Source organism: Stenotrophomonas sp. FW305-C-20-S1 (assembly GCF_058783335.1).
The window spans coordinates 1-57,671 of record NZ_JBYTEK010000008.1 but is presented as its reverse complement, the minus strand read 5'-3'; the positions used below and the strand labels follow the sequence as shown (position 1 = coordinate 57,671).

The 57,671-nt window shown below is 67.9% G+C and carries 44 protein-coding genes and 1 pseudogene (1 of these 45 running past the window's edge); 23 read left to right on the top strand and 22 right to left on the bottom strand.

Annotation, left to right across the window (positions count from 1 at the left end):
- The 4 genes in view from AC3WTC_RS06250 to AC3WTC_RS06235 are tightly spaced (at most 37 nt apart) and all read right to left on the bottom strand, a layout consistent with a single transcriptional unit that may run on beyond the window.
- Positions 1–1,562: the 5' portion of a phospholipase D family protein gene (locus AC3WTC_RS06250; protein WP_025875988.1), read on the bottom strand. It extends 496 nt beyond the left edge of the window; the window shows 1,562 of its 2,058 coding nt (coding positions 1–1,562); its start codon is at positions 1,560–1,562; the stop codon falls past the left edge of the window.
- Positions 1,559–2,176 (bottom strand): YceI family protein, encoded by a 618-nt coding sequence (locus AC3WTC_RS06245; protein ID WP_025875990.1) that lies wholly within the window; start codon positions 2,174–2,176, stop codon positions 1,559–1,561. The genes AC3WTC_RS06250 and AC3WTC_RS06245 overlap by 4 nt, the downstream gene beginning before the upstream one ends.
- A 4-nt stretch (positions 2,177–2,180) precedes the next feature.
- Positions 2,181–2,657 carry a SixA phosphatase family protein gene (locus AC3WTC_RS06240; protein WP_032977995.1) on the bottom strand — a complete coding sequence of 159 codons (477 nt, stop codon included), beginning with the start codon at positions 2,655–2,657 and terminating at the stop codon, positions 2,181–2,183.
- Positions 2,658–2,694: 37 nt separating this feature from the next.
- A complete protein-coding gene (locus AC3WTC_RS06235; protein WP_492711054.1) occupies positions 2,695–3,324 on the bottom strand; it encodes a nucleotide-binding protein in 630 nt (209 codons plus the stop codon).
- 123 nt (positions 3,325–3,447) lie between these two features.
- Between AC3WTC_RS06235 and AC3WTC_RS06230 the strand changes: the two genes are divergently transcribed.
- Positions 3,448–4,932 carry an AAA family ATPase gene (locus AC3WTC_RS06230; protein ID WP_492711052.1) on the top strand — a complete coding sequence of 495 codons (1,485 nt, stop codon included), beginning with the start codon at positions 3,448–3,450 and terminating at the stop codon, positions 4,930–4,932.
- 569 nt (positions 4,933–5,501) lie between these two features.
- Here the strand turns inward: AC3WTC_RS06230 and AC3WTC_RS06225 are convergent.
- Positions 5,502–6,137, bottom strand: a complete 636-nt coding sequence (locus AC3WTC_RS06225; RefSeq protein WP_033832697.1) for a tetratricopeptide repeat protein — start codon at positions 6,135–6,137, stop codon at positions 5,502–5,504.
- A gap of 171 nt (positions 6,138–6,308) precedes the next feature.
- Here AC3WTC_RS06225 and AC3WTC_RS06220 point away from each other — a divergent pair, with 171 nt between their 5' ends.
- The 3 genes from AC3WTC_RS06220 (at position 6,309) to AC3WTC_RS06210 (ending at position 11,840) form a co-directional block, all read left to right on the top strand.
- Positions 6,309–9,995 (top strand): indolepyruvate ferredoxin oxidoreductase family protein, encoded by a 3,687-nt coding sequence (locus AC3WTC_RS06220; protein WP_025876000.1) that lies wholly within the window; start codon positions 6,309–6,311, stop codon positions 9,993–9,995.
- A gap of 165 nt (positions 9,996–10,160) precedes the next feature.
- Entirely contained in the window at positions 10,161–10,520 is a 360-nt protein-coding gene (locus AC3WTC_RS06215; protein ID WP_223483158.1) for a helix-turn-helix transcriptional regulator, read from the top strand.
- 33 nt (positions 10,521–10,553) lie between these two features.
- Positions 10,554–11,840, top strand: a complete 1,287-nt coding sequence (locus tag AC3WTC_RS06210; protein ID WP_025876004.1) for a type II toxin-antitoxin system HipA family toxin — start codon at positions 10,554–10,556, stop codon at positions 11,838–11,840.
- Here AC3WTC_RS06210 and AC3WTC_RS06205 read toward each other — a convergent pair whose 3' ends face one another.
- Positions 11,841–12,455 (bottom strand): DUF938 domain-containing protein, encoded by a 615-nt coding sequence (locus AC3WTC_RS06205; protein WP_059063132.1) that lies wholly within the window; start codon positions 12,453–12,455, stop codon positions 11,841–11,843.
- A gap of 775 nt (positions 12,456–13,230) precedes the next feature.
- On the opposite strand from AC3WTC_RS06205, the gene AC3WTC_RS06200 reads away from it, so the two are divergent.
- From AC3WTC_RS06200 to AC3WTC_RS06160, 9 genes are read left to right on the top strand one after another with little or no spacing between them, the layout of a single operon-like run.
- Positions 13,231–14,862, top strand: coding sequence for a TldD/PmbA family protein (locus tag AC3WTC_RS06200; RefSeq protein WP_492711048.1), 1,632 nt, complete (start codon positions 13,231–13,233; stop codon positions 14,860–14,862).
- Positions 14,863–14,889: 27 nt separating this feature from the next.
- On the top strand, positions 14,890–16,524 hold the full coding sequence (locus tag AC3WTC_RS06195) for a TldD/PmbA family protein (RefSeq protein ID WP_105163219.1): 1,635 nt from the start codon (positions 14,890–14,892) through the stop codon (positions 16,522–16,524).
- A gap of 21 nt (positions 16,525–16,545) precedes the next feature.
- On the top strand, positions 16,546–17,880 hold the full coding sequence (locus AC3WTC_RS06190) for a TldD/PmbA family protein (RefSeq protein WP_099786305.1): 1,335 nt from the start codon (positions 16,546–16,548) through the stop codon (positions 17,878–17,880).
- Complete coding sequence (locus tag AC3WTC_RS06185; RefSeq protein ID WP_025876014.1) at positions 17,880–18,587, top strand: DUF4159 domain-containing protein; 708 nt, start codon at positions 17,880–17,882, stop codon at positions 18,585–18,587. Before AC3WTC_RS06190 ends, AC3WTC_RS06185 begins: the two co-directional genes overlap by 1 nt.
- Before the next feature lie 13 nt (positions 18,588–18,600).
- Positions 18,601–19,584, top strand: coding sequence for an AAA family ATPase (locus AC3WTC_RS06180; RefSeq protein ID WP_025876016.1), 984 nt, complete (start codon positions 18,601–18,603; stop codon positions 19,582–19,584).
- A 7-nt stretch (positions 19,585–19,591) separates the two neighbouring features.
- A complete protein-coding gene (locus AC3WTC_RS06175) occupies positions 19,592–20,488 on the top strand; it encodes a DUF58 domain-containing protein (RefSeq protein ID WP_140228156.1) in 897 nt (298 codons plus the stop codon).
- The gene (locus tag AC3WTC_RS06170) at positions 20,485–21,606 is read left to right on the top strand and encodes a BatA domain-containing protein (protein ID WP_492711044.1); all 1,122 of its coding nucleotides are present in this window, start codon (positions 20,485–20,487) and stop codon (positions 21,604–21,606) included. Before AC3WTC_RS06175 ends, AC3WTC_RS06170 begins: the two co-directional genes overlap by 4 nt.
- On the top strand, positions 21,603–23,768 hold the full coding sequence (locus AC3WTC_RS06165; RefSeq protein WP_492711042.1) for a hypothetical protein: 2,166 nt from the start codon (positions 21,603–21,605) through the stop codon (positions 23,766–23,768). Before AC3WTC_RS06170 ends, AC3WTC_RS06165 begins: the two co-directional genes overlap by 4 nt.
- A complete protein-coding gene (locus tag AC3WTC_RS06160) occupies positions 23,765–25,573 on the top strand; it encodes a hypothetical protein (RefSeq protein ID WP_492711041.1) in 1,809 nt (602 codons plus the stop codon). The genes AC3WTC_RS06165 and AC3WTC_RS06160 overlap by 4 nt, the downstream gene beginning before the upstream one ends.
- Positions 25,574–25,736: 163 nt before the next feature.
- Here AC3WTC_RS06160 and AC3WTC_RS06155 read toward each other — a convergent pair whose 3' ends face one another.
- Entirely contained in the window at positions 25,737–26,402 is a 666-nt protein-coding gene (locus AC3WTC_RS06155; RefSeq protein ID WP_492711039.1) for a hypothetical protein, read from the bottom strand.
- Positions 26,403–26,439: 37 nt separating this feature from the next.
- The gene (locus tag AC3WTC_RS06150) at positions 26,440–26,970 is read right to left on the bottom strand and encodes a hypothetical protein (RefSeq protein WP_105163214.1); all 531 of its coding nucleotides are present in this window, start codon (positions 26,968–26,970) and stop codon (positions 26,440–26,442) included.
- A 192-nt stretch (positions 26,971–27,162) separates the two neighbouring features.
- Between AC3WTC_RS06150 and AC3WTC_RS06145 the strand changes: the two genes are divergently transcribed.
- The 3 genes from AC3WTC_RS06145 to AC3WTC_RS06135 all read left to right on the top strand — a co-directional run bounded on the left by AC3WTC_RS06145 (position 27,163) and on the right by AC3WTC_RS06135 (position 31,081).
- Positions 27,163–29,652 carry a DEAD/DEAH box helicase gene (locus AC3WTC_RS06145; RefSeq protein ID WP_025876028.1) on the top strand — a complete coding sequence of 830 codons (2,490 nt, stop codon included), beginning with the start codon at positions 27,163–27,165 and terminating at the stop codon, positions 29,650–29,652.
- Positions 29,649–30,668 carry a ribonuclease H-like domain-containing protein gene (locus tag AC3WTC_RS06140; protein ID WP_492711037.1) on the top strand — a complete coding sequence of 340 codons (1,020 nt, stop codon included), beginning with the start codon at positions 29,649–29,651 and terminating at the stop codon, positions 30,666–30,668. The genes AC3WTC_RS06145 and AC3WTC_RS06140 overlap by 4 nt, the downstream gene beginning before the upstream one ends.
- A gap of 89 nt (positions 30,669–30,757) precedes the next feature.
- A complete protein-coding gene (locus AC3WTC_RS06135) occupies positions 30,758–31,081 on the top strand; it encodes an I78 family peptidase inhibitor (RefSeq protein WP_025876032.1) in 324 nt (107 codons plus the stop codon).
- A gap of 85 nt (positions 31,082–31,166) precedes the next feature.
- Here AC3WTC_RS06135 and AC3WTC_RS06130 read toward each other — a convergent pair whose 3' ends face one another.
- Both AC3WTC_RS06130 and AC3WTC_RS06125 read right to left on the bottom strand, forming a co-directional pair.
- Positions 31,167–33,110: a M56 family metallopeptidase gene (locus tag AC3WTC_RS06130; RefSeq protein ID WP_105163212.1), complete on the bottom strand. Its 1,944-nt coding sequence runs from the start codon at positions 33,108–33,110 to the stop codon at positions 31,167–31,169.
- A gap of 3 nt (positions 33,111–33,113) precedes the next feature.
- Entirely contained in the window at positions 33,114–33,500 is a 387-nt protein-coding gene (locus tag AC3WTC_RS06125) for a BlaI/MecI/CopY family transcriptional regulator (RefSeq protein WP_025876036.1), read from the bottom strand.
- 229 nt (positions 33,501–33,729) lie between these two features.
- Between AC3WTC_RS06125 and AC3WTC_RS06120 the strand changes: the two genes are divergently transcribed.
- The gene (locus AC3WTC_RS06120) at positions 33,730–34,809 is read left to right on the top strand and encodes a serine hydrolase domain-containing protein (RefSeq protein WP_140228145.1); all 1,080 of its coding nucleotides are present in this window, start codon (positions 33,730–33,732) and stop codon (positions 34,807–34,809) included.
- Here the strand turns inward: AC3WTC_RS06120 and AC3WTC_RS06115 are convergent.
- Entirely contained in the window at positions 34,806–35,924 is a 1,119-nt protein-coding gene (locus tag AC3WTC_RS06115; RefSeq protein WP_492711033.1) for an SDR family oxidoreductase, read from the bottom strand. The two genes, AC3WTC_RS06120 and AC3WTC_RS06115, sit on opposite strands and share 4 nt — an antisense overlap.
- Positions 35,925–36,141: 217 nt before the next feature.
- On the opposite strand from AC3WTC_RS06115, the gene AC3WTC_RS06110 reads away from it, so the two are divergent.
- Positions 36,142–36,486 carry a hypothetical protein gene (locus tag AC3WTC_RS06110; protein WP_492711031.1) on the top strand — a complete coding sequence of 115 codons (345 nt, stop codon included), beginning with the start codon at positions 36,142–36,144 and terminating at the stop codon, positions 36,484–36,486.
- On the opposite strand, the gene AC3WTC_RS06105 is transcribed toward AC3WTC_RS06110, so the two are convergent.
- Positions 36,474–37,535: a DNA topoisomerase IB gene (locus tag AC3WTC_RS06105; protein ID WP_032978407.1), complete on the bottom strand. Its 1,062-nt coding sequence runs from the start codon at positions 37,533–37,535 to the stop codon at positions 36,474–36,476. The genes AC3WTC_RS06110 and AC3WTC_RS06105 overlap by 13 nt on opposite strands.
- 116 nt (positions 37,536–37,651) lie before the next feature.
- Here AC3WTC_RS06105 and AC3WTC_RS06100 point away from each other — a divergent pair, with 116 nt between their 5' ends.
- From AC3WTC_RS06100 to AC3WTC_RS06090, 3 genes are all read left to right on the top strand, one after another.
- Positions 37,652–38,041 carry an I78 family peptidase inhibitor gene (locus AC3WTC_RS06100; protein ID WP_025876043.1) on the top strand — a complete coding sequence of 130 codons (390 nt, stop codon included), beginning with the start codon at positions 37,652–37,654 and terminating at the stop codon, positions 38,039–38,041.
- Positions 38,042–38,398: 357 nt separating this feature from the next.
- A complete protein-coding gene (gltB, locus tag AC3WTC_RS06095; RefSeq protein ID WP_025876046.1) occupies positions 38,399–42,853 on the top strand; it encodes a glutamate synthase large subunit in 4,455 nt (1,484 codons plus the stop codon).
- A gap of 103 nt (positions 42,854–42,956) precedes the next feature.
- The gene (locus AC3WTC_RS06090; RefSeq protein ID WP_492711027.1) at positions 42,957–44,402 is read left to right on the top strand and encodes an FAD-dependent oxidoreductase; all 1,446 of its coding nucleotides are present in this window, start codon (positions 42,957–42,959) and stop codon (positions 44,400–44,402) included.
- Here AC3WTC_RS06090 and AC3WTC_RS06085 read toward each other — a convergent pair.
- Positions 44,388–46,811 carry a response regulator gene (locus AC3WTC_RS06085; RefSeq protein WP_492711025.1) on the bottom strand — a complete coding sequence of 808 codons (2,424 nt, stop codon included), beginning with the start codon at positions 46,809–46,811 and terminating at the stop codon, positions 44,388–44,390. The two genes, AC3WTC_RS06090 and AC3WTC_RS06085, sit on opposite strands and share 15 nt — an antisense overlap.
- 163 nt (positions 46,812–46,974) lie before the next feature.
- On the opposite strand from AC3WTC_RS06085, the gene AC3WTC_RS06080 reads away from it, so the two are divergent.
- Positions 46,975–47,844 (top strand): methylglyoxal synthase, encoded by an 870-nt coding sequence (locus AC3WTC_RS06080; protein WP_492711023.1) that lies wholly within the window; start codon positions 46,975–46,977, stop codon positions 47,842–47,844.
- Between the two features lie 442 nt (positions 47,845–48,286).
- On the opposite strand, the gene AC3WTC_RS06075 is transcribed toward AC3WTC_RS06080, so the two are convergent.
- Genes AC3WTC_RS06075 through ttcA form a run of 3 tightly spaced genes read right to left on the bottom strand, consistent with a single transcriptional unit; the run spans position 48,287 to position 50,964 of the window.
- Complete coding sequence (locus AC3WTC_RS06075; RefSeq protein WP_059063103.1) at positions 48,287–49,066, bottom strand: M48 family metallopeptidase; 780 nt, start codon at positions 49,064–49,066, stop codon at positions 48,287–48,289.
- Between the two features lie 59 nt (positions 49,067–49,125).
- Positions 49,126–50,031 (bottom strand): recombination-associated protein RdgC, encoded by a 906-nt coding sequence (locus AC3WTC_RS06070; protein ID WP_025875418.1) that lies wholly within the window; start codon positions 50,029–50,031, stop codon positions 49,126–49,128.
- A 36-nt stretch (positions 50,032–50,067) separates the two neighbouring features.
- On the bottom strand, positions 50,068–50,964 hold the full coding sequence (gene ttcA, locus AC3WTC_RS06065; RefSeq protein ID WP_218788266.1) for a tRNA 2-thiocytidine(32) synthetase TtcA: 897 nt from the start codon (positions 50,962–50,964) through the stop codon (positions 50,068–50,070).
- 90 nt (positions 50,965–51,054) lie between these two features.
- On the opposite strand from ttcA, the gene AC3WTC_RS06060 reads away from it, so the two are divergent.
- Positions 51,055–51,258 carry a YdcH family protein gene (locus AC3WTC_RS06060; protein ID WP_032978412.1) on the top strand — a complete coding sequence of 68 codons (204 nt, stop codon included), beginning with the start codon at positions 51,055–51,057 and terminating at the stop codon, positions 51,256–51,258.
- A gap of 139 nt (positions 51,259–51,397) precedes the next feature.
- Here AC3WTC_RS06060 and AC3WTC_RS06055 read toward each other — a convergent pair whose 3' ends face one another.
- From AC3WTC_RS06055 to AC3WTC_RS06030, 6 genes and pseudogenes are all read right to left on the bottom strand, one after another.
- The gene (locus AC3WTC_RS06055) at positions 51,398–51,748 is read right to left on the bottom strand and encodes a hypothetical protein (protein WP_492711019.1); all 351 of its coding nucleotides are present in this window, start codon (positions 51,746–51,748) and stop codon (positions 51,398–51,400) included.
- The gene (plsB, locus tag AC3WTC_RS06050; RefSeq protein ID WP_025875424.1) at positions 51,745–54,381 is read right to left on the bottom strand and encodes a glycerol-3-phosphate 1-O-acyltransferase PlsB; all 2,637 of its coding nucleotides are present in this window, start codon (positions 54,379–54,381) and stop codon (positions 51,745–51,747) included. The genes AC3WTC_RS06055 and plsB overlap by 4 nt, the downstream gene beginning before the upstream one ends.
- A complete protein-coding gene (locus AC3WTC_RS06045) occupies positions 54,381–55,334 on the bottom strand; it encodes a hypothetical protein (protein WP_492711016.1) in 954 nt (317 codons plus the stop codon). Before AC3WTC_RS06045 ends, plsB begins: the two co-directional genes overlap by 1 nt.
- 317 nt (positions 55,335–55,651) lie before the next feature.
- Positions 55,652–56,476, bottom strand: a complete 825-nt coding sequence (locus AC3WTC_RS06040; RefSeq protein WP_492711014.1) for a S1 family peptidase — start codon at positions 56,474–56,476, stop codon at positions 55,652–55,654.
- Positions 56,477–56,695: 219 nt separating this feature from the next.
- A complete protein-coding gene (gene pyrF, locus AC3WTC_RS06035; protein ID WP_492711012.1) occupies positions 56,696–57,421 on the bottom strand; it encodes an orotidine-5'-phosphate decarboxylase in 726 nt (241 codons plus the stop codon).
- Positions 57,418–57,671: pseudogene (locus AC3WTC_RS06030) on the bottom strand (5'-nucleotidase, lipoprotein e(P4) family); the annotation flags it as partial. The pseudogene AC3WTC_RS06030 and the gene pyrF, both read right to left, overlap by 4 nt.

The window sequence follows — 57,671 nt, the reverse complement described above, 5'->3', positions numbered from 1 at the left end:
TTGTTGACCGCCTTGCTGCCCAGGAACGAGGGGCGCGTTTCGGTACGCAGCAGGCGGGTCTCGACTTCGCTGCCGGCAGCACGCCGGCGCGCACGGGCATTCTCATACGCACTGCCGGTACGCGGATGGATCACCCGTGCCGGCCGGTCGTCCACATCCGCAGCGGCCACCGCATCACCACCACTACCGCCACCGGCATTGCTGCCCGCCGCGCTGCCACCGAGCAGCGGATTGCGGCCGGTATCGCTGCCCGGCGCTGCGATCGGGTCGGGCAGCAGGTTGCGGTAATCGACCGGGGCATCCAGCGGGAACGGCTTGAATTCGAAGATGTTGAAGCCCAGCTCGCGCATGTTGCGCCGCTTGTACTTGTAGGACAGCGCATACACGATCGGGTTGTCGGTGGCGGCCAGGCTGTTGCTGGATACCACCACGCGCGGCGGCTGCGGGCGCTTGCGCAGCTCGCGGAACAGTTTCTGTGCCGGCTTTGACAGCACCAGGTAGGGCGTCTGCAGGATCACTTCGTGCTGCGCACTGGAGATCAGTGCGTCCAGCTGCGGCTCGGTGACATGCTGCCCGGCCAGTGGGGCGTCGGCGCGCTCACGCCGATGCTTGCGCGGCAGATCGGCCACATAGCGCACCGAGGCGACCGGCAGGGCGGTATCCACGAACGAACGGGTGACGAAGGCGACGTCGTTGGCTTCCTCGCTGACCCGCTCCACCCGCTCGGGCCTGCGGAACTGCGCCGGCGGCAGCAGCGGCACGCCCTGCTTGAGCAGGGTACGGCCGACATCGTTCAGGCGCTCGGCCGGCACGCTGCGCTGCGCGCGCCAGAAGGCATCGAAGTTGGCCGCCATCGCGCGTGCTTCGGGGCCGGCGATCAGCACGTCACGGTCGCGGAAGTTGTATTCGCGGTCCCAGTCGTAATAGTCGTCCTGGTAGTTGCGCCCACCGACCACGCCGATCGCATCGTCAACCACCAGCAGCTTGTTGTGCATGCGCTGGTTGAAGCGGCGGAAGCAGCACAGCACGCTGCCGGCATAGTCGAAGTAGTTCAGACGGGCCTTGCCGAAGGTCGGGTTGTAGACCCGCAGCTGGAAGTTCTCGTGGGCACCGGCCAGTGCGCCGAGGATCTGCAGGTCGGAGATCGCCGAAAGCTGGTCGATCAGCAGCCGCACCTTCACCCCGCGCCGCGACGCCGCCAGCAGCTCGTCGATGACCAGGCGGGCGCTGTCGTCCTTGTCGAAGATGTAGGTCTGCAGGTCGATGCTGCGGGTGGCGCTGCGCAGCAGGTTCAGGCGCGCGACCAGCGCACCTTCGCCCTCGTCCAGCAGGGTGGCGTAGTGCCGCGGCTGGTCCGGGGTCGATTCGCTGAACGCCCGGCCGGCCAGTGCCCGCAGGGGCGAATCCAGCGCGCAGCGGTCGGCCTGCTGGCAATCGACCTGGGTCGAGCGCGCCTGCACGGCAATCGCCTCGGCGCGATCACGCTGGGCATGCGACAGCGACGCGCAGCCGCTGCCCAGCAACACGGTTGCCAGCGCCAATACACGCAGCAAAGGATTCACGGTTTCGGCGCCTCGCTGAGGCGCGCACGCAATACGAAAGTCACTCGGTCACTCAAGGCAAGCTGCCAGCTGTCCATGCCATACCGACCTCGTTGCACGGTACCGCGGCTGACGACGTCGCAATCATAGCCGGGTCGGGCACATTCCGCTTTCTCGACCTTGAGCGTCTCCGGATGGCTGACCCCGCGCAGGGTCAACCGGCCGTCGATACCGCCGCCCTCGGCAACCGTCTCCGGCCAGTACGGCAGCGAGTCGAACTCCACGAACGGGTAACGACCGGCGTCGAAGAACTCGGGGCCGCGCATCCAGCCGGTATAGCGGTCCTTGCCGGGAATCTCCACGGTGCGGGTGAACATCTTCAGGTGGACCTGGTGGCGGCCATCGGACAGCACCTCGATACGCCCCTCGAAACGGGGGAACACGCCCTCGATGCGCTGGCCGAAGCGGGTGCGGACTTCGAAACCGATCTGCGAGCGCACCACATCCAGCTGCAGCGTACGCGGCGGTTCGGCCACGACCGCCGGCAGCGCGGTCGGTGGCGGTGCGGCAGCCCAGGCCGGGCCGATCGCCAGAACGACTGGCAGCAGGCAGCGGCCCGGCAACGCCAACCTCATCGGCTCACGGCCACCAGAAGGCGTTCAGGCTGGCCACGCCCGGCTCGATCGTCGCCTCGCGGGCGAACCCGAGCACGGCCACGCCGCCCGGCGGCATGCCACGGTAATCACTGCTGGTGCCATCGGTCATCAGCGCCACCAGCTGCTCCAGCCCGGGGTTGTGGCCGACGATCAGCACCCGGTCCAGGTCACGGCGCTCGTCCACCAGCGCGGCCAGGGTGCCGGGGGTGGCCTCGTAGATGCGGTCTTCCAGGCGCTTTTCGACATAGCCGATGGCTGCCATCACCGCTTCCAGGGTTTCGCGGGTCCGCCGCGAAGGTGAACACAGCACGCAGTCCGGCAGCAGGTTGTTCTCCTTCAGCCACTTGCCGGCGGCTTCGGCTTCAGCGAGCCCCACCGGCGACAACGGCCGGTCGAGGTCGGCCTGGCCGGTGGTGGCCGGTTCGGCGTGGGCGTGGCGGAGCAGGATCAGTTCGCGCATTGCGGGATTCCAAGGAAGGGATGGAGACCTACGGCTGTTACAGCTTCAGCCAGGACAACAGGGGTTCCCAGTCGGCCTGGTGCTCGCGCACCTGGGCGGAGCGGTAATCGAAAAGACTGCGGCCCAGGCCGGTCATGACCACATAGCTCTGGCTGTCGCGCAGCTGGGCGACCACCGGATAGGGCCAGTCAGCCAACATCTGCAGGGCCTGCTGCGAGGTCTGGGTCCAGGGCTTGGTGCGGTTCAGCACCAGCCCGACCGGCAGCTTGCGGCTGTGCACGCGCGGTACCTGGGCCAGGCTGTTGAGGAAGCCGACGATGGCTTCGATGTCCAGTGCCGAGGGCAGCACCGGCACCATCACGGCATCGGCAGCGTCGAGGAAATGCGGGATATCGTCGGCCAGCGCGCCGGCCGGTGCATCGATCACCACGGTATCGGTACCGTCGGGCAGCTTCTGCGCCCATTGCTTCTTGCGGTACACGTCGATCGGCAGCACCGCGCTTTCCAGCCCGGCCCGGCGCTGTGCCCAGCGGGTGCTGGAGCCCTGCGGGTCGGCATCGGCGATCACCGTGGCCTTGCCTTGCAATGCCGCGTACGCGGCCAGGTGGGTGGCGATGGTGGTCTTGCCCACCCCGCCTTTGGAACCGGCCACCAGGATCGTCTTCATGCCAGCCTCGCTTCCGGGTACGTGCCCCGAGCGTACACCGCCGATGGTGACGGAAGGTAGAGCCGTGCTGAACCAGTGCCCCCGGCCTTTGCTATCGTGGCGCCCCCGAAGGATCGAACCGCCATGAGCGAACTGCAGGACCTGAGCGCACTGATCCGCGCCAACACGCCGTTGATCGTGGTCGAGACCCAGGATGAGGGTCGCATCGTCGAGCTGTTCCGGCAGACGCTGATGCATGTCTGGCGGGCCCTGCACCGCTGGTCGATCACCGAGGGCCTGCGTCGCATCGACCTGGAGCGCGAGGACGAGCCGGTCGGTCCGCCCGATGCCAGCGCCGCATTGCAGATGATCCGCCAGGCCGACCAGCGCGGCGTGTACCTGCTGCTCGATTTCCACCCCTACCTGGGCTACGCCAGCCACCAGCGTGCCCTGCGCGACCTGATCCAGCGCCGCCACAGCGAACCGCACGTGCTGGTGCTGATCGGCGCCAAGGTGGAACTGCCCGCCGAACTGGAAGCCCTGGCGGTGCGCTTCAACCCGCGCCTGCCCGACGCCAATGCGCTGTTGAAGATGCTGCGCGAGGAAGCCGATGCCTATGCACGCGAACACGGCGGGCGCCGGGTGGAAGTGGACAGCGAAGCGGTCAAGAAGATCCTGAAGAACCTGCAGGGCCTGAGTCTGGTCGATGCGCGGCGCATCGCGCGGCAGCTGATCTATGCCGATGGCGCGCTGCGCGACGACGACCTGCCACAGTTGGCGCGGCTGAAGTTCGAGCTGCTCAACCGCAGCGGCCACCTGTTCTTTGAACATGACAGCGCGCGCTTCGGCGATGTGGCCGGCGCCAACCGGCTCAAGCGCTGGATCAACCAGCGTCGCGTCGCTTTCATCGCCGGCTCGGCACCGGCCGGGCTGGACCCGCCGCGCGGCATGCTGCTGCTGGGCGTGCAGGGCTGCGGCAAGTCGATGCTGGCCAAGGCCACCGCCGCCGGCTTCGGCGTGCCGCTGCTGCGCCTGGACGTGGGCGCGCTGTACAACAAGTACCACGGCGAGACCGAAGCCAACCTGCGCCAGGCACTGGCCTCGGCCGAGCAGCTGGCGCCGTGCGTGCTGTGGATGGATGAGATCGAAAAGGGCCTGGCCACCGGCACCGAGGATGGCGGCGTGTCGCGCCGCGTGCTCGGCTACCTGCTGACCTGGATGGCCGAGCGCAAGGCGCCGGTGTTCATCGTGGCCACCGCCAACCAGGTGCACGAGGTGCCGGCCGAGCTGCTGCGCAAGGGCCGCTTCGACGAGATCTTCTTCGTCGACCTGCCCTCGGCCGATGTGCGCGTGGAACTGCTGCGGCTGCACCTGGGACGGCGCCAGCTCAATGCCGACGACTTCGCGCTGCCGGCACTGGCCGCAGCGGCCAACGGGTTTTCCGGTGCGGAAATCGAGCAGGCGATCGTGGCCGGGCTGTATTCGGCGCATGCCGAAGGCCGGCCACTGGATACCGAGCTGCTGATGGGCGAGATCCGCACGACACGGCCGTTGTCGGTGCTGATGGCCGAGCAGGTGGCGGCATTGCGGGAGTGGGCGTCGGGGCGCACGGTGGCCGCGGACGACTGAGGGTTTCCTGCGAACGGCGCAGCCCCTCGTGGCTGCTGGTTGGCCGCAAGAATCAAAAGCCGCGCTTGGTCGGGCGGGGTGGATTCGCGGGGGACGCCGTGAATCCGTCCCTGGAGGCTTGGCCGCGGCATCCATGCCGCGGACACCCCCGCGAACCCACCCCGCCCGACCTCTGACAGTTTCCGGGGGCGATCAGCCACGGAAAAGAAAAAAGAAGAGCAAAAGCAAAAGCGGTTGGCTGGCCGCTTTTTGTAGCGACGAGCCCACCCTCGGCTGCATTTCGATCAGATATCGATCATTCGACTCCGATGCAGATTCATCCACGCATGGCGTGGATCTACGTGTCGACCAAGGTCGACACCTACCAACAGCAGCGGGGATCTGTCAGAGGTGGGGTGGCGTGGGCAGGCAGGACCGTTGGCGCCATGGATGGCGCCATCGAGCCCCCAGGGATGGGTTTACGGCGTGTCCCGCCTGTCCACACCACCCCGCCATCCCTCAGCAAACCCGCTTTTGCTGTGGCTCTGGCCTCTGCGGGTGCCGGGCGCAACCCGGCCGAATCCCCAACCTCAGGGCCAGGCTGGAGGTGCGGCCGCCCAGGCCTGCTGTACTTCGGCCAACGTCGCGCGTTCGTCGTCGCGCCATTGCGGCAACAGCTGCGCGTAATGGCTGCTGTCGCGCCATTGCCCCGGCTCGGTCCGTACGGCGGCGGCATACCACTTCACTGCCTCCTGCTGCTGGCCGGCGCGCCACAGCGCCAACGCATAGCTCGGCGGTACCCAGCCCGGATTGCTGCGCAGGGTGCTGGCAGCTGCCTGCCACTGTTCCAGCGCGGCCAGCGCCTGGCCCTGCCGCAACAGGTCCCAGCCATAGTTCCAGCGTACGCTGCGGCCCAGCGCGCTCTGCACCGGCGCCTCGGCCAATGCCTCGCGATAGAGCTTGTCGCCCAGTTCCGCGCGCCCCTGCGCGATGGCCACCGACGCCAGCTGCGCCGTGGCTTCCAACCCCTTGCGGCCACGCTCGCGATGCTTCAGCAGCTGTGCCACCAGGTCTTCGCCTTCACCCTGCACCACCGTGATCGGCGCGGCAGCGGCGTCGCTGTCGAAATAGAACTCCTGCGGTGCCGGCAATGCCGGCGCGGCCCACACAGTGGCCGCTCCCGAAACCAGCAACACGCCGGCCAGGAACTGTCCTGCAACTGACATCCCAATTCCCCCAAGGTTGAAACACCAACCCTCCCTCTCTCTCCCCGATCCTAACCCCAGCACGGCCCCGGCGCGAGTGCCGGGGGCCCTGGCCCCCCACTGTTACAATTCGCGCCTTTCCCGCCGCGTGCACCTGCGCGGCCGGTGCCAGCCGATCCTGACAGGCCAGCCATGACCAGTACCGCGCAACTCACCTCGCCCGCTTCCGCCGACCTGCTCGACCGTGATTACACGCTCGACCACAAGTACACCCGCAACGAAGGGCGGATCTACCTGAGTGGCGTGCAGGCGCTGGTGCGGCTGCCGCTGATGCAGCGCCTGCGCGACGAAGCTGCGGGCATCGACAGCGCCGGTTTCATCAGTGGCTATCGCGGCAGCCCGCTGGGCGGCTTCGACCTGGAACTGTGGCGCGCGCGCAAGCACCTGGAAACGGCCAAGGTGAAGTTCACCCCGGGCCTCAACGAGGACCTGGGCGCCACCATGGTGTGGGGTACCCAGCAGACCAACCTGTTCCCCGGTGCCAACGTGCAGGGCGTGTTCGGCATGTGGTACGGCAAGGGCCCGGGCGTGGACCGCTGCGGCGACGTGTTCAAGCACGCCAATGCCGCCGGCACGTCGCGCCATGGCGGTGTGCTGGCACTGGCTGCCGATGACCATGCCTGCCGCAGCTCGACGCTGCCGCATGGCAGCGAGGACGAATTCGTCAGCGCGATGATGCCGGTGCTGAACCCGGCCGGCGTGCAGGACATCCTCGACATGGGCCTGCTCGGCTGGGCGATGAGCCGTTACACCGGGCGTTGGGTCGGCTTCAAGACGATCGCCGAGACGGTGGAATCGTCGGCCTCGGTCGAGGTTGATCCGCTGGCCCGGCGCATCGTGCTGCCGGAGGACTTCGACATGCCCGCCGGCGGCCTCAACATCCGCTGGCCCGATCCGCCGCTGGACCAGGAGATGCGCCTGCACCGCTATGCGGTGAAAGCCGCGCAGGCCTTCGCGCGTGCCAACGGCATCGACAAGGTGGTGATGGACGCGCCGCGTGCGCGGCTGGGCATCGTCACCACCGGCAAGAGCTACCTGGACGTGCTGCAGGCCCTGGAATACCTGGGCCTGGACGAGCAGGCCTGCGCCGACATCGGCATCCGCGTGTACAAGGTCGGCATGACCTGGCCGCTGGAACCGGAAGGCATCGCGCGCTTTGCGCAGGGCCTGGAAGACATCATCGTGGTGGAGGAGAAGCGTGCCTTCATCGAGCGCCAGATGAAGGAGCAGTTCTTCAACTGGCCGGCCAGCTGGGGCCAGCGCCCGTCCATCGTCGGCAAGTACGACGAGGCCGGCGAGTGGATCCTGCCGTCCACCGGCGAACTGACCCCGGCCACCATCGCCGGCGTGATCGGTCGCCGCATCCAGAAGTTCTTCAACAACGAATCCATCGAGCAGCGCCTGCAGTGGATGCAGGAGAAGGAAGCCGAGCTTGCGTTGCCGCGCGCCAGCTTCCCGCGCGTGCCGCACTACTGCTCCGGCTGCCCGCACAACACCTCCACCACCGTGCCGGACGGCTCGCGTGCGCTGGCCGGCATCGGTTGCCATTACATGGTGACCTGGATGGACCGCAGCACCGACACCTTCACCCACATGGGTGGCGAAGGCGTGACGTGGGCCGGGCAAGCAGCGTTCACCGACACCCAGCACGTGTTCCAGAACCTGGGCGACGGCACCTATTTCCATAGCGGTTCGCTGGCCATCCGCCAGGCGATCGCCGCCGGCGTCAACATCACCTACAAGATCCTCTACAACGACGCGGTGGCGATGACCGGCGGGCAGCCGGTGGACGGCCCGTTGAGCGTGCCGGACATCGCAAAGCAGATGCGGGCCGAGGGCATCCACACCATCATGGTGTTGTCGGACAACATCGCCAAGTGGACGCGCCAGCGCGAGCATTTCCCCAGCGACGTGGAGTTCCACGACCGCAGCGAGCTGGATGCGGTGCAGAAGCGCCTGCGCGAAGTGAAGGGGGTTTCGATCCTGATCTACGAACAGACCTGCGCCACCGAGAAGCGCCGCCGCCGCAAGCGCGGCAAGCTGGAAGACCCGGCCAAGCGGGTGATGATCAATTCGCTGGTCTGCGAAGGCTGCGGCGACTGCGGCAAGAAGAGTTTCTGCGTGTCGGTGCTGCCGAAGGAGACCGAGTTCGGTCGCAAGCGCGACATCGACCAGTCCAATTGCAACAAGGACTATTCCTGCGTCAACGGCTTCTGCCCGAGCTTCGTCACCGTGCACGGTGGGCAACCGCGCAAGGGCAGCAAGCGCGATGCCTCCACGCTGCTGGACAACCTGCCGGCACCGGTGGTGCGCGGCACCCTGGAGCAACCCTGGAACATCCTGATCACCGGCGTTGGCGGTACCGGCGTGGTGACCATCGGCGCCCTGCTGGGCATGGCCGGTCACCTTGAAGGCAAGGGCGCCTCGGTGCTCGACCAGACCGGCCTGGCGCAGAAGGGTGGCGCGGTGACCACGCACATCCGCATCGCCCGCCGCCCGGACGATATCCATGCGGTGCGCATCGCCGCTGGTGAAGCCGATCTGGTGCTGGGCTGCGACATGGTGGTGGTCAACGACTACTGGGCGCTGTCGAAGGTACGCGCCGGCCGTTCGCAGGTGGTGCTCAATACCTACGAAGCGATGCCGGGCACCTTCACCACCCGCCCGGACATGCAGTTCCCCGCCGCCGACATCATCGCCGGCGTGCGCGTGGCCCTGGGTGGCGAGGAGCCGCTGCTGCTGGACGCAACCCAGCTGGCCACCGCGCTGCTCGGCGATGCGATCGCCGCCAATCTGTTCATCCTCGGCTACGCCTGGCAGCAGGGCCTGGTGCCGCTGTCGTTCGAGTCGCTGATGCGCGCCATTGAACTCAACGGCGCGGCCGTGGCGATGAACCAGCAGGCCTTCGCCTGGGGCCGCCTGGCCGCGGTCGATCCGCAGGCCGTGCAGCAAGCCGCCGGCCTGGTGCGCAACCGCCACACCGACACCGAGAACACGCCCGGGCCGCTGCATGCGCTGCCGCCGGGCGAATGGGAAGGCAACGAATGGGGCGCTACCGCCGCACCGCGCAACACCGGTGACGAGCGCGAGCTGCGTGGACTGCCGACGCACGGTGGTGATGTCGCCTTCCTGCCGCTGGACGACGCGCGCCTGTCGCGCTCGCTGGACGAGATGATCGAGCGCCGCTCGGCCTTCCTGACCGACTACCAGGATGCCGCCTACGCCAACCGCTACCGCAGCCTGGTCGAGCGCGTACGCGCGGCCGAAGCCGAGCGCATCGGCGGCTCCACCGCGTTGACCGAAACCGTGGCCCGCTACCTGTTCAAGCTGATGGCGTACAAGGACGAGTACGAAGTGGCGCGTCTGTACACCAGCGGCGATTTCCAGCGGCGCCTGCAGCAGCAGTTCGAAGGCGATTACCAGCTGCGTTTCCATCTGGCACCGCCGCTGTTCGCCAGGAAGGACGAACAGGGCCGGCTGCAGAAGAAGGAATACGGCCCGTGGATGTTCAAGGCGTTCGGCCTGCTGGCGAAGCTGAAGTTCCTGCGCGGTGGTCGCCTGGATGTGTTCGGCCGCACCGAAGAGCGTCGCATGGAGCGCCAGCTGATCACCGATTACGAGGCGACTGTGCAGCAGCTGATCGACGGACTGGATGACGACCGCCTGGCACTGGCGGTGGAGATTGCCAGCGTGCCCGAGCACATCCGCGGCTTCGGCCACGTCAAGGAAGCGCACTTCGAGAAGGCCAAGGCCCGCGAAGCAGTGCTGCTGGCGCAGTGGCGCAACCCGAAGGCGCTGCATATCGTGCAGGTGGCTTGAAGGGAGTGCCGGCCGCTGGCCGGCCTCTGCCTGCCCCACGCATACCGTCGCTTCATGACAACGAACGCTGACATTTTGTAAATAGTCGCCGTTCGATTACATTCGACGAAATGTCATCGAACGGCGACTATTGCCTGGATGTCGTCGAGCGCATACATTCGCGGAATGGACGTCCTCCGAACTTCCCGAGACCTGGGCGTGGTCATCCGCCAACGTCGCAAGACACTCCGCTGGGATCAGGCGCAGTTGGCCGAACGCGTGGGAGTGAGCCGGCAGTGGGTCATCGAAATGGAGAAGGGCAAACCCCGGGCCGAACTGCAACTTGTACTGCGGACACTGAATGTACTCGGCTTGGTACTGACCGTCGGTAACGTCGAGGGCGAGTCATCCGTTGCTGATTCGTCGGAAATGCCTCTAGTGCTGCCCGATATCGACACTATCGTGGATGGCAACCGGCTGTACCCGGATGAACGTCGCAAGGCAGGTGTGCCGATCGATGGTCGTAACCGCAGCAAGGATCTCTGAGAACCTCTTCTCCCTGGAAACCGCGCTTCCGGCATGGACCTCAACGTACTCCTTTCCAACAGAGTGGCTGGATACCTTGGGCAGGATGCACATGGGCATCCAACGTTCCGTTACGCGGACAGTTGGCGCCAGACGCCGGGGGCCTATCCCTTGTCTCTCGCACTTCCGTTGGCGCAGGACAGTGCGCCCAGCGCAACGCTATCGGCGGTGCTGTGGGGACTGCTTCCGGACAACGAGGTACTGCTGCAACGATGGGCCTCGCGATTCCATGTATCAGCCCGCAATCCGGTCGCATTGCTCTCCCACGTGGGTGAGGACTGCGCGGGAGCCGTCCAGTTTGTGAGAAGTGAACGGCTCGCGGCCGTCCTTTCGGGCGAGAGCGACAGGCAGGAGCCACTGTCCACGCATGAAATCGCCCAACGCCTGCAGCGTGTACGTGTGGACCAAGCCGCAGCACGGCGACTCGATGATGTCGGACAGTTCAGCCTGGCCGGGGCGCAAGCCAAGATCGCCCTGTTACAGCGCGACGACGGGGGCTGGGAGATTCCCGCCGGTCGTATTCCAACGACCCATATCCTCAAGCCACCCAGCGGCGACTACGACGGATTCATCGAGAATGAGGTGTTCTGCCTACGTCTGGCCAGACACGTTGGCATGTCCGCCGCGTTTGCTGAAATGATCTGCGTGGAAGACGCACAGGCAATCTCCGTAAGGCGATACGACCGCATACGTACGGCGGCTGGATGGCAGCGTGTACACCAGGAAGACTTCTGCCAGGCTCTGGGCGTGATGCCCCAAATCAAGTATCAGAATCAGGGTGGACCCGGTCCTGCCGATCTTGCACGAGCGCTATGGGATCACTCCAGTCAACCGCGCTCGGATGTCGAGGCACTGCTGCAGGCACTGCAATTCAACTACCTCATCGGCGGCACGGATGCGCACGCGAAGAATTATTCGCTGCTGATAGGCGCCCAGGGAAGGGCCCGCCTTGCCCCTCTGTACGATATCTCCAGTGCCCTGCCCTACACCGAACTTGAGCACCGCAAGATCAAGATGGCGATGAAGATTGGCAGCCACTACCGCTGGTGGGACGTCCGCTTGATGGATTGGCGGTCTACCGCTGAGGCAATGAGACTTGATGCAGACAAGGCACTGTCTGGATTGTTCGACATGGCCAGCCAACTTCCCACGCTCGCGCGACAGTTACATGCGGAACTCCACGCGGAGGGGATTTGTCACCCGGTACTGAACCGCTTGCTCGATGCCATCGATATGAGCTGTCAGCGCTGCCTGCGGCAGTTTGAACAACCCGACGCCTGATCACCCCAACCGCCACAGCAGCAGACGGTTGTTGGACGGCATCGCCACATCCCCCAGGCGGGTAAAGCCGTTGTCGGCGGCCAGTGCCTGCACCGCTTCGCTATCGCGGATGCCGCTGCGCGGATCACGCGCCTTCAGCCACGCATCGAACTGCGCATTGCTGTCGCTGGTGTAGCGACCGCCGTAGTTGAACGGGCCGTACACCGCCAGCAACGCGCCGTGGCGCAGCAGGGGTGGCAGTGCGGCAAACAACGCCTGCACGTGCTCCCAGCTCATGATGTGCAGGGTATTGGCACTGAATGCAGCGTCGAACGTGCTGCCTTCCGGCAAGCTCAGGCCGGGCGCTGGCGGCAGTTCCACCTGCAGCGCCACCGGTGGCAGCAGGTTCAGCAGCGCCGCCTCCGCGCGCCAGGACTCGATGCCGGGCAGATGATCCGGATGGTCGCTGGGCTGCCAGCGCAGCCATGGCCAGCGCTCGGTGAAGAAAGCAGCATGCTGGCCGGTGCCGCTACCGATCTCCAGCACCCGGTGGCGATCTCCCATCCACGGGTCGAGCGCAGCGGCGATCGGTTCGCGGTTGCGTTCGCAGGCTTCTGAATACGGCTTGCTCGACATCGAGACGGCGTCCAGGCGGGGTCGGCTTCATTGTGCACGAGGGGGGTATTGCTCGGCAGGGCTGCGCCCTGCACCTGCAGAGGCCGCGGCAACTGCCCGAGCAACAGCAGAAGCTGGCTCCTGCGGGATGGCGGGGGGGGTCCGGTGGCGGGGGACGCCGTAAACCCCCAGACCGGCCCAGCCGCTGGCGGCTGTACGTTCGGGCGCTTGCGAAGCAGTGCTTCGCAAGCAAAGCGCCCTCACCCTTGGGGGCTTGGCCGCGGCATCCATGCCGCGGACACCCCCGCCACCGGACCCATCCCGCCTTCGACAGTTCTCCGCGATCTGCTGGAACGGCTCTTGGGGTCAGATCCGTTTTCCTGCGGAAAACGGATCTGACCCCAGATTTATTTCGATACCTGACAGATGTGTCGACCAAGGTCGACACCTACCAACAGCCACGGAGATCTGTCAGAGGTGGGGTGGTGTGGGGTGGCAGGACCGTTGGCGCCATGGATGGCGCCATCGAGCCCCCATGGACGGGTTTACGGCGTGTCCTGCCACCCCACACCGCCCCACCATCCCACGGAGAGCCCGCTTTTGACGTTGACGTTGCTGCTGAGGTTGCCGGCCAGCGGCCGGCACTACCGCAGGTGCAGGGCTGCAAGCCCTGCCGAAACCCTCCCCGACCATGACTGCAGTCACTTGCCCGAATGTCCGCCGCTGGCGAAAGTCGAGGAGTTGACGTGATCGGATCGGTCTTTTGCCGGCCGCACGGAAGTGAGAGAGAGACGCTGTGCAACGACGTGAGTTCCTGGCATTTTCCGCTCTGGGCCTGGCGGGCCTGGCCCTGCCGCATTCGCGGCTGATCGCCGCCGAGCAGTTGCTGGCCCCGGTCGACCCGGCCAAGCGCCGGCGCCTGGCCGAGGTCGCCCTCGCTGCCGCGCGTTCGGCCAAGGCCAGCTACTGCGACGTGCGCATCGGGCGCTACCTCAACCAGTCGGTGATCACCCGCGAGCACCAGGTCGGCAACGTGACCAACCGCGAATCGTCCGGTGTGGGCGTGCGGGTGATCGTCAACGGTGCGTGGGGTTTCGCCGCCACCCACCAGCAGACCGAAGCGGCGGTGCGCACCGCCGTCGAACAGGCCACCGCCATCGCCCGCGCCAATGCCAGCATCCAGTCCCGCCCGGTGCAGCTGGCGCCCACCCCGGCCGTCGGCGAGGTGCGTTGGCAGACACCCATCCGCCGCAATGCGATGGAAGTGCCGATCCAGGACAAGGTCGAGCTGCTGCTGGCGCTCAATGCGGCCGCACTGAATGCGGGTGCCGACTACATCAATTCCACCCTGTTCCTGGTCAACGAGCAGAAGTACTTCGCTTCCAGCGACGGCTCGTTCATCGACCAGGACATCCACCGTATCTGGCTGCCGTTCACCGCCACCGCCATCGACAAGGCCAGCGGCAAGTTCCGCACCCGCGCCGGCCTGTCCTCGCCGATGGGCATGGGCTACGAGTTCCTTGATGGCGATGCACGCGGCAAGGTGCAGCTGCCCGGTGGCATCACTGCGTACCGTGATTCCTATGACCCGGTCGAGGACGCCATCGCCGCCGCCCGCCAGGCGCGCGAGAAGCTGAAGGCGCCCTCGGTGAAGCCCGGCAAGTACGACCTGGTGCTGGATCCGTCCAACCTGTTCCTCACCATCCACGAGAACGTCGGCCACCCGCTGGAACTGGACCGCGTGCTCGGCTACGAGGCCAACTACGCCGGCACCAGCTTCGCCACGCTGGACAAGCGCGATGCTGGTTTCCGCTGGGGCAGCGACATCGTCACCTTCTTCGCCGACAAGACCCAGCCGGGCAGCCTCGGCGCGGTCGGCTACGACGACGAAGGGGTGAAGACCCAGCGCTGGGACCTGGTGCGCGACGGCATCCTGGTCGACTACCAGGCGACGCGCGATGAGGCGCACATCCTCGGCCGCGACGCCTCGCATGGCTGCAGCTATGCCGACTCGTGGTCCAGCGTGCAGTTCCAGCGCATGGCCAATGTCTCGCTGGCGCCGGGCAGGACGCCGCTCAGCGTGGAGGACATGATCAAGGACGTGGAGAACGGCATCTACATCCATGGCCGTGGCTCCTATTCCATCGACCAGCAGCGCTACAACGCGCAGTTTGGCGGCCAGCTGTACTACCAGATCAGGAACGGAAAGATCACCGGCATGGTCGAGGATGCGGCCTACCAGATCCGCACGCCGGAGTTCTGGAACGCCTGCACCGCCATCTGCGATGAACGCGACTTCCGCCTTGGCGGTTCGTTCTTCGACGGCAAGGGCCAGCCCGGCCAGGTGTCGGCGGTCTCGCACGGTTCGTCCACCACCCGTTTCAACGACATCAACATCATCAATACCGCGCGCAGTCTCGGCGCTTGAGCCACCCGTCCTTCATGGAGAGCAGCCTTGCACAGACGTGACTTCCTGGCCCTGACCGGGCTTACCGCTGGCGGCCTGATCGTGCCGTCGTTCTTCGGCAAGGCGATCGCCGCCGAGCAACTGCAGTCCAGCCTCGACCCTGCGCTGAAGAAGCGCCTGGCCGACGCCGCCCTGCAGGCTGCGCGCAGCGCCGGCGCCACCTACTGCGACGTGCGCATCGGCCGCTACCTGCGGCAGTTCGTGATCACCCGCGAGGACAAGGTGCAGAACGTGGTCAACACCGAGTCCACCGGTGTGGGCATCCGCGTGATCGTCAACGGCGCCTGGGGCTTTGCCGCCACCAATGCGCTCAGCACCGCCGACGTGGCCCGTGCCGCGCAGCAGGCCGCGGCGATCGCCAAGGCCAACGCGGGCGTGCAGACCGCGCCGGTGCAGCTGGCCAAGGCGCCGGGCGTCGGCGAGGTCAGCTGGAAGACGCCGATCCGCAAGAATGCGATGGAGGTGCCGATCAAGGAGAAGGTCGACCTGCTGCTGGACGTCAACGCTGCGGCGATGGGCGCCGGTGCCAGCTTCGTCAACTCGATGCTGTTCCTGGTGAACGAGCAGAAGTACTTCGCCTCCACCGACGGTTCCTACATCGACCAGGACGTGCACCGCATCTGGGCACCGATGACGATCACCGCCATCGACAAGGCCAGCGGCAAGTTCCGCACCCGCGAAGGCCTGTCCGCACCGATGGGCCTGGGCTACGAGTACCTCGATGGCGCGGCTGCCGGCAAGGTGCTCACGCCCAATGGCGTGGTCAACTACGGCTCGTCCTACGACATGAAGGAAGATGCCATCGCGGCGGCCAAGCAGGCGCAGGAGAAGCTGAAGGCGCCGTCGGTGAAGCCCGGCAAGTACGACCTGATCCTGGATCCGTCGCACACCTGGCTGACCATCCACGAGTCGATCGGCCACCCGCTGGAACTGGACCGCGTGCTCGGCTACGAAGCCAACTACGCCGGCACCAGCTTCGCCACCCTGGACAAGCGCGAGCAGCATTTCCAGTACGGCAGCGACAAGGTCAACATCTTCGCCGACAAGACCCAACCGGGCAGCCTCGGCGCCGTGGCGTACGACGATGAAGGCGTGAAGTGCAAGCGCTGGGACCTGATCAGCAACGGCAAGCTGGTCGACTACCAGACCATCCGCGACCAGGCCCACATCCTCGGCAAGACCGAATCCGATGGCTGCTGCTATGCCGACTCGTGGTCCAGCGTGCAGTTCCAGCGCATGGCCAACGTGTCGATGGCGCCGGGCAAGTCGCCGCTGAGCGTGTCGGACATGATCAAGGACGTGGAGAACGGCATCTACATCATCGGGGATGGTTCGTTCTCGATCGACCAGCAGCGCTACAACGCGCAGTTCGGCGGCCAGCTGTTCTACGAGATCAAGAACGGAAAGATCACCCGCATGCTCGAAGACGTGGCCTACCAGATCCGCACGCCGGAATTCTGGAATGCCTGCAGCGCCGTGGCCGATGAACGCGACTACCGCCTGGGCGGTTCGTTCTTCGATGGCAAGGGCCAGCCCGGCCAGGTCTCGGCGGTCTCGCACGGTTCGTCCACCGCGCGCTTCAACGGCATCAACGTCATCAACACCGCACGCAGCCTCGGCTGACCGGTCAGGAGCCCTTACACCATGAGTATCTTCACCGAAGCCCAGGCCAAGGCCATCCTCGACAAGGTCATCGCCCTGTCCAAGGCCGATGAGTGCACGGCCGTACTGGCCGGTTCCATCAACGGCAACATCCGTTTCGCGCTGAACAACGTGTCCACCAGCGGCATCGTCGACAACACCGAACTGGCCGTCACCGTGGCCTTCGGCAAGCGCGTGGGTACCGCCTCGATCAACGAGTTCGACGACGCGGCGCTGCAGCGCGTGGTGCGTCGCGCCGAAGACCTGGCCCGCCTGGCCCCGGAAAACCCGGAGTTCATGCCGGCCATCGGCAAGCAGACCTACCGCCCCAGCCCGACCTTCAGCGAATCCACCGCCGCCATCGATCCGGCCTTCCGCGCCAAGGTCGCCGCCGATTCGATCGCGCCGTGCCGTGGCAACGGGCTGATCGCTGCCGGCTTCCTCGAAGACGGCCAGGGTTTCTACGCCACCGCCAACAGCAATGGCAACTTCGGCTACCAGCGCACCACCAACTTCGACTACACCTGCACCGTGCGCACCGAAGACGGCCGTGGTTCGGGCTGGGTGGGTCGCAACCTGAAGGACGCTGCCGACTTCAAGGCCGACCAGGACATCCGCATCGCCATGCGCAAGGCGACCGAGTCGCAGGAAGCCAAGGCACTGGAACCCGGCAAGTACACGGTGATCCTGGAGCCAGCAGCAGCCGCCGGCCTGATCAGCTTCATGATGAACTTCTTCAGCGCACGCTCGGCCGATGAAGGGCGCAGCTTCCTGTCGAAGAAGGGCGGTGGCAACAAGCTGGGCGAGCAGGTCTACGATCCGCGCGTGAACATGCATGCCGACCCGTGGCACCCGGACGCGCCGGTGCTGCCGTGGGACAACGAGGGCATGCCGCGTGAGCGCATCGCCATCATCGAGAACGGCAAGGTCGCCAACCTCGACTACTCGCGCTTCTGGGCACAGAAGCAGGGCAAGACCGCCAAGGCCACGCCCGGCAACCTGCTGATGAGCGGTGGCGAGAAGAGCACCGCCGAGCTGGTGCGCGGCACCCAGAAGGGCATCCTGGTCACCCGTACCTGGTACATCCGCATGGTCGATCCGCAGACCGTGCTGCTGACCGGCCTGACCCGCGATGGCACCTTCTACATCGAGAACGGGCAGATCAAGTACCCGGTGAAGAACTTCCGCTTCAACGAATCGCCGGTGATCATGCTCAACAACATCGAAGAGCTGGGCAAGCCGGTGCGCGTGGCCGGTGACGAGTCCAACTTCGTGATGATGATTCCGCCGATGAAGCTGCGCGATTTCACCTTTACCTCGTTGTCCGACGCGGTCTGATGGATCGGCGGGCCTGCCTGCGCTGGTTGGCCGCTGCCGCTTCGGCGGCGGCGCTGCCAGCATGGGCGCAGGCAGGCCCGCGCAGTTCGCGCTACGACTTCTGGTTCACCCGCCTGCAGTACGACTCCGGCGACTGGGACGTGGACGCGCGCATGCCGTCCAACCTGATCACCTCGCTGATCGACTACACCTCCCTGCGGGTGGACCCGCAGGAACGCGTGGTGGCGTTGGCCGACCCACGCATGCTGGAAGCGCCGTTCTGCTACCTGGCCGGGCACACCCTGGTCGAGTTCAACGCCGCCGAACGGCAGAACTTCGTGCGCTACGTGCGCAATGGCGGCTTTGTTTTCGTCGACGACTGCAACCACGATATCGACGGCCTGTTCGCCACCTCGTTCGAAGCGCAGATGGGCCGGCTGTTCGGGCCGAAGGCGCTGCAGAAACTACCCAACAGCCACGCGCTGTACCGCAGCTTCTTCCGCTTCCCCGACGGCCCGCCCGCGACCAGCTTCGAGCTCAACGGCTGGGGCGATGACCTGGTGCACGACTACCTGAAAGGCATCGAGGTCGATGGCCGGCTGGGTCTGCTCTACAGCAACAAGGATTACGGCTGCGAGTGGGACTACGACTGGCGCAACAAGCGTTTCCTGGCCGAAGACAACACCCGCTTCGGCGTCAACATCGTGATGTACGCATTGAACAATTGAACGGACCACGCCCATGACCTCCCCCGACCTCGATTCCCTGCTGCCGCGCCTGCATGCGCTGCGCAGCGCCCTGGCCCACGCCGTGGTCGGCCAGCACACCGTGGTCGAGCAGCTGCTAATCGGCCTGCTGGCCGGTGGCCACTGCCTGCTGGAAGGCGCGCCGGGGCTGGGCAAGACCCTGCTGGTGCGCTCGCTGGGGCAGGCACTGGAACTGCAGTTCCGGCGCGTGCAGTTCACCCCGGACCTGATGCCCAGCGACATCCTGGGCACCGAACTGCTGGAAGAAGACCACGGCACCGGTCATCGCCATTTCCGCTTCCAGCAGGGCCCGATCTTCACCAACCTGCTGCTGGCCGACGAGCTCAACCGCACCCCGCCCAAGACCCAGGCGGCGCTGCTGGAAGCGATGCAGGAGCGTACGGTCAGCTACGCCGGCACGACCTACACGTTGCCGGCGCCGTTCTTCGTGCTGGCCACGCAGAATCCGATCGAACAGGCCGGTACCTACCCCTTGCCCGAAGCACAGCTGGACCGCTTCCTGCTGCATGTGCTGGTCGATTACCCCAGCGAGGAAGAAGAGCGGCAGATCCTTGAACAGACCACCGGCGGTGCCACGGAAAGCGTGCCGAAGGTGATGGATGCCGAAGCGGTGATCGCGCTGCAGGCGGCGGTGCGCCAGGTGCATGTCAGCCCCGACGTGCTGGCCTGGATCACCCGCCTGGTCCGCGCCAGCCGCCCCGGCGATGGCGCACCGGCGGCGATCAACCAGTGGGTGAAATGGGGCGCGGGTCCGCGTGCCGGGCAGTCGCTGGTACTGGCCGCCAAGGCGCGCGCCCTGCTGCAGGGACGCTTCGCCGCCACCCGCGAGGATGTGCAGGCGCTGGCGGCACCGGTGATGCGCCATCGCCTGCTGCTGTCCTTTGCCGCCGAAGCCGAGCAGAAGCGGGCCGACGATGTGGTCGCCGCACTGCTGCAGGCCGTTCCCTTCCCGGGTTGATCCACTGGTGACCGCAGGCACGCCGCTGCTGCTGCCACCCGACCTGCGTGCGCGCCTGCGTGCGCTGCGCCTGCGGCCACGCCTGGCCAGCGGTGCGAGCGGCATCGGCCAGCATGCCAGCCGCAGCCGCGGCGCCGGCCTGGAATTCGCCCAGTACCGCGCCTACGAGCCCGGTGACGAACTGCGCCAGATCGACTGGAAGCTGTATGCGCGCTCGGACCGCTTCTTCGTGCGCGAATCCGAGCGCGAAAGCCCGATTGCCGTCTGGCTGCTGCTCGATGCCACGGCCTCGGCGGGCCAGTCCGACCGTACAGCGCCCGGACGCAGCCGCCTGGATCACATGCGGCAGCTGGCTGCCTGCGTGGTCGAGCTGGCGCTGCAGCAGGGTGATCGCTTCGGCCTGCTGGCGATCAACGGCGAAGGCCTGCAGCTGGTGCCGGCCGCGCAGGGCGCGCGCCAGCGCGACCGCGTGCATCTGCAGCTGCATGCCCTGCAGGCGCGCGGCGCATGGCCGGCCGCAGAGCGGCTGCGACCGCTGTGGGAGCGCGTGCGCCCCGGCGATCTGCTGCTGGCGATCGGCGATGGCTTCGACGACGCGGGCATCGTGCTGCTGGAGCAGCTGGCCAGCGCCCGCCGCGAGGTGATGCTGCTGCAGGTGCTGACGGCCGACGAGCGCGATTTCCCCTTCGACGCAGGCCATCGTTTCCGCGATCCGGAAACGGGCGATGAACTTCTCGGCGATGGCGCCGCGATCCGCGCCGACTACCTGCAGCGCTTCGCCCAGGCGCGCGCCGCGCTGCAGTCGCGCCTGCAGGCCAGTGGCATCGCCTGCGCGACCGGTTGGCTGGATCAGCCGCTGGACCAGCCGCTGCAGGCGCTGTTCGGCCGCAGGGGCGGCGCATGAGCCTGCTGTTTCCGCTGGGCCTGGCGGCGCTGGCCGCATGGTTGCTGCCACTGCTGATCCACCTCGCCCGCCGTCATCCCTACACGCCACTGGATTTCGCTGCGCTGCGCTGGCTGCGCGCCCAGGTGCGACCGCGCCAGCGCATCCGCTTCGATGATTGGCCGCTGTTGCTGGTGCGCCTGCTGTTGCTGGCCGCACTGGCCCTGCTGCTGGCGCGCCCGGCGCTGACCGGTCCTGCGCCCGTGCCAGCAGCGTGGACGGTGGTGGCACCGGTCCTGGACGCGACCGCGCTGCGCGGCAGCACCAATGCGCGCAACTGGCATTGGCTGGCGCCGGGCTTCCCCACCATCGACCAGCCCACGCCGGCAGACGCTGCTGCCCTGCCCAGCCTGCTGCGCGAGCTGGACGCGCAGTTGCCGGCCGGCACCGCGCTGACCGTACACGTACCGGATCCCTTGCCCGGCCTTGATGGTGCCCGCCTGCAGCTGTCGCGCGAGGTGCAGTGGCAGCCACACGCGCTGGCCGTCACCGCGCCGCCACACGCTTCCCCGGCACCACGCCTGCGTACGCGCAGCGATGCACCGGCCGCTGCGCTGCAATGGCTGGGCGCGTTGCAGCACGCGTGGAGCACGCAACCATTGGCGGCCCCCCTGGCCGACGACGCGTTGCCTGCCCGCGGCGAGATCGGCGTCTGGACCGCCACCGATGCGCTGCCTGGCACCTGGCAGCGCTGGCTGCAGCAGGGCGGCACGGTGCTGACCGCTGCGAAACCGCCAGCGGGTGCACCCGTACTGCTGCGCGATGCAGACAATGCACCGCTGCTGTGGCAGCAGCGCATCGGCCAGGGCCGCCTGCTGCATCTGCCCGGCGAATGGAACGTGGCCCGCAACAGTGCACTGCGCGATGACGGCCTGGCGCGCGACCTGCTGCAGGCCCTGCAACCGCCATCAACGCCGCAGCTGGGTGATGCGCAGGACCAGACACCACGCCAGGCGCCCCTGCCCGCCGCAACGCCGCCCCTGCGCGAACCCACCGCCTGGCTGCTGCTGGTGATCGTGCTGCTGTTCACGCTTGAGCGCTGGATGGCGAGCAGCGCGCGACGCAGGGCTGCACCATGAAGGCGCTGCAACAGGCATGGCAGCGCGCACGTCGGCGCCGCGCGGCGATCACCCTGCTGCGGGGCCTGCCGTGGGCGCTGGCGTCAGCTGCACTCGCGCTGCGCGTGTCCGGTTTCGATATCGCCTGCGTCGTGGCGACCGTGGCCCTGCTGATCATTGCGGCCGCCGCGACGATGCGCGCCCGGCAGCTGGACCGACGCTGGTTGCAGCGCAGGCTCGATGCCAGTGGCGCCAGCGAAGACAGCGCCGATCTGCTGTTTGCCGATGGCGCTGCGCTCAACCCACTGCAGCAGCGCCAGCGCACGCACGTGCTGGCTGCGCTTGAACACAACCTCCCCGAGCTGCGACCACGCTGGCCACGCAGGGCAGTGGCGCTGTGCTGGATTGGCGGCATCGCCGTCGCTGTGCTGGCACTGGGCTGGCCGCACAGCGGCGCACCGCGCCCAACGGCGCCTGCCTCGCCGCAAAGCAGCGCCAAGGCCGGTCCATTGCGCCTGCAGTCCACTCGACTGCGCATCGACGCACCGGCCTACACCGGCCAACCCACGCGTACGCAGAACGCACTCGACGCCAAGGTCGCCGCCGACAGTCGCCTGTCCTGGTCACTGCGCTTCGACCGTGCACCCAGCAACGCCTGGCTGCAGTTCCACGACGGTCGACGCCTGCCGTTGCGCGAGCGCAATGGGGAATGGCAGGCGCAGGACGTAGCGCGTACCCCGGTGCTGTATCGCGTGGTCAGCGAACCGGCGCTGGCCGAAACCCGCCTGCATCGGCTCGACGTGGTCGCCGACCGTGCGCCGACGGTGCGCGTGATCGAGCCTGCCACCAGCCTGGTGCTGGGCACCCCCGGGCAACGGCAGTGGACGCTGCGCTTCGAGGCCAGCGACGATCATGGCGTCTCCCCACAAGCGACGCTGTCGATCACCATCACCCAGGGCAGCGGCGAGAACATCACCTTCGTACGCCGCAGCGTGACGCTCAGCGGCAGCGGCGAGGCGAAGGCACGGCGCTTTGCCCATACCCTTGATCTGGCCGCGCTGGGCGCACAGCCCGGCAACGATGTGATCGCCCAGCTGGAAGTGCGCGACAACCACGCGCCGGCAGCACAAATCGGCCGCAGCAGCAGCGTGATCCTGCGCCTGCCCAGCGCCGAGGCCGTGCTCGGTGCCGAACTGGAAGGCCGCATCAAGAAGACCCTGCCCGCGTACTTCCGCAGCCAGCGGCAGATCATCATCGACGCCGAGGCGTTGATCCGCGAACGCCGGAGCGTAGCCGCCGATACCTTCATCAAGCGCAGCGATGCGATCGGCGTCGACCAGCGCATCCTGCGCCTGCGCTACGGCCAGTTCCTGGGCGAAGAAAGCGAGGGCGCGCCGAAGCCACCGCCGACAAGCGACCTGCCCACCAGCGATACGCCGGCGGCAGACGCACACGATGACGATCATGAGCACGGTCACGGCGCCGAGGCCGGCGCACACGACGAGCACGGCCACGACCACGGTGGCGCAGCCAGCGGCAATGACACGCCACCGGTGTTCGGCAGCGCCACCGACGTGCTGTCCGAGTACGGGCATACCCACGACCACGCCGAGGCGGCGACGCTGCTTGACCCGCAGACACGCGCCACCTTGAAGGCCGCGCTGGACCAGATGTGGTCGGCCGAAGGCGAGCTGCGCCAGGGCCGCCCCGAGCAGGCCCTGCCGTTTGCCTACAAGGCGCTGGCGTTCATCAAGCAGGTGCAGCAGGCCGAGCGCATCTATCTGGCCCGCGTCGGCCCGGAGCTGCCGCCGATCGACGAGAGCCGGCGCCTGAGCGGCGACCGTGCCGGGCTGGCCAGCCGCGACCTGCCGCTGGCCGCGCGCACGCCGCCCGATCCGGCCGTCGTCGAGGCCTGGCAGCGATTGGGCGACGAGGACGGCACGCCAGATCTGGACAAGCTCGCCACCTGGCAGCAGCGCAACAATGCCTTCCTGCCCGATGCACTGGACCTGGCTGCCGCCATCGAACAACTACGCATCGACCCCGGCTGCACCGAGTGCCGGCAACGCCTGCGCGCGCAGCTGTGGCGCGCACTGCAGCGGCCACTGCCGCAGGTGATGCGACGCCGTGCGGCCGATGCCATGGGGCAGCGCTACCTCGACGCGCTGCAGGCACAGCCATGAGCACATCGGCATTGAACGTGTGGGTCGCAGTGGCGCTGGCGCTGATCGTGCTCGTGGCCAGTGCACGCCAGCTGCGTACGCCCACGCAGAGGCGCGGCCGTCTTATCGCCGTGCTCACGCTGCAGGCGGCCGCCGCTGCGCTGCTGTACGTCTGCCTGCTGCCGCCCTCACAGCGCGCCTCCCTGGCCGGCCTGGTGGTGATCGGCGCCGGGGCCGACAAGACCGGTGCACTGCCCACCGGCGACACCCGGGTGCTGCTGCCGGAAGCAACCGATATGGCCGGTGCAGCGCGCGTGCCGGACCTGGCCACCGCACTGCGCCGCTATCCGTCCTCCACGGTGACACTGATCGGTGCCGGCCTGGCCGCGCGTGACCGCGATGCCGCACTGCCCGCCGACACGCGCTGGCAGGCACCCCCTGCAGCCAACGGCTGGATCGCCCTGCAGCCGCCCGTGGACACCGCTCCCGGTGCGCGCTTCGATGTGCACGCACAGGCACGTGGGGTAGACCGCGCACAGGCCGAACTGCTGGACCCGGCCGGTGCGGTGGTCGATCGTGCACCGCTGGCGGCGGACGGCCATGTGCAGCTCAGCGGCATCGCCCGCGCCGAGGGCCGCAGCGTGTTCCAACTGCGCCTGCTGGATGCGCAGGGCCATGTGGCCGACAGCGTGCCGGTGCCGCAGCAGACACTGGCCGCCGCTCCGCTGCGCGTGCTGGTGCGCTCGGCTGCCCCCGGCGCCGAACTGAAGTACCTGCGCCGCTGGGCCACCGATGCCGGCATCCGCGTGCAGGTGCAGGCCGAGACCGGCGCAGGCCTCAGCCTGGGCGACGGCAACGTGGCGTTGGACGCCTCCACGCTGGCGCGCAGCGATCTGCTGCTGCTCGACGAACGCAGCCTGGCCGCGCTCGGTGCCGCTCAGCTGGCGGCCGTGCGCCAGGCCCTGCGCGATGGCCTGGGCCTGCTGGTGCGCAGTACCGGCGCGCCATCAGCCAGCGCACGGCAACGCCTGCGCGATCTAGGCCTGCCCGTGCAGGGCGATGCCGGCAGTCAGGTTGCGGCGATGCCCGGCGAGGGTGACGCAACGATGCTGCAGGCACGTCGCGGGCCGCTTGCCGCCGGCACCCTGCCCACCGCTGATGGCGAAGACGCCGACCGCGCGTCGCACGCCGCGGCGCTGCCGGCGCTGGAGTACCTGGCGCTGCAGGCAGCCGACAGCCGCCCCCTGCTGCAGGATCGCGACGGCAATCCCATCGGTGGGTGGCGCGCCGTCGGCAAGGGGCGCATCGGGCTGCTGCCGATCACGGACAGCTGGCGCTGGGTACTGGCCGGTCGCGAGGATCGCCACGGTGAGTTGTGGAGCACGGTGTTCGCCTCCCTCGCTCGCGCGCAGCCCGGTACCGAAGGACCGTGGTCGACACAGGCACTGGCCTGGGCCGGCGAACGGCAGTCACTGTGCGGCGTGCAGGCACCGCTGCGGGCCTTCGACGGACGACGCGGCGATGGCGTGCCGCTGATCGTCGACAGCATCACCGGCACAACACGATGCGCGGGCTGGTGGCCGCGCCAGGCCGGTTGGCAGCGCCTGCAGCACGGCGACCGCACGCAGTGGCGCTACGTGTTCGATCCGAAGCAGGCCCCTGCCCTGCACCGGCAGGCGATGACTGATGCCACCGCGCAGCGGCTGGCCACTGCGGCGCCAGCAACCGCGCAGGCGAGCCAGCGTGTACCAGGGCCGCGCTGGCCGTGGTGGCTGGCGTTCGTGCTGTGCGCATCGCTGCTCTGGTGGCTTGAGCGCCGACGCTGATCCCGGGATCGGATCCCTTTCGCCTGCGAAAGGGCCCTGACCCCACCGTTTGGATCGCGAACACCATCCACGCATGGCGTGGATCTACTGATGCCGTGCAGGGTAGATGCCGCCTTGGTTGGCGCCGGGCCGTCCGCGCGTTTCATCCACGCATGGCGTGAATTTACTTGCGCCGATACACACCGTTGAAGCGCACGTTCATGCCGCCGCACTCGCTGTTGTCGGCCACGATCAGCACATCGCCCAGCAGCTGCGCGTGCACCGTGCAGGTGTCCTCCACGAAGTCGACCTGGGCACCACGCGGTACTGCCTGCGCGCTTACCGCGCCGATGTTCGGGCCGCCCGGGCGTTCTGCCGGTGTCGGGTTGGCCGAGGGCCAGTAGGCATCACCCTCCACGTGCAGGCGGCCGTCACGCACACGGATGCGCAGGCCGTTGTCACTGTCCTTCCAGTCTCCCGACCAGGCGTGCAGCGTCGGCGCGGGTACCGGCACCACCTGCAGCTTGCTGCGATCCACCCAGCCTGCGCTGCCACCCACCTTGTTCGGGAAGAACGCGCAGCGGTAGCGGCCAAGATCGCGCCCGGTCACCACCGTATCGCCACTCACCACGTAGCTGCGCTGGCGGCAGGCGGGTTCGCCCTTGGCCGGGCAGCCATCCATGTCGCCCAGCAGGTACAGGCGCGGCGTGCCCACCACCTTGGCCAAGGCAAAGCCCGATTGTTCCGAAGGGAACGCGCCATTGCGGCACGAACCGCCATCGGTCAGGTCGCTGGCGAACGCGGCAAGCGGGCTCAGCGTTGCAAGCAGGAACAGGGTACGCAGCAGCATCCAGGCAGCCTCGAAGGGAAGGCCCGCAGGATACCGCCTACTTCTCCGGCGGTGCGCCGCAACCATCCTGCTGGGCGCAGAACTGCAGCGCGCGCCGTTGCTGCTCGGCGCTCAGTTCCGGTGGCGGCCGCGCGATGGCCGACTGGATCTGGTCCGGCCCACCCGTGATCTTGTTCAGGCCCTTGGCCGCAGCCATCACGCCCTTGACCACGCCCATCATGATGTAACCGCCGCCCATACTGACCTGCTCGGGCGAGGGCGGCTCACTCCAGTCGCGGCTGAAGCGGTTGTTCTCCGCGCGCATCGGGTTCTTGAAGCGGTACAGGTCCAGCGGCTGGTCGTCTTCGGGCTTGAGCGCACGCACTTCGCCCAGCGTGGTCACGTTCCCCTGCGCAGGCGGCAGGACCACGGGCGCGTCATCAGCAGCGGGCGGCACGGCAGGTGCCGGTACGGGATCAGGCGTGGGCACGGGTACGGCCGCCGGCGTCGTCTGCTGCGCGTGCGCGATGCCCGCCAGCAGCATGCCGGCCAGAAGTGCTACCTGTGTTGCCCGTTTTGCCACAGCCATCACCCTTGCCTGTTGCGTCCAGGTGTCGAGGATACGGGTGCGGGCTTCAGATTTCGTTGGAGGTGGCAAAGGCGTTCAGCGCACAGCGCACGGCACTGAATGATTCACTCCATCCCATCGCTGTGTCTCACATCCTGAGACGTGAATGTGGTGCCATGTGACCCCTCGAAGAATGTCCCGGCTCCATCCTCCATGGCCTACGAACTCGCCAAGCGCACCGCCGATGCGGAGCAGCAGCTCGCCACCCGCGATGGCCTGCCCGCGCGCGATGGCGCACTGCTCAGTGCACGCCTGCAGCGCCGCTACCAGGATCGCATCACCGGCAGCTTCGCCATTCCCGGCCGCGAAGGCCGCTATGCGCCGATTCCTGATTCCGTGCCACCGGCCCTGACTGCGGCACTGAAGGCACGTGGCATCGAACAGCTCTACAGCCACCAGGCCGAGGCATGGGAGGCCAGCCAGCGTGGCGACCACGTCGCCATCGTTACCCCCACCGCCAGCGGCAAGTCGCTGTGCTACACCCTGCCGGTGGTCAGCGCCGCCATGCAGGACAAGGCCAAGGCGCTGTACCTGTTCCCCACCAAGGCACTGGCACAGGACCAGGTGGCCGAACTGCTGGAGCTCAACCGCGCCGGCGACCTCGGAGTGAAGGCCTTCACCTTCGACGGCGACACCCCCGGCGACGCGCGGCAGGCGATCCGCCTGCATGGCGACATCGTGGTCTCCAACCCGGACATGCTGCACCAAGCGATCCTGCCGCATCACACCAAGTGGGCGCAGTTCTTCGAGAACCTGCGCTACATCGTCATCGACGAAGTGCACACCTATCGCGGCGTGTTCGGCAGCCATGTCACCAACGTGCTGCGCCGGCTCAAGCGCATCTGCGCGTTCTACGGGGTGCAACCGCAGTTCATCCTGTGCTCGGCCACCATCGGCAACCCGCAGGCGCATGCCGAGGCGCTGATCGAAGCACCGGTCACCGCCATCACCGAATCCGGTGCACCCAGCGGGCCGAAGCAGGTGCTGCTGTGGAATCCGCCGGTGATCAACCCCGACCTGGGCCTGCGTGCCTCGGCGCGCTCGCAGAGCAACCGCATCGCCCGCATCGCGATCAAATCCGGGCTGAAGACGCTGGTGTTCGCGCAGACCCGGCTGATGGTGGAGGTGCTGACCAAGTACCTGAAGGACATCTTCGATCACGATCCGCGCAAGCCACCACGCATCCGCGCCTACCGCGGCGGCTACCTGCCCACCGAGCGCCGCGAGACCGAGCGTGCGATGCGTGCCGGCAACATCGACGGCATCGTCAGCACCTCGGCGCTGGAACTGGGCGTGGACATCGGCAGCCTGGACGTGGTGATCCTCAACGGTTACCCCGGCAGCGTGGCTGCCACCTGGCAACGCTTCGGCCGCGCCGGACGCCGCCAGCAGCCCGCGCTCGGAGTGATGGTGGCCAGTTCGCAGCCACTGGACCAGTACGTGGTGCGCCATCCGGACTTCTTCGCCGAGGCGTCGCCGGAACACGCACGCATCGCGCCCGACCAGCCGTTGATCCTGTTCGATCACATCCGCTGCGCGGCGTTCGAACTGCCGTTCCGGGTCGGCGATGGCTTCGGCCCGATCGATCCTGAAGTGTTCCTGGAAGCACTGGCCGAAACCGAGGTCATCCACCGCGAAGGCGAACGCTGGGAGTGGATCGCCGACAGCTATCCGGCCAACGCGGTCAGCCTGCGCGCGGTGGCCGATGGCAACTTCGTGGTGGTCGACCGCAGCGATGGCCGCCAGCAGATCATCGCCGAAGTGGACTACTCCGCTGCCGCGCTGACCCTGTACGAAGGCGCCATCCACATGGTGCAGTCCACGCCCTACCAGGTGGAAACGCTGGACTGGGAAGGCCGCAAGGCCTACGTCACCCGCACCCACGTGGACTATTACACCGACAGCATCGACTTCACCAAGCTCAAGGTGCTGGACCGTTTCGATGGCGGCGTGGCCGGCCGTGGTGATTCGCACCATGGCGAAGTGCACGTGGTGCGCCGCGTGGCCGGTTACAAGAAGATCCGGTACTACACCCACGAGAACATCGGCTACGGCCCGGTCAACCTGCCCGACCAGGAACTGCACACCACCGCGGTGTGGTGGCAGCTGCCGCAGGCGCTGCTGCTGCGCGCCTTCGCCAGCAAGCAGGATGCGCTGGATGGGTTCCTCGGCGCCGCCTATGCACTGCACATCGTAGCCACGGTGGCGGTGATGGCCGATGCGCGCGACCTGCAGAAGTCGGTGGGCAACGGCGATGGCACCTGGATCGCGATTGCCGACCAGAGCGGGCGCGGCCAGCTGCGGGGCAGCGATGGCGAGCCTGGCGCGGTGGAACTGCTGCAGGAATTCGTGCCGACCGTATACCTGTACGACAATTTCCCCGGTGGCGTCGGCCTGAGCGAGCCGCTGTGGCAGCGCCAGGCCGAGCTGGTGCAGCGCGCGCGCGAACTGGTACAGCGTTGCGACTGCAAGGCGGGTTGCCCTGCCTGCGTCGGCCCGGTGCTGGCCGCGCAGGAACAGGATGAAACCTCGCCGCGTGCGCTGGCGCTGCGCGTGCTCGACCTGTTCGATGCGCAGGCCTGCCAGCAGGTGGCCGATGTGGTGGTGAGCACGCGCGACCCGATGGAGCTGATCGCCCCGTGAGCCTGAGCCTGGACAAGCTGCGGCTGCTTCGCAAGCAGGCGGGTGACCCGAAAGCAGCCACGCCTGCCGCGCCGACGCAGCAGACGCCGCCGGCACTGATGGCCGCCAACGATGCGCGGCAGCCACCGGCCGAGCGTTCGGTGTTTGCCTGGGTGGAACAGGAGATCCGCCACAAGCCGACCGGCACCGCCACCACCACGCCTGCGCCGGCAACACTGCGACGGCCCGAGGTCGGCAGCCTGCATCGCCTGCTCGGCATGCGCTCGCGGGTTGGACCTGCGCCGGCACGCGCCAGCGCGCAGGATCGCCAACTGCCCGGCAACGAGATTGCGCCCGGCCTGTTCCTGATCGAGTCACTGCTGCCGCAGCCGATTCCCGCCATGCCGCTGTCGCTGGCCTTCGCCAAGCGCGAGGGTGAGCACGTGGCTGCGCGCGACCTGCTGTTCTTCGATACCGAGACCACCGGCCTGGCCGGCGGCACAGGCACCCGCGCCTTCATGATCGGCGCCGCCGACTGGCATGTGTGCCCGCAGCGTGGCGAAGGCCTGCGCATCCGCCAGCTGCTGATGTCGACGATGGCTGCCGAGGAGGAGATGCTGGCCGCTTTCGCCAGCTGGCTGCAGCCGCATACCGTGTTCTGCAGCTACAACGGCCGCAGCTACGATGCCCCACTGCTGAAGACACGCTATCGGCTGGCCCGCCAGGCCGATCCCATCACCGCGCTGGACCATGTCGACCTGCTGTATCCCACTCGCCGCCGTTACCGCGGTACGTGGGAGAACTGCAAGCTGTCCACCATCGAGCGGCAACTGCTGCGCGTGGTGCGCGAAGATGACCTGCCCGGCTCGGAAGCCCCCGCCGCATGGCTGCGTTACCTGCGCGGCGGCGATGCGCTGAATCTGCGCCGGGTGGCCGACCACAACCACCAGGACGTGGTGACCCTGGCGCTGCTACTGCAGCGGTTGGTGCGGGAAGAGCAGCGCGAACGGGAGACCCTGGCGCTGGTAAGCGGATGAACGGAGAGGGCGGATCCAGGCCGCGTTGACATCACTGACACAGGGCTCGGCGACACTGCCGCTACTGAACACCACCCAGGAGTACTGCCATGCGTCGATCCCCCCTGTTGCTGCTTGCAGCCATCCTGCCGCTGGCCGCCTGCAGCCATGCCGGTGGCAACGCCTCCGCCGATGCCGGCAGCCTGCCAGCCAAGGTGTCCGATGGTCCGCAGGAGTGCCGCCCCGAGGCGCTGGACGCATTCACCGGCAAGACCGCCGACGAAGCGACGATCAAGAAGCTGGTGGCCGACAGTGGCGCGCGCAACGCACGCGTGGTCAAACCGGGGATGGCGGTGACCATGGACTTCCGCCAGGACCGGGTGACCGTGCAGGTGGACGCGCAGAACCGTATCGAACGCGCCAGCTGCGGTTGATGGGGTAGCGCCGGGCCCTGCCCGGCGAATTCCATTCGCATACGCGCCGCTGCGGGCGCCGGGCATGGCCCGGCGCTCCGCTCTGTCAGAGCCGCTCGGCCTTGCCGCTGGCCAGCGCACGCGCGATGACCTGCTCTGCCTGCTTCGCTGCCTGTGCCTGCAGCCGTGCCTGGCGCTCACCCAACGCGGCCTGTTGACTGCCCAGTGCCGCCTGCTGGCTTCCCAGCGCGGCCTGCTGGCTGGCGAGTCGGCTCATCTCGCGGCTACGCTCGGACTGCAGCGCCTGGTTGCGGGCAACCTGTGATGCGCGCTGTGCTTCGGCCGCAGCCTTGCGTGCAATCGCCGCATCATCCACCGCGCCGCGTGTAGCCCGCGCCGCTTCGGCTGCCGCTTCGCGATTGATGTCGCGATTGTTGATCGCACTGCGTGCAGCCCGTGCGGCGGCGAGGGCGATCTCACGCGCCTCTTCGCCCTGCAGCCTGCCCAGCTCGCCCTGCTCGCGGCCGAGCTGGCCCTGCTGACGACCCAGCACACTCTGCTGGCGCCCCAGTTCACTCTGCTGGCGGCTCAGGTCGACGGCGCCGGCATAGGCACGCTGCAACGACTGGATCAGCATCGGATCGCGCACGACGTAGCGCTTGTCGCCCTGGCGGAACCACAGGGCGGGGCCGTCACCAAGCCGGCTGCGCGCCTGCATCACATCGTCCATGCCGGCATTGGCGAACGCCTGGCCGTGATCGACGAGGACGAAGGCCTGCTGTGGCGGCGTACCCAGATCCAGCTGGCCATGGGTGACGATGGTGGTCTGCGAGTGCGCATGGGTGCCTGCGTCCTGCTCCTCGTCTTCATTGACGTCGGCAGGTTCCTCAGGCTCGGCCGGTTCTGCCGGCTCGGCCCAGTCGGCCGGCTCTGCCGGTACCGCTGCGGCAGGCGGCGCTGCCGGTGCCGGGGGGGCTGCGGGCGGCGGCGGCGGCGCTGGCACAGCGCGCGGCGGTGCCGGCGGTGCAGGCGGGACCGGCGCGGCCACCAGCCGCATCGGCGCCACACCCACGGCCAATACAACCAGCGTCAAGCCGACGGCCAGCAGGCGTGGGCACGCCCGATGCGACTGCAGTGACAGCAGGCGGCGCTTGAGGCTGGTGGTGCTGGGCGCTGCGCTGGCCACGCCGAGGTGTGGCTGCGGCGCCACACCCAGCTGCAGCAGCAACCGGCCATAGGCATGGCGGCTGGCACCGTGCTGGCCGACCACCGCCGCATCCACGGCTTCCTCGCGGGCTTGGGCGTATTCGCGCACGGCCAGGCGCAGCAGCGGATGGAAGAAGAACAGGTGCTGGGCCAAGGCAGGCAGCAGCCCCCACTGCAGGTCACGACGCTGCAGGTGTTGCAGCTCGTGGGTCAGCGCCAGGTCCAGCGCATCGCCCTGCAGCGCGTTCATTCCCGCCGGCAGCAGCAGCACCGGACGGAACGGCCCGACCAGCTGCGGCGCGTCCACCTGGTCGCTCATCCACAGGCGCGGCGCGCGGCGCAGGCCGTGCGCATCCGAGGCCAGCTGCAGCGCCTGCACCAGCGCCTGGTCCTCGCACGGATACGACGCCGCCAGCAGCGCACGGCAACGGCGCCATTCGCCGAAGGTCCGCAACGCCATCAGCAGTACACCGGACATCCACAGCGCGGCCAGGGCCAACGCCCACCAGGCCACCGGGGTGCTGCCGACATCACCCATCGGCGTGTTCGCCAGCAGGTGCGCCGATGCCTCCGGTGCCATCGTATATATCGCGTCCGCCGCAAGATCCACGGTCGTCATGGCCACCGCATCGGGTGCGGGCAACCAGGCCAGCTGCAGCGGTTGGCTCCACAACAGACCGACCACCGCCTGCAGCGACACCAGCCACCACAACCGGCAACGGGTGGCCGCCGACAGTGCCGGCAGCGCACGGCACAGCAGGTACACCAGCGCCACCAGCAGCACAGTCTGCAGGCTGGTCCAGCCCAGCCGTTCCAGCATCGGAATCAACATCGAGGTATCCATGGCTCAGTCCTCCTGGCGACGCGATTGCAGTTCGGCCACCAGCGCTTCCAGTTCGGCCAGTTCGTTGTCGCTGACCTTCTGCCGCTGCGACAGGTACGCCACGAATGGCGACACCGAGCCCTGCAGCGTGTTGTCGACGAACTGGGCAACGGCGCCCTGCAGCACGCTCTCCGGGCCACGGGTGGGCTGGTAACGGTAGACACCCTGCTGCTGCCTGCGCTGCAGGTAACCCTTGGCGCGCAGGCGCTCCATCATCGTCAACACCGTGGACCGGGCCAGTCCGCGCGGTTCGCCATAGCCGCTGGCGACCTCGCCGACGCTGGCCGGTGCCTGCTCATCCACATACTGCAGCAGGGCCAGTTCCTGGTCCCCGATGGTCTTGCCACGCATGACAACACTCCCTTGACTACACGTGTCGCTACTGTTGCCATGACGACACCTGTAGTCAACCCCCCGGAAGTCATGGGCCGACGAACGGTAGGGCGCGCAGCCGGCTTAAACCTTTTACGCCGGGCGCGCATCCGACCCATGGCCTGTCGCCTGCGGCGGCCGTCACCGCCGCCGATCTTTCCGCCCTCCGGGAACCCGCATGCCTCGCCAGACGCTACGAACCCTGCTCATGATCATCAGCCTGCTGCCCTTCGCCGCCGTCTCCGCCAACCAGGACCAGGCCAACGACCAGACCCGTCGTTTCATCCGCCAGACCATGCAGGAACAGCGCATCCCGGGCCTGCAGATCGCGGTGGTCAAGGATGGCCAGGTGGTGCTGTCGGAAACCTATGGGCTGGCCAACGTCGAGAACGGCGTGGTCGCCACCCGCAGCACCCGGTTCCCGCTCAACTCGGCCACCAAATCCTTCACCGGCGTCGCCCTGGCGCAGCTGGCACAGGACGGGCGGGTGGATCTGGACGCGCCCATCGCGCGCTATCTCGACGACCTGCCCGAAAGCTGGCGGGCAGTGCGGGTGCGCCAGCTGCTCGCCCACACCTCCGGCCTGCCCGACATCCTCGATGCAGAGGGATTGCTGGGTGGGGGCTCGGAACAGGACGCATGGCAGGCGGTCCGCGCGCTGCCGGCAGAGGCCAGGGCCGGCGAGCGCTTCCAGTACAACCAGACCAACTACCTGCTGCTGGCGCGGATCATCGCGCGGCAATCCGGCATGCCCTACGAACGCTTCCTGGCCACCGGCCAGTTCTCCACCGCGCGCATGGCACGCACCACCTTTGGCGACAGCTACGACCTGATCCCGGATGTGGCGACGATGTACAGCTACCTGCCACGCGCCACCGATGCAAAGGATGCGACGCCACGCCTGTCGCACTGGTTCTACGACATGCCGCCCAGCCTGTGGGCCGGCGGCGGCATCCTCACCACGGCCGATGACACCGCGCGCTGGTTGGTTGCATTGCAGGAGGGACGCCTGCTGGAGCAGCGCGCGGTGCAGCAGATGTGGACGGCCGAACGCCTCAATGATGGCAGTGCCGGCGACTGGGCCGCAGGCTGGCCGGTGTTCAACACCGCACCCGACCTGCAGGTGGGTGGCATGGGCGGTGCGCGCTCGGCCTTCATCGTCTATCCCGAGCGCGAACTCGCCGTTGTCGTGCTGACCAATCTGGTCGGCGCCAATCCGCAGCAGTTCATACCGCGCATCGCCGGTTTCTACACTGCCGCGCCCAAGGGCGTTGCCGCCGCGCGCTAGCCGCGCGGCCCGCCCATCACCGGCAGGATCACCCCGCTGATGTAGCTGGCGCAGGCCGGCGAGGCCAGGAACACATAGGCCGGCGACAGCTCTTCGGGCTGTGCCGGCCGCCCCATGTCACTGTCCTTGCCGAACTCGGCCACGTCCTTGGCCTGCTTGTCGGCCGGGTTCAACGGCGTCCACACCGGACCCGGCGCCACGCAGTTGACCCGGATGCCGCGTGGCAGCAACTGGCTGGCCAGCGCCTTGGTGAACGCATGGATCGCCCCCTTGGTAGCCGAGTAATCGATCAGTGCCTTGCTGCCGAACAGGCCGGTTTCCGAGCCGGTGTTGATGATGCTGGCGCCCTCGCCCAGGTGTGGCAGCACTGCGCGTGCCATCTGGATGTAGCCGCCGATGTTGGTCTGCAGGGTTTCCTGCAGGTGCGCATCTTCCAGGTCTTCCAGGCGCTCGCAGTGCAGCTGGAACGCCGCGTTGTTGACCAGGATGTCGATGCCACCAAACGCCTTGGCCACCTGTTTGACTGCCTTGTCGCAGAAGCGCGGGTCGCGCACGTCGCCGGCGATCACCACGCAGCGGCCGCCCTCTTTTTCCACGTGCTGACGCGTCAACTCGGCGTCCTTGGCTTCATCCAGATGCAGCACGGCAACGTCGGCGCCTTCGCGGGCGAACAGTACCGCCACCGCACGGCCGATGCCGGAATCACCACCGGTGACGATGGCTCGCATCCCTTGCAGCTTGCCGCTGCCGACGTAATCCGGCGCGAGGAAGCGCGGCGCCAGTTCCAGTGCGTGCTCATGGCCGGGCTTGGCCAGATGCTGCGCCGGCATCTTCTCCGGCTGATGGCGCGGTCCGGCCTGGGTGGCGGTCTTCTTTTTTGCCGCCTTCTTCGCTACGCGTACATCCTTCGCTTTTTCCTGGTCCTGCAGGCGCCGCTGCCGTGCTGCGACACGCGCCGCGCGCGGATCGGAAGCGGCGGCCTTGCGGGTGGCGGTCTTCACCACGCGCGGGCGATCGGACGTGGTGGCTTCGGCGGCGGCGGGCGCTGCCTGGGTGCCTTTGCGTACCTTTGGCGATGCCTTGCGGCGGGCGGGGGTCTTCTTGGTGGTGGCCATGCAGGTCTCCTCGGGAGGATGGGGGTTGCCGGCCAGCGGCCGGCACTACCGGGGCGCGTGCGCCGCAGTACCGGGGGCGGCGTGCGCCGCTCGTGCAGTGTCTCCACGCAGGCTGTTGGCGGCAGTGAGCGCACTGTGTCCATCGCGTGCACGGCATTCATTCCGCCACCACGCGTGTCGTCGCACCCTGCAGGCCACAACACGAGGAACGTCCCCCATGAAACATGCCATTGCCACCGCCACCGTCTGCTTCGCTCTCGCCGCCTGCAGCAGCAGCCCGGTCGCCCAGGTCCAGCCGATCGATGGGGTGATTTCAGGCCAGTGCCACACCGACAAGGTGCGCGGCGCAGTCGGCCTGGCCGCTTCGGGCATGACCATCGAACGTGCGCGCGTGGACAGCGACAGCCTGCACGTGCAGGTAACCCGCGGCAGCCGCGAGCGCAGCGGCAACACCGCCAGCGGCGCTGCCGATCCGGCCGCCGGCGCAGCCACGGAAGGTGGGGATCGCCTGACCATCGAAACCGGCCGCACCAACAACATCACCGCCATCTACTGCGGCTGACCTGCCTTGCGGCTGAGCCGCCGGGCCCGGCGCAGCACCTTCAATGTGGCCTGCTCCCACTGCCGCGGGCCGCGCAGGCCCGCCAGTGCGGTCAGTTCGCCGCGTTCCCAACCGGCGAACACGCAGGGATCGATGTAGGCCTTGCGGCATACCGCTGGCGTATTGCCCAAGCGCGCAGCCACCTGGCACACCACCTCGCGTTGCGCCTTGGCCAGCGCGCGTTGGCTGGCCGGCTCGGGCAGCTCGGTGGCGGCGAAGGCCTGCACCGCCGCCATCGTGCCGCCCCAGGTGCGGAAGTCCTTGGCGGTGAAGTCCTCGCCCATCACCTCGCGCAGGTAGTCGTTGACCGCGCCCGAATCCACCGGCTGCACCTCGCCCGCGTCGTCGCGGTACTGGAACAGGGCCTGACCCGGCAGCTGCTGCACGCTGCGCACCAGCGCGCCCAGCCGACGGTCACCGACCACCACCTCCTGCAACTGCCCGGACTTGCCCCGGAAGCGCATGCGCACCCGGCCACCCCGAAGCAGGTCCAAGTGACGGTTGCGCAACGTTGTCAGGCCGTATGACTTGTTCTCCTGCGCATAGGTTTCATTGCCCACCCGCACCAGCGTGTCGGCCAGCAGCGCGACCACGACCGCCAGCACCTTCTCGCGCGGGAAACCGCTGCGCTTGAGGTCGCGGCCCAGGCGCCGCCGCAGCGCTGGCAACGCCTGGCCGAAGGCGATGGTGCGGTCGAACTTGCCGGCGTCGCGAACGGCCGCCCAGTCGGCGTGGTAGCGGTACTGCTTGCGCCCGCGCGCGTCGCGGCCGGTCGCCTGCAGGTGGCCATCGGCGCGGGCACAGATCCACACGGCGGTATAGGCCGGTGGAATGGCCAGCGCGCGGATGCGCTGCAGGGTGGCGGCATCGCGCACGGCATGACCATCGGCATCGCGATAGGAAAAACCCTTGCCGGCGCGGACGCGGCTGAAACCGGGCTGGGTGTCATCGACGTAGCGCAGGCCGGCGGCGCGCGCGGCCTGGCGTTCGGGTGTGGGGGTCGCTGGCATGCCTGCAGTCTGCCGATCGGCGCGGCGTGGCCACGTCAATAACGCAAGACAAACACGTGAGGGCGGGTTCGCCGCTATGCTCGGCCTTTCACCGTCCCTTCCATTCCGGAGTCATGATGTCGTTCCCGATCCGCGCCCGTTCCCTCTCCGCCCTGCTGCTGCCGGCCGTGCTGGCCCTGACCGCCTGCCAGGCGCCGTCGCTGGATGAGCAGGATTCGGCCACCGCCCACGCACAGCAGGCCGCCGAGGCCGCCAAGGCGCCGGCCGACGAAGCCGGCAAGGCCACCGAAGCACCGCCGGTCGGCAACTGCGATGCCAGCCAGGTGCAGAGCCTGGTCGGCCAGCCCTACACCGAAGCGCTCGGCAAGCAGGCCCAGGAAGATGCCGCGGCCAAGCAGCTGCGCGTGCTGCACCCCAATGACGTCACCACGATGGAGTTCCTGGGCGACCGCCTGAACATCGAAGTGGACGCAAAGGACGTGGTAAGCGGCGTCCGCTGCGGCTGAGGAACCCCGCGCCGGCAAGCGTTTGCCGGCGCTTTGGTTGCGCCTGCAACCGTGTATTGCGGCGTTGCAGCAACCTGTGATCTAGTCGAGGCATCCGGTGGCCTCATGATGCGCTCCAGGAAGAGCACGGCGTGTGCGTCAGGGTGAGTGTGAAGGCACTTGGCGTGCGGCCAGACAAGGCGCGCGCCGCCGCGCAGGCGAGTGCCTGCGCAAGGTGAGCAGCGCCGTATGGGCGTGCGCCAAGCGGCTTCCCGACGGGCTGCGCCATGCGCGGCACACTCCACCATGACGTACAGGGCGTGCTCTACAGAGCGGGCAGGAGTGTCCCCGTTCATTTCAATCTGCATCGAGGTAGAGATGGCCCCCCGCAACCGCCAAGGGCTTTACGACCCGCGCTCCGAGCGCGATGCCTGTGGATTTGGCATGGTCGCCCAGCTCGACGACCAGCCTTCGCGCCTGCTGGTGGATACCGCCATCGCTGCGCTCTCGCGCATGACCCACCGTGGTGGTGTCGCCGCCGATGGGCTCACCGGCGATGGCTGTGGCCTGCTGCTGCGCCGCCCCGATGCCTTCCTGAAACTGCTGGCCAGTGAAGCCGGCATCGCCGTCGGCGCGCGCTTCACTGCGGGCCTGGTGTTCCTGCCGCACGATGCCGACGCCGCACAGGCCTGCCGCACACAGCTGCAGCAGCAGATCGAGGCCGTGGGCTGCAAGGTGGCCGGCTGGCGCGAGGTACCGACCGACGACAGCGTCTGCGGACAGCTGGCACGCGACACCCTGCCGCGCATCGAGCAGGTGTTCGTCGATGCCGGCGTCGGCCAGGATGACGCAGGCTTCGGCCTGGCCCTGTTCCTGGCCCGCCGCCGCAGCGAACAGCAGCTGCGCGCGCACGCCGACTACTACGTCACCACGCTCAGCCCCAACGCCATCAGCTACAAGGGCATGGTGCTGCCGGACAAGCTCAGCCGCTTCTTCCCGGACCTGCAGCGGCGCGAACTGGCCTCCAGCGCCATCGTGTTCCACCAGCGCTTCTCCACCAATACGCTGCCGCGCTGGCCGCTGGCGCACCCGTTCCGGATGCTCGCCCACAACGGCGAGATCAACACCATCGAAGGCAACCGGCGCTGGGCACAGGCGCGCAGCAAGGTGTGGAAGACGCCCCGTTTCGACATCGGCGAGTTCGACCCGGTCATCTCCATGCACGGCTCCGATTCGCAGAGCCTGGACAACATGCTGGAACTGATGGTGTCCGCCGGCATGGAGCTGATCCAGGCCCTGCGCATCCTGGTGCCGCCGGCAACGCAGTCGCTGGAGTTCAAGGACCCGGACCTGGCCGCGTTCTACGAGTTCCACGGCCTCAACAGCGAACCGTGGGACGGCCCGGCCGGCATCGTCGCCTGCGACAGCCGCTACGCGGTGTGCACCCTCGACCGCAACGGCCTGCGCCCGGCGCGCTGGATGCTGACCGCGGATCGTCACTTCCTGGTCGCCTCCGAAGCAGGCGTCTGGGAAGTACCGACCGAGCGCGTGGTGCGCAAGGGCAAGCTCGGCCCGGGCGAGATGATCGCCATCGACCTCAAGCGCGGTGACCTGCTCGATTCGGAGGCCATCGACCGCATCAACCGCGGCCGTGCACCGTACAAGCAGTGGCTGCAGCAGGGCGTCACCTACCTGCAGACCGAACTGATCGACCCGTCGCTGGTGGAAGAGCCGTTCGACGAAAGCACCCTGCGCAGCTACCACAAGCTGTACCAGCTCAGCAGCGAGGAAGTGGAACAGGTGCTGCGGCCGCTGGCCGAGACCGAGCAGGAAGCCACCGGCTCGATGGGCGATGACACGCCGATGGCCGTGCTCAGCCAGCGCAGCCGTCCGCTGTACGACTACTTCCGCCAGGCCTTCGCGCAGGTCACCAACCCGCCGATCGACCCGCTGCGCGAAGACTGCGCAATGTCCCTGTCCACCCAGCTCGGCAAGGAGACCAACATCTTCCATGCCGGCCCGGAGACGGTGAACCACGTCATCCTCAACTCTCCGGTGCTGAGCCAGCGCAAGCTGCGCCAGCTGCTGAAGATGGACCAGTACGTGCAGGCCAACCGCCTGCTCGACCTGTCCTACAGCGAAGAGGAAGGCCTGCGTGCGGGCATTGAACGCATCTGCGTCGAGGCCGAACAGGCTGCGCGCGACGGCATGGTGATGCTGCTGCTGTCCGACCGCTACCCGGTGGCCGGGCGGCCGATGGTGCATGCGCTGCTGGCCACCAGCGCCATCCACCACCACCTGTCACGGCTGGGCCTGCGCTGCGACGTCAACCTGATCGTGGAAACCGGCACCGCGCGCGACGCGCACCACATGGCCTGCCTGCTCGGGTTCGGTGCCACGGCGGTGTATCCGTACCTGGCCTACCAGACCCTGTTCGACCTCGGCCGACGCGGTATCCTCAAGCTCAGCAAGGGCGGTGAGCAGTCGCAGATCGGCCGCCGCTACCGCAAGGGCATCTACAAGGGCCTGTCCAAGATCATCTCGAAGATGGGCATCTGTACCGTGGCCAGCTACCGCGGTGCGCAGCTGTTCGAGATCATCGGCCTGGAGCCGGAGGTCGTGGACCTGTGCTTCCCCGATACCGCGTCGCGCATCGGTGGCGCCGGCTTCGCGCGCCTGGATGCCGACGCGCGCGAACTGTGCGCGCAGGCCTGGGACGCCCAGCAGGGCGTGGATGTCGGCGGCCTGCTGAAGTACGTGCACGGCGGCGAGTACCACATGTACAACCCGGACGTGGTGACCACCCTGCAGCGCGCAGCGCGCAGCGGTGACCCGCGTGCGTGGCAGCAGTACTGCGATGCCGTGCATGCGCGCCCGCCGTCGGCGCTGCGCGATCTGCTGCAGCTGGTGCCGGCGGCAACGCCGACACCGCTGGACGAAGTGGCACCGGCCAGCGATCTGTTCCCGCGTTTCGATACCGCCGCGATCAGCCTCGGTGCGCTCTCTCCCGAGGCGCATGAAGCGCTGGCCATTGCGATGAACCGCCTCGGCGGCCGCAGCAATTCCGGCGAAGGTGGCGAAGACCCGGCGCGCTATGGCACCGACAAGCGCAGCAAGATCAAGCAGGTGGCCTCAGGCCGCTTCGGCGTCACCGCCGAATACCTGGTCAACGCCGAAGTGCTGCAGATCAAGGTTGCGCAGGGCGCCAAGCCCGGCGAAGGCGGCCAGCTGCCCGGGCACAAGGTTAATGAACTGATCGCACGCCTGCGCTATGCCAGGCCGGGCATCGGCCTGATCTCGCCGCCACCGCACCACGACATCTACTCCATCGAAGACCTGGCGCAGCTGATCTACGACCTCAAGCAGGTCAACCCGACCGCGCTGGTGTCGGTGAAGCTGGTCAGCCATGCCGGCGTCGGCACGATCGCGGCGGGCGTGGTCAAGGCCGGTGCTGACCTGATCACCATTTCCGGCCATGACGGCGGTACCGGTGCTTCCCCGGTCAGCTCGATCCGCTACGCCGGCGTGCCGTGGGAACTGGGCATCGCCGAGGCGCACCAGGCGCTGGTGGCCAACGACCTGCGTGGGCGCACCCTGCTGCAGACCGATGGCGGCCTGAAGACCGGCCTGGACGTGGTCAAGGCAGCGCTGCTGGGTGCGGACAGCTTCGGCTTCGGCACCGCGCCGATGATCGTGCTGGGCTGCAAGTACCTGCGCATCTGCCACCTCAACAACTGCGCCACCGGCGTCGCCACCCAGGACGAGCGCCTGCGCGAGAACCACTTCACCGGCCAGCCCGAGCGCGTGGAGAACTTCTTCCGCCTGCTGGCCGAGGAAGTACGCGGCTGGCTGTCGGTGCTGGGCGCACGTTCGCTGCAGGAAATCGTCGGCCGCACCGACCTGCTGCGCCAGCTTGAGGTCTCGCCGCGCGAGGACGTGCGCGTGGACCTGTCGCGGCTGCTGGCCGACGCCAGTTACCCGGGCAGCCACTGCGCCGCACAGCGCCTGTATGAATCTCCGGACAGCCTGGCCACGCAGATGGACGGCCTGCTGGCCGAGGCCATCGAACACAAGCGCGGTGGCGAGCATCGCTTCCTGATCCACAACACCGACCGCAGCATCGGCACCCGCCTGGCCGGCGCCGTGGCGCGCGCGCACGGCAACCAGGGCATGGCTGAATCGCCGCTGGAACTGCGCTTCCGCGGCAGCGCCGGGCAGAGCTTCGGCGCCTTCAACGTCGGCGGCCTGCACCTGGAAGTGGAGGGTGAAGCCAACGACTACGTCGGCAAGGGCATGGCCGGTGGCCGCCTGGTGGTGCGTCCGCCGCGTGGCGCACGCTTCGAGGCACGCAGCACCGCCATCATCGGCAACACCTGCCTGTATGGCGCAACCGGTGGCGAGCTGTTCGCCGCTGGCCGTGCCGGTGAACGATTCGCCGTGCGCAATTCCGGCGCACTGGCGGTAGTGGAAGGCGCAGGCGATCACTGCTGCGAGTACATGACCGACGGCGTGGTGCTGGTGCTGGGCAAGGTCGGCCTGAACTTCGGTGCCGGCTTCACCGGTGGCCTGGCCTACGTGCTGGACGTGGACCGCGATTTCGTCGACCGCTACAACCACGAGCTGATCGACATCCATCGCGTCTCCGCCGAAGGGTTCGAGAACTACCGCCAGCATCTGCACCGCCTGATCGGCCGTCATCGCGAATTGACCGGCAGCATCTGGGCGCAGCAGATCATGGACGAGTTCCGCGATTACATCGGCAAGTTCTGGCTGGTCAAACCCAAGGCCGCCAGCATCGAGTCGCTGACCGAAACCCTGCGCCGCGCGGCGTGACACACCGCACGTAACGGATGCGCCGCATGCACTGGGCGCACCGGCTTCCCCACCGCTGTAGTGCCAGCCGCTGGCCGGCATCCGGAAATCCACAGAGTCCGCCATGAGCCGCAAGCACGCCTTCCAGTTCCTCGACCTGCCCCGGACCATGCCGCAGCGCATCCCGGTTGAACTGCGCACCTCCGGTGACTGGGGCGAGCTGTACGGAAAATTCGGCAAGGAGGATGCGCAGTACCAGGCCGGCCGTTGCCTGGACTGCGGCAACCCGTACTGCAGCTGGAAGTGCCCGGTGCACAACGCCATTCCGCAATGGCTGCAGCTGGTGCAGGAAAACCGCATCCACGAAGCAGCCACGCTGTGCCACAGCACCAACCCGTTGCCGGAAGTGTGCGGCCGGGTGTGCCCGCAGGATCGCCTGTGCGAAGGCAGCTGCACGCTGGAAGAGTTTGGTGCGGTCACCATCGGCGCGGTGGAGAAGTACATCGTCGATACCGCGCTGGCTACCGGCTGGCGGCCGGACATGACGGCGGTGCAGCCCACCGGCCACACGGTGGCGGTGATCGGTGCCGGCCCCGCAGGCCTGGCCTGTGCCGACCGCCTGGCGCATGCCGGCATCACCGCGGTGGTCTACGACCGTTACGAACAGATCGGTGGCCTGCTGCAGTTCGGCATCCCCAGTTTCAAGCTGGACAAGGACGTGATCCGTCGTCGTCGCGACGTGCTGGAAGGCATGGGCGTGCAGTTCCGCCTCGGCGTGGAGATCGGCCGCGACATCAGCCTGCAGCAGCTGCTGGACACGCATGATGCGGTGTTCGTCGGTACCGGCGCCTACCGCTACACCGATGGTGGCCTCGACGGCCAGGACCTGAAGGGCGTGCTGCCGGCATTGCCGTTCCTGGTGCAGAACAGCCGCATCGTCGGCGGTGATGACCCGCAGGGCCGCCCGATCGCCGGCTGGGAAGACCAGATCGCCCTGCCCGACCTCAATGGCAAGCGCGTGGTGGTCCTCGGCGGTGGCGACACCGGCATGGACTGCGTGCGCAGCGCGGTGCGACTGGGTGCGGCCAAGGTCACCTGCGCCTACCGCCGCGACGAAGCCAACATGCCGGGCAGCGCGCGCGAAGTGGCGAACGCGCGCGAGGAAGGCGTGCGCTTCCTGTTCAACCGCCAGCCGCTGTCGATCGAAGCCGGCGCCGATGACGAAGTGATCGGCGTCACCGTCATCGAGACGCGCCTGGGCGAACCCGATGCCAACGGCCGCCAGAACGCGGTACAGATCGAGGGCAGCGAGTCGCTGCTGGAAGCGGACGTGGTGATCATCGCGTTCGGTTTCTCGCCCAGCGTGCCGTCGTGGCTGGCCGAGCATGGCGTGGAGGGCCAGGCCAACGGCCGCATCCTCGCCGGAGGCAAGGGCAAGCTGCCCTTCCAGACCGCACATCCCCGTCTGTTCGCAGGGGGTGACGCAGTGCGCGGTGCCGACCTGGTGGTGACCGCCGTGGCCGAAGGTCGCGACGCCGCCGCCAGCATCGCCCGGCTACTGGCGCACTGACAGATCGAGCGGCATCAGCACTGCGGCCAGGGTGGCATGCAGTGCCTGGCGGTCGACCGGCTTGGCGATGAAATGATCGATGCCAGCGTCGAGGCAGGCCTGGCGGGTACTGTCGAGCACGCTGGCGGTCAACGCAATGATCGGCACCCTTGCCGCGTCGGCACGGGAATCGGCGCGGATCGCGCGGGCCAGGGCAAAGCCGTCCATGCCCGGCATGTGGCAGTCGGTGATGACCAGCGCGAACCGTTGCGTCTGCCACGCCTGCCAGGCCTGCTCGCCATTGGCTGCGGCATGCACCTGCAGGCCCATTTCCCGCAGCTGTCGCACCAGCAGCTGCAGGTTGGTGGGATGGTCTTCGGCAACCAGTACCCGTACGGGCGGCAATTCGTGCAGGCCAGCCGCATCATCACGATGCTCCACCGATGGCGCCTCGCAGGCCGGCAGGTACAGGTCCAGCCACACCGTGGTGCCCGCGCCCGGCGTACTGCACAGCTGCAGTTGCCCGCCCATCGATGCCGCCAGGTCCCGGCAGATCGCCAGGCCCAGGCCGCTGCCACCGAAGCGCCGGGTGGTGGAGGCGTCGGCCTGGGTAAATGCTGCAAATACCGCCCGTTGGCGCTCCCGGCTGATGCCCACACCGGTATCGGTCACCTGCAGGCGCAGCTGCTGGCCACGTTCGCGCTGCTGCAGCACCCGCACCTGCAGGTCCACCCCACCCTGCAGGGTGAATTTCAGCGCATTGCCCGCCAGGTTGAACAGGATCTGGCGCAGGCGCAGCGCATCGGCCAACGATCCACGCTGCAGCGCAGGATCCACCTCGCAGCGCAGATGCAGCCCTTTGCTTGCTGCCACCGGCACCAGCAGGCGCTGCACCGCACGCAGCAGCCCGGCCAGGTCGGTGGGCAGGCACTGCGGTGGTTGTGGGCCGGACTGCAGGCGTTGGCTGTGCAGCACGTCATCAAGGATCTGCCGCAGCATCTGCGCGGCATCATCGATGGTCGCCAGTACCTGGCGCTGGCGCGCATCCAGCGCGCCGCCGCCGAAGCGCTCCAGCATTCCCAGCAAGGTGCTCATCGGCGTGCGGATCTCGTGGCTCATGGTGGCCAGGAAATGGCTCTTGGCGGCAGCATCCTGCTCGGCATCACGCCGCGCATCGTTCAGTGCCTGCGTGCGCGCGCGCGCCTCGGTGACATCCATCCAGTATCCGCTCCATTCCACGCCGCTGTCGCTGCAGGCAATCGGGCGCCCGTGCGAACGTACCCAGCGCCAGCCGTTGGGGCCGCGCGTGCGGAAGGTGATGTCGATGGGCCCACGCACCAGCGCGGCGGCATCAACGCAGGCCAGCACCGAGCGGCGGTCCTGCGGATGGACTGCTGCCAGCAGGCTTCCATGGTCGACCCGCGCGGTATCTACGCTGATCCCGAACAGGGCATGCACATCGCCGGCAATGTGGGGAACGCTGTACTCGCCGGTGCTGCTGCGCCGCGCCTGGTACACCACCGCCGGCAGGTTGGCGGTGACCTCCTGCAGCTGCTGCTCCAGCGCCTGCCTGCGCAGGCCTTCGCGGTGCAGCCGCCAGTAGCCGAATGCGTGCACCAGGCCCATTGTCAGCAGCATCAGCAGCACTGCGATCAAGCCGCGCAGGGGCGACACCGGCGGCACGTGGCCGCGGCGAGGGGATGTAGAGACCCAATGGGCCCGCAATGCCTCGCGCTGCTCCTCCGTCATGCCTGCCTGCAGTTGGTTGAAGCGATCCACCAGGTGCGCACACGCCGGCAGCGCCGCCAATACCAGTGCGTCGCTGAAGCCGGCCGGCGCCGCCACGTCCAGCGCGCCGCCAGGCTGATCGCGCAGCGCCGCTTCCACTTCCACCAGGTTGCCCACCACTGCATCGATCTGGCCGCTGATCAGCAGCTGCAGCGCCTTGTCCAATGCCGCCACCTGCAGCAGCGGCACATGCGCGCCCGACTCCTCCAGCACCCTGGCAAGCGGCACGGTGTCGAGGCTGGCCACGCCGCGACCGTGCAGTCCGTCCAGGCCATGGATCGGCAGCGCGTCAGGGCGTCGCACGATCACCTGCGGCACCTGCAGGTAGGGCACGCTGGCCACCCAGCCTTTCGGCGTCTGCGCGCGCGGCCAGCCAAGCACGGCGTGGGTCCCGGCAGGCAGCGCGGCAGCGGCCAGCGTCGTCGCCACGACCGGTGTGGCGCGCAGCGTGGGCACCTGCTCCTGCAGCAGCGCCAGGTAGGCGGCCACCAGCCCCTGTGGCGTGTCGTCCTGACTGGACGACAACGGCGCACGGTCAGCGGGATAGGCAAGCAGGATGGGGCCTTCGCACTGTCCGGCCCAGGCCGGCGCCGACAACAGCGACAGGGCGGCGATGCGGGCCAAAGGGCCAGCGACATTCACGGTGGACATCCTCATGTCGCAGGCAGGGGCATGGCCGCATCGCGGTGCGGCCTCCTGCCACGCTAGCGACGCCCCTGCCAGCAACAATGAGGAAATTTGTAAAACCCTCCGAAACCGCCAAGAGCGACATACACTGCCGCTTCTACCGATCCCGGAGCTTTCGATGCGCATCGGCCTGGCCGCCAACCGTCTCCATCACCACGACGCGCGCGCGGCACTGTTCCGCTGGCTGCGCGCCAGCGAACCCGGGCTGCGCGAACTGGGCGTGACACTGTGTGCGGTCGGCCGCACCCACGACGCGATCCAGCGCAACGGCTTCCTTGCCGGTTACGACGGCCTGCAGCGCTATCCCTACGGTCGCGACGGCGGCTTGATGAAACTGGTGGCCGAAGTGGTGGGCATGGGCGCCGAGCGTACGCTGGACGGTGCGGTCTATCTGATGGATCCAGTCGACCCTTCCTCGGTATTCCCCGAGGCGACCGCGCTCAAGCGCCAGTGCGTGATCCACGGCAAGCCTTTCATTTCCACCCTGGCCACCGCCCGCGACTGGATCGAGGTGGAGCGCATCCATGCTGGCCTGGCTGCCGATACAGGCGCCAACGACCTGCATGCATTCGAAGGGCATACGCTGGCGTTGATCGCGCACGATGCGATGAAGCCGGCGATGCTGGCGTTCGCCGATGAACACTTCGACGTACTGGCGCGCTTCGGCGAACGCGTCGCCACCGGCACCACCGGCCAGCGCTTGAACGAGCTGGCCTGGAGCCGCGGCTGGCCAGCGGATGCAGCGTGGGTGACGCGCTACCAGAGCGGCCCGATGGGCGGCGATGCGCAGATTGCCGACCGCGTGCTGGAAGGCCGTTGCCAGCGCGCGATCTTCTTCGAGGATCCGCACGTGGCGCGCCAGCACGAAGCGGACATCCAGCTGCTGGAACGGGCGGTGACCACGGTGACCGATCAGGCGGTGTGCATCACTGCGCCGCGCGTGGCGGCGCGGTGGGCGGAGGCGGCGGCCCTGCGCGCGGGTCGATGAGGTTTGCGGCCAACGGCTGAGCCCCTCGTGGCGCAGGGGCACAATCAAAAGCCGCGCTTGGCCGGGCGGGTGGGCCATGCAGGGGACGCTGCAAGTCCCCCTCCGGGGCCCGGCCCAGCCGCTGGCGGCTGTGCGTTCGGTCGCTTGCGAAGCAGTGCTTCGCAAGCAAAGCGCCCTCACCCTTGTAAGCTCGATGGCGCCATCCATGGCGCCAACGCCCCTGCATGGCCCACCCGCCCGACCTCAGACAGTTTCCGTGCCACCACGGAAGAGAAAAGGAAGAGCAGGAGCAGAAGCGGGTCGCGCGCTGTGCGCGCTTCTGTAGAGCCGATTTTGCTCGACTGCGCCGCCGGCTCTATGGAGTGGAGCCCCTTCTGTTGAAGGGGCGCGCCGAAGGCGGGGGTAGAGGAGGAATGCGTGGGCAGGTGCTGTAGCGCAGGCGCTACAGCAGTTGCCGGAGCATCGCTTTCAGGCGTCGCCCTTCCAGCTGGAAATAGTCGCGCTGCTCGCGCCAGTCGGGGAAGCGTTGTTCCACTTCGTGCCAGAACGCGGGCGAGTGGTTGGCCTGGATCAGGTGGCAGAGTTCGTGCACCAGCACGTACTCGAAGGCGGCCGGGCGGCCCAGTACCAATGCCAGGTCCAGCGCCATGCTGCCGTCGGGGGCCAACGAGCCCCATTGCGAGGACATCACCTTCAACCGCAGGCGGCTGGGCGCGCGCGGCAGGCCGGGCAGGTACTTCGGCAACCAGCGGCCGACATCGGCGCGGGTCTGTGCTTCGTAGAATTCGCGCAGCAGGCGGCGCAGGGTCGCATCGCCGCCACGGCTCGGCCATTGCACACAGGCACCGTGCCCGTCGATTTCCAGCCGTGCGTAGCGGCCTTCCTGCCAGCGCAGCGGCAACAACTCGCCGCGCAGCGGCAGCACCCCTTCAACGCCGGGCTGCAACGCGGCGGGCAGACCATGCCCCTGGTAGTGGCGCAGCTGCAGCCCCAGCCATTCGCGATGCAGTTCGAGGAAGCGCTCGCCCATCACCAGGCTGGCACGCGGCGGCAACGTCAGTCGTGCGCCGCGCTCATCGACGCTGAGCTTGATCCGGCGCGCGCGCGGATCACGCACGCGCAGTATCTCGATCTCGACATCCTCCAGGCGCAGGCGAACGGTATCGCGCTGCACGGTGGCGGGTGGGACCGGCGAGATCAGGCGGCGCAGCAGACGGCTCATGGTCCCAGCATAGCGCCGTGCGAGGCCGCCGGATGACCGGCGGCCGACGGCCTGCCTGTTCAGTCAGCCTTGCTGAGCTTGAAGGCTTCTTCAAGCAGCAGGAACAGGCGACGGATCTCAGCGCTCTGCAGGGCGAAGCGGGCGTCGAACTCGGCACGGCGGCCGTCTTCGTCGGCATGTTCCAGCTGGTCCAGCGCGCCGTCCAGGAACTTCAGCTTGCGCACGATCAGGTCGTCGCCCAGCACGAAGGACAGGTTGTCCTCGAACACCAGGGCCAGCTTGGTGACCTGCTTGCCGGCATCCAGGTGCTTGTCGATCTCGTCGCAGCGCAGTTCCTGGTGCTGGCACTTGACCACCGCGCCGCCTTCCACCGGGTCCTTCATCTCGCACTCCTCGCCCAGGCTGAAGCCGGTGGGCAGGGGCTCGCCGGCGATCCAGCCGGTCAGGATCGAACGCGGCGCGACTTCGGCGTTCAGCGGCATCGCCGGGAAGCTGCCAAGCAGGCCGCGGATGTCGGACATGAAGTATTCGCCGGTCTTGCGGCTGGAGGTGTCCACCGCCACATAGCCGTGCAGCTGGTCGATGAAGGCATCGTTGCGCGAGGACTTCACGAAGGCGCGCGGCAGCAGTTCATGCAGCAGGTCGTCCTTCATGCGCTTGCGCTCGCGGCCACCGGGGCGGCGGCCTTCCTTCTCTTCGATCTCCTCCAGCTTGCGCTCGAGCAGGTCATTGACCACCGCGCCGGGCAGGATCTTGTCCTCGCCACCGACGGTCAGCCACAGGTGTTCGGCAATGCGGTGCGAGAGCACTTCCTTCTCTTCGCGGCCGAATGGCGAGATGAAACCACGCGAGTTCATTTCCAGTGCGCCCACCGGCTTGAGCAGGGCGTGCGGCAGCAGGGTGTCGACTTCGGAAAAATCAGTGGCAGTCGGGAAGCGGAAGAACGTCAGGTTGCGAAAGAACATGGAATTCCGGTGTCTGAAGAAGAAGGGCGCCCGACCTTAAACGGCAGGCGTCTCGGGAACTGCGTCGGCCGGCCAGGCATCGGCATGCGCCGCATCGCCACGGCGGCCCAGGGCCATGAAATCGAACAGGGCGGCATCGGCCAGCTGCGCAGGTCGCACGTCGGCCATTGCACGTGCGATCTGTTCAATGCGCCCCGGATGGTCCTGGTCCCACTGCTTGAGCATCAGGCCGACCTGCCGACGCTGCAGGTTTTCCTGGCTGCCACACAGGGTGCAGGGAATGATCGGGAAACGGCGCGCCTGCGCGTACTGCACGATGTCGTGCTCGCGCACGTACGCCAACGGGCGGATCACCACGTGCTGGCCATCGTCGCTGAGCAGCTTCGGTGGCATGGCGGCCAGCTTGGCGTGGTGGAACAGGTTCAGGAAGAACGTGGCCACCACATCATCGCAATGGTGGCCCAGTGCGATCTTGCTGAAGCCATGCGCCTTGGCGTGGTTGTACAGCGCGCCACGGCGCAGGCGCGAGCACAGCGAACACATCGTGCGGCCTTCCGGGATGACCCGGCTGACCACTGAATACGTGTCCTGCTCGATGATCTGGTACGGCACGCCCAGCCCGGCCAGGTACTCCGGCAGGACGTGCGCGGGGAAACCCGGCTGTTTCTGGTCCAGGTTCACCGCCACCAGTTCGAACGGCACCGGCGCCTTTTTCTGCAGCTGCAGCAGCAGGTCCAGCAGGGTGTAGCTGTCCTTGCCGCCGGACAGGCAGACCATGACCTTGTCGCCTGCTTCGATCATGCCGAAGTCGGCGATGGCCTGGCCGACCTGGCGGCGCAGGCGCTTGCCCAGCTTGTCCGCCCCGAGCCCGTCCACGCGCGGATCGCGCGGAACGCGCTGCGGGGGATCGGGCAGGGAGATCACGGCGGACATGGCGCCATTCTACCGGCTTGTGGCAGCCCGGACCCGGGGTCGGGATTCCCCTCTCCCGGCAGTCATCGTCGCTGTGTATGCTCGGAGACCGTGGACACCTACAACCCCGCCGAAATCGTCGAACACCTCGTCGCCCTCCGCGCCGAGCACCGGTCGCTGGATGAACAGATCGCGCGCATGGCCGCCAACGGCGAAGATGAGCTGGAGTTCAAGCGCCTGAAGCGGCGCAAGCTGCAGCTGAAGGACTGCATCACCAAGCTGGAAAGCCTGCAGATTCCGGACGAACCGGCGTAACCGGTGGCCCATCCACGCATGGCGTGGATCTACTGGCCTACGCCGCCCCCGAACGCCGATGGCACAGCGGCAGCCTATGGATCCACGCCATGCCGGGATGTCCCGGTAGATCCACGCCATGCGTGGATGGGGGCCTGCATCAACGCGGCAGGGCCAGCTCCGCACTCCAGGCCGCCTCACCGTCCACGGTCAGGTCGCAGCGGCGCACGTTGTCGGCACCGGAACAGCGCAGACCCAGCGGGTGCCCGTACCAGGCACCGGCAAGACCCTGGCGAGCGGCGGATTCATCACCGCTGATGCGCACCTCGCCGGCCAACCACAAGCGGTAGCGCACCGGTTGCCCGGCCTCGATACACAGGCGCACCGGCGCATCGGCCAGGCGCCCGGGCAGGTTGTCGTCCACGCAGGCTTCTGCAGCCTGCACCGAAGTAGCCGCAAGGCCTCCGGCCGCGATCAACGCGGCCAGGCCCGACAGTCGCCGCAGGTTCAATCCTGCGGTGCCGGTTCATCCGGGCGCGCCGCTTCCGGGCTGACCCGTTCGATGGTGTGGCGCAGTTCGCGGCCGAGGATGAACTTGGCATCCTTGGCCCAGGCGTCCAGGCGCTCGTCGAACAGCAGCTTGCTGTTCTCGTCCGGCCACACCAGGCGCAGCTCGCGCAGCTTCTGGATGAAGCCGCGGAACAGCGACTTGTCGAAGAACTCCGGCGCGGCCGGTGCATAGAGCAGGCTCAGGCGCTGTGCGGCCTGCTGGCACAGGCTTTCCAGCTCGGCGGCGCCGAGCGTGCCCGGGCCGTTCTTCACCAGCACCGAAATGGCGATGTAGTAGCGCTCGAATGCCTGCTGCAGCGAGTGGCCGATCGCGCGCAGGCGGAACACTTCGTCGGTCTGCCCGGTGTTGCGGGCAAGGATGCCGCCGTCGTCTTCGTTGACGTTCTGCAGCAGGCCCTCACGCACGAACACGTCGATGGTCTGGTCGATGCGCTGGGCGAACTCGTCCTCGGTCCACGGCAGGAACAGTTCGGCCTGCAGGAACGGGTACACCGTGCGGCCCAGCTGCACCAGGCCGGTGCGGCTCATGCGGCGGTTGTTCTGGAAGCAGCAGGCCACCCACGACGATGCGGTGAACAGGTGCACCACGTTGTTGCGGAAGTAGCTCAGCAGCACCGCGGTATCGCCGCTGACGCTGAGCACGTCGCCCAGCGGGTGCTTGATGCGGGTGAGGACGTTGATCTCTTCGGCGTGGGCGATGATCCGCTCCGGCGAATGCGGAGTCACCGTCACCCGGCCCGAATACGGCATCTCCACCAGCAGGGTCTTGCACAGCTCGATCTGCGCGATCAGGTCGGCCTCGCCCATCGCATGCTTGGGCGTGGACAGCAGGGCCAGCGCCAGCAGGTTGATCGGATTGACGTCGGCCGCGCCGTTGATGCGCACCTGGATGCGCTCGGCCAGGGTGTCGACGGTGGTCGACAACCACGAGGGCTTCTCGTCCTCGGACACCGCCTCGCCACCCCACTCCGGAGCCTTCTCGGCCAGCACATCGTTCAGCGCGATGGGTTCGCCGAAGTTCACCACCACCTGGCCGTAGTTCTGCTTGAGCACCTTGGGGATGCCCCACAGCAGCTGCCAGATCGATTCCTTCTCCTTGGGCCGCCCGGACAGTTCATCCAGGTAGCTGCCGCCCTCCATCAGCTTCTCGTAGCCGATGTAGATGGGCTGGAACAGCACCGGCTTGCGCGGCTGGCGCAGGAACGCGCGCAGGGTCATCGAGATCATGCCGCCCTTGGGCTGCAGCAACCGGCCGGTACGCGAGCGCCCGCCCTCGACGAAGTACTCGATGGAATAGCCGCCGGCGACCAGCTGCGCCACGTACTCGCTCAGCACCGCCGAATACAGCGCGTTGCCGCGGATCGAGCGACGGATGAAGAACGCACCGCCCTTGCGCAGCAGGGTGCCCACCACCGGCAGGTTCAGGTTGATGCCGGCCACGATGTGCGGCGGCACGATGCCGCGGTCGTACAGCAGGTAGGACAGCAGCAGGTAGTCCATGTGGCTGCGGTGGCTGGGCACGTAGACCACTTCGTGGCCCGGCGCTGCGGCCTTGAACTTGTCCAGGTGGTGCACCAGCACGCCGGCGTAGATGCGGTTCCACACATGGCTGAGCATGAAGCTGGCCGAGCGCACCACCGGGCTGGAATAGTCCGCGGCGATTTCCCAGGCGTAGGCGTGCGCCTTCTTCCAGGCATCGCTGGTTTTGCTGTTGTCGCGCTTGGCCTGCGAGGCGATCGCCTCGCGCACCGTCTCGGCGGCCAGCACCTGGTCCACCAGCAGGCGCCGGGTCGACAGGTCAGGACCGATCACCGACTCGCGGATGCGGCGGAAATGGGTACGCAGCACGCGCTGCAGCTTGCGCACCGTACGCTCGGGCTCCAGGCCCTCGTCGACCGTGCTGCGCAGCGAGATCGGCGGTGCGAAGCGGACGATGGTGTTGCGGCCGTTCAGCAGCAGGCCGAGCAGGCGGCGGAAGCGGCCGACCAGCGCCCAGTTTTCCGAGAACAGCACGGCGAACCAGCCGCTCTGCTTGTCCGGGGCGCGGCCGACGAAGATCGACACCGGCACCAGGTGCACATCCAGGTCGTCGCGCACGCGATGGGCCTGCAGGACCTTGGCCAGCGAATCGGAATGGGTCTTGGCGCCGCGCTGCTCGGGAATCAGCGAGTTGCTCGAGCTGCGCCGCGACAGGGCCAGGTAGGCGCGCTTGCGGCCGGTAGGGTCACCGGCCAGCGGTACCAGCGGCGAGGGCAGGCCAGCCTGGCGGCAGGCCTTGTCCAGGATCAGCGCGTTGGACAGGCCGTAGTCTTCCAGCACGTACATGACCGGGCGGCCATCGTTGTACTGGCCCGGGTCTTCCGGCTCGATCTTCAGCGACAGCCAGGGTTCCACCAGGCGCCCGAGCAGGCGCGCCCACAGCGGGCGGCGGCCGGCAGGACGCGCGTGCACAGGCGTCGCCGCCGGCGGCGTGCCGGCGTCGGTCGAGGGGGACGCCGGCGCCGTGTCGGCGGGCGTCGGCTGGGATTCTTCGCCGGGGAACGGCAGCGGGTTCTGTTTCGACATCGACGTCATTATGGCTTAGCCGATGGCGTTGCCGCTTCCCCATCGGTTGTCGGGGCGGGCACAGGGTCCGGAGCGGCAGCAGCGCGCGCCGCATCGGCCTGCCGCAACAGGGCATCGGTATCGGCCAGGGTGCGGGTCAGGTACCAGTGGCCCTCGCGCCGGCTCAGCGGCACCTGCACGGTCATCGCGCGGCCGGCGAGCTCGTACTGCAGGCGCACCAGGGCATTGTCGCCCTCCACCGACAGCAGCTCACCGCGCACGCTGCGCAGCGCCTCGTCCACTCCCAGGCCATAGCTGGCCAGCACCGCCTTCAGCGTGTGGATGAACGGCGCCAGCTGCTGCAGGCTGCCTTCCATGCCTGCGGCCTGCAGACCGGCATCGTCCTGGAAACCCACCTGGGCGGCGGTGCCGACGAGGGCGGCGATGCTGCTGCGGGCTCTGGCGCGGTCGCTGATCGGGGCATCCTGCGCCCAGGCGGCCAGGGTCTGCACCAGCTGGATGTAGTGCGCCTGCTGGCCGGGCGTATAGCCCTTCTGGTGCCGCAGGTACTGCACACCGAAGTTGCCCATCGACTGCGCGGCCTGGCGCACGGCGCGGGCCTGGCCGGCCAGCTGGCGATCGAAACTGCGCTGCAGCTGCACGCTGGCACCGGGCTCACGCAGCGCCGCCAGCATCGGCAGCAGCTGGTCGCCCAGCGGCAGTCCGGTCAGCGGCCACTGGCTGTGGCCGTCGGCCCAGGCCTGCTGCAGCCGCTGGTACTGGCTGGGGGGCACCGACAGCTTTGCATAGCCGACCAGGTCGTCCTCGGCCAGCCGTTGCGCCATCGCCTGTACCGCAGCGACAGGTTCGGCCGGCGCGGCGGCCGGATCACTGCCGGATTCACGGCACGCGGCGATGGCCAGCAGCAGCATGGCCGCCAGCCCCCATCCCCGCGCAGACCTTCCTCGCATTACCACGCTCATGCAATCGGACTCCCCGGACCGGTGCGCATCTTGCGGCCTGCGACGTGACAGCGGCAAGCCGGGGCGTCACGGTTTCTGCCATGGCGCGCACTGCGCGGTGGATCCACGCCCCGTGCCGATGGGCCCTTGCCGCACCCGGCGGATAAAAAAAAGAGCCCGGACCACAGGGATCGCAGGCTCTTCAAACCGGCGCAAGGCCGGTGGACAGTGTTGTGGCGCATGTCCGGCCCGAAGACCGGATGGCGGCGATCCTACGCTGCCCGTAAAGTTAACGCAACACATGATGAAATGTCATTCAACCCATTGATTTTACTGGATCAATCGCGTTGCCAGACTGCTTCAATGAAATCTACGGCATGTTTTTCGGCGATTCGGGCATAAACGCCGGGGTAGCCGGCCAACGCGCAGCCTTCCCCCCAGCTGACAACACCGAACTGGGTCCAGCCCTCGCGCAGGCGCAGCAGCAGCGGACCACCGGAGTCACCCTGGCAGCTGTCGATCCCTTCGCGGCCGGCGCAGATGACCTTGCCGCGTGCGAGCTCGCCTCCGTAGGCCTGCTGGCATTCGGCGAAGGGCACGAACGGGGTCTGCACCGTCTGCAGCTGGGTGGGATAGAGCCGTTCTTCACTGATGTCGGTGTCGCCCCAGCCGATCACCGTGAACTCCCGGCCTGGCTTGAGATAGCTGGCATCGGGCCGCAACCGCAGCGCGACCGGCTGCGCATCGGCCAACGGTGCGCTGAGCTGGATCAGGGCAACATCATGTTCCAGCGTGTTGCCGCTGTTGAACGCCGGGTGCATGTGGATGGCCTTGACGTTGGATGCATGCGCGGACGGTTCGGTGGACAGCCTGGTGACATTGCCGAGTACCGCGATCGAGGCTGGCGAATTGCCCTGCACGCAGTGCGCGGCGGTCAGCACCCAGGACGGTGAGATGAGCGTGCCGCCGCAGAAGTGCCGGGTGTGGTCGGTGTCGCCGTAGGAGATGCCCTGCAGGCTGACCATGAACGGGTAGTCGCCCGGCTTGGCATCCTCGCCGCCGATGATGCGCGGTGCTTCGCGGGGTTGGGGTGCAGCCGTGGCGGGAAAGACGATGGCCGCCGCCAACAGGCCGCCGAACAACAAAGAGGTGCTGCGATACATATCCGTGTATTCCTCTGTCGATGGTTGGTACCGGCACGGCCGCGGTCCGTGCTGGTGCATCGATTGATAGAGGGCGCTCCACGCTTACAGCGCGATGCGGCGCACAGTTTTCCCGGCTGGGGTCGGGTGCGTCAGGGCAACAGGCACAAATGCGAACGCCATCCCGCATTCGACGGGATGGCGTTCGTGGTGCCGGCGTGACCGCCGTGGGGGCGGGGCTCAGCGCGCGGCCAAAGCCGTCGCGATTTCCTGCTGGATCGCCCGTGCTGCAGCCTGCGGATCGGACGCATGGCGGATCGGACGACCGACCACGATGGCATCGGCACCATCGGCAAACGCCTGCGCCACACCCACCGTGCGCTTCTGGTCATCGCCGACCGGGCCACCGGGGCGGATGCCCGGGCAGACGATCGAGAAACCGGCGCCGGTCGCGGCGCGGATCGGGCCGGCTTCCTGGCCGGAGGCGATCACGCCGTCGATGCCAGCGGCCTGTGCGGCCAGCGCGCGTTCGACCACGACCTCCACCGGCTCGCGGTCGATGCCCATCTGCGCCAGGTCCGGGCGGCCCATCGAGGTCAGCACCGTCACCGCCAGCAGGCGCATGTCGCCGCTGTTGGCGGCCGCGCAGGCCTCCATCATCGCCGGGTGCCAGCCGTGGATGGTGGCGTAGCTGACCGGCCACTGCGCCAGGCGCTTGATCACCGCCGCAGCGGTGGCCGGGATGTCGAAGAACTTCAGGTCGACGAACACGCGCTTGTCGCGGCGGGCCAGTTCGTCCAGCACCTGGAAGTACTCACCGGAGGCTAGCAGTTCCATGCCGATCTTGTAGAACGCCGCGCTGTCGCCAAGGCGGTCGACCCACGCCAGCGCCTGCACACGGTCAGGCACGTCCAGCGCGAAGATCAGGCGTTCGTCGTCACGCAGCGGCAGCGGGGCGCGGCTCACGGCGCGTAGTCCAGCGCGGCACGCTTGGCGTCATGACGGGCCTGCCGCGACTGCGCGTAATCGTTGTTGAACTGCGCCGGCTCGAAGCCGCCGTAGGTCGGATTCGGCAGCATCCACCAGCGCTCGCCGAACCAGTCGTGATACTGCTGCAGCAGCGCGTCGCGGCCATCGTTGGTGTTGGCGGTCACTTCCACGAAGTCACCCAGCTGGTCGCCGAACTGCATCAGCACGCGGTACTTCTGCCCGGCCA

Excerpts from the sequence above, each read along its gene's own strand:
- AC3WTC_RS06245 (WP_025875990.1), bottom strand. The coding sequence starts at position 2,176 with ATGAGGTTGGCGTTGCCGGGCCGCTGCCTGCTGCCAGTCGTTCTGGCG.
- AC3WTC_RS06240 (WP_032977995.1), bottom strand. The coding sequence starts at position 2,657 with ATGCGCGAACTGATCCTGCTCCGCCACGCCCACGCCGAACCGGCCACC.
- AC3WTC_RS06235 (WP_492711054.1), bottom strand. The coding sequence starts at position 3,324 with ATGAAGACGATCCTGGTGGCCGGTTCCAAAGGCGGGGTGGGCAAGACC.
- AC3WTC_RS06230 (WP_492711052.1), top strand. The coding sequence starts at position 3,448 with ATGAGCGAACTGCAGGACCTGAGCGCACTGATCCGCGCCAACACGCCG.
- AC3WTC_RS06225 (WP_033832697.1), bottom strand. The coding sequence starts at position 6,137 with ATGTCAGTTGCAGGACAGTTCCTGGCCGGCGTGTTGCTGGTTTCGGGA.
- AC3WTC_RS06220 (WP_025876000.1), top strand. The coding sequence starts at position 6,309 with ATGACCAGTACCGCGCAACTCACCTCGCCCGCTTCCGCCGACCTGCTC.
- AC3WTC_RS06215 (WP_223483158.1), top strand. The coding sequence starts at position 10,161 with ATGGACGTCCTCCGAACTTCCCGAGACCTGGGCGTGGTCATCCGCCAA.
- AC3WTC_RS06210 (WP_025876004.1), top strand. The coding sequence starts at position 10,554 with ATGGACCTCAACGTACTCCTTTCCAACAGAGTGGCTGGATACCTTGGG.
- AC3WTC_RS06205 (WP_059063132.1), bottom strand. The coding sequence starts at position 12,455 with ATGTCGAGCAAGCCGTATTCAGAAGCCTGCGAACGCAACCGCGAACCG.
- AC3WTC_RS06190 (WP_099786305.1), top strand. The coding sequence starts at position 16,546 with ATGAGTATCTTCACCGAAGCCCAGGCCAAGGCCATCCTCGACAAGGTC.
- AC3WTC_RS06185 (WP_025876014.1), top strand. The coding sequence starts at position 17,880 with ATGGATCGGCGGGCCTGCCTGCGCTGGTTGGCCGCTGCCGCTTCGGCG.
- AC3WTC_RS06180 (WP_025876016.1), top strand. The coding sequence starts at position 18,601 with ATGACCTCCCCCGACCTCGATTCCCTGCTGCCGCGCCTGCATGCGCTG.
- AC3WTC_RS06170 (WP_492711044.1), top strand. The coding sequence starts at position 20,485 with ATGAGCCTGCTGTTTCCGCTGGGCCTGGCGGCGCTGGCCGCATGGTTG.
- AC3WTC_RS06165 (WP_492711042.1), top strand. The coding sequence starts at position 21,603 with ATGAAGGCGCTGCAACAGGCATGGCAGCGCGCACGTCGGCGCCGCGCG.
- AC3WTC_RS06160 (WP_492711041.1), top strand. The coding sequence starts at position 23,765 with ATGAGCACATCGGCATTGAACGTGTGGGTCGCAGTGGCGCTGGCGCTG.
- AC3WTC_RS06155 (WP_492711039.1), bottom strand. The coding sequence starts at position 26,402 with ATGCTGCTGCGTACCCTGTTCCTGCTTGCAACGCTGAGCCCGCTTGCC.
- AC3WTC_RS06150 (WP_105163214.1), bottom strand. The coding sequence starts at position 26,970 with ATGGCTGTGGCAAAACGGGCAACACAGGTAGCACTTCTGGCCGGCATG.
- AC3WTC_RS06145 (WP_025876028.1), top strand. The coding sequence starts at position 27,163 with ATGGCCTACGAACTCGCCAAGCGCACCGCCGATGCGGAGCAGCAGCTC.
- AC3WTC_RS06135 (WP_025876032.1), top strand. The coding sequence starts at position 30,758 with ATGCGTCGATCCCCCCTGTTGCTGCTTGCAGCCATCCTGCCGCTGGCC.
- AC3WTC_RS06130 (WP_105163212.1), bottom strand. The coding sequence starts at position 33,110 with ATGGATACCTCGATGTTGATTCCGATGCTGGAACGGCTGGGCTGGACC.
- AC3WTC_RS06125 (WP_025876036.1), bottom strand. The coding sequence starts at position 33,500 with ATGCGTGGCAAGACCATCGGGGACCAGGAACTGGCCCTGCTGCAGTAT.
- AC3WTC_RS06120 (WP_140228145.1), top strand. The coding sequence starts at position 33,730 with ATGATCATCAGCCTGCTGCCCTTCGCCGCCGTCTCCGCCAACCAGGAC.
- AC3WTC_RS06115 (WP_492711033.1), bottom strand. The coding sequence starts at position 35,924 with ATGGCCACCACCAAGAAGACCCCCGCCCGCCGCAAGGCATCGCCAAAG.
- AC3WTC_RS06110 (WP_492711031.1), top strand. The coding sequence starts at position 36,142 with ATGAAACATGCCATTGCCACCGCCACCGTCTGCTTCGCTCTCGCCGCC.
- AC3WTC_RS06105 (WP_032978407.1), bottom strand. The coding sequence starts at position 37,535 with ATGCCAGCGACCCCCACACCCGAACGCCAGGCCGCGCGCGCCGCCGGC.
- AC3WTC_RS06100 (WP_025876043.1), top strand. The coding sequence starts at position 37,652 with ATGTCGTTCCCGATCCGCGCCCGTTCCCTCTCCGCCCTGCTGCTGCCG.
- gltB (WP_025876046.1), top strand. The coding sequence starts at position 38,399 with ATGGCCCCCCGCAACCGCCAAGGGCTTTACGACCCGCGCTCCGAGCGC.
- AC3WTC_RS06090 (WP_492711027.1), top strand. The coding sequence starts at position 42,957 with ATGAGCCGCAAGCACGCCTTCCAGTTCCTCGACCTGCCCCGGACCATG.
- AC3WTC_RS06080 (WP_492711023.1), top strand. The coding sequence starts at position 46,975 with ATGCGCATCGGCCTGGCCGCCAACCGTCTCCATCACCACGACGCGCGC.
- AC3WTC_RS06075 (WP_059063103.1), bottom strand. The coding sequence starts at position 49,066 with ATGAGCCGTCTGCTGCGCCGCCTGATCTCGCCGGTCCCACCCGCCACC.
- AC3WTC_RS06070 (WP_025875418.1), bottom strand. The coding sequence starts at position 50,031 with ATGTTCTTTCGCAACCTGACGTTCTTCCGCTTCCCGACTGCCACTGAT.
- ttcA (WP_218788266.1), bottom strand. The coding sequence starts at position 50,964 with ATGTCCGCCGTGATCTCCCTGCCCGATCCCCCGCAGCGCGTTCCGCGC.
- plsB (WP_025875424.1), bottom strand. The coding sequence starts at position 54,381 with ATGACGTCGATGTCGAAACAGAACCCGCTGCCGTTCCCCGGCGAAGAA.
- AC3WTC_RS06045 (WP_492711016.1), bottom strand. The coding sequence starts at position 55,334 with ATGAGCGTGGTAATGCGAGGAAGGTCTGCGCGGGGATGGGGGCTGGCG.
- AC3WTC_RS06040 (WP_492711014.1), bottom strand. The coding sequence starts at position 56,476 with ATGTATCGCAGCACCTCTTTGTTGTTCGGCGGCCTGTTGGCGGCGGCC.